Consider the following 56,049-nt stretch of genomic DNA (forward strand, 5'->3'; position numbering starts at 1 on the left):
CAGTAGGAATTGCAGGAGAGCGACAGTCCACGGAAGCATAGAACACAAGAGGTTATAAAGTTCTTACAGCTAGACTAACTGAGAGAACCACCAGGAAAAGCTTACAGCTTTGCAGAAGTGCTATTCAGAAGTTTAGTAGTTTGCACTAAAAGTTTGAACAACACGAAGCTAGAACTGAAGACGACGTTATTCAAGGAAGCTACACCTCAACTAGGTTCTCTCCTTCGTAGATATCGGATTTTGGTTTTAGCTATCTACTGCTTGTGTTAGTACACAGTTCATCTACAACCAGGTTATCTGAGATCGAGTTGAAGAAAGTAGTTTTGTTTAAATTTTTACTAGATGCTTGTAAGAAGCTGACTTTTCAATCGTCATCTATGTCTACAGACTGCCGCTCCAAAATTGAACTCATTTAGCGAACCAGTGTTTATTCAGGAGTTTGTGCTATGAAATTTGCAATACTTGGAGTTTTGTCGGTTTTGATGGTGTCTGCTATTACTGCACCTACCCTTGGAGTTGAGATAGCAGCAGATCGAGGAGAAAACAGTACTGTTGTGAGATATCAACTGCGTCCCTTTAATCTAGTGTACTTGGCTTATCAAGGTTACTTTCGAGACCAAGGTATCCCTGGCTATAGTGCGTTCCTTGCAGCTTATGAGGCGGGGAGAGTCAGTGCTGAAGATCTCGTGCAAAGTGCAGTTAAAAAGAACAAAGTTTCCCCTGAAGCTGCAACCGATCGAAGCTACCTCAGAGCTGTGAAGTCCTATATAGAAAGTTTGAGAAAAGATTAATAAAATACATAGCGCAAAATAATAGCCACACATCTATATTTGGAAAGCATAGTTTTCCAAATATAGGTGTTTAACAATACGCTCCAAACCTAATGATAAGTACGTTTATAAATCCGTGACGATCGCACAATCCTTGCCCGTTCGTATGAAGTGGAACCAAAAAACTGGACAGGGAGTTAAGCTCTGAACCACTCAAAATATGATAGGAGTAGTTCATGAGTAACAAACGCAAACAGTACAGTTCCCAATTCAAAGCCAAAGTTGCACTGGAAGCCGTCCGAGGTGAAAAAACCGTTGCAGAATTAGCAAGCCAGTACCAAGTGCATCCAACCATGATTAACAACTGGAAAAGACAGTTGTTAGAGGAAGCCAGCAGTCTGTTTGAAAAGGGGAGTGAGATCGGCAAAGCCAACGAGAGCCAACAAGCTCAGATTGATGAGTTGTATCGCCAAATTGGACAGTTGAAGGTAGAACGGGATTTTTTAGCCATCAGGTCAGCACAATTGGGGTTGAAGAGCGAAAAACCTTGGTAGTGACTGACCATCCGCAACTGAGCATTGTGCGGCAGTGCCAATTATTAGGAATTGCCCGTTCTAGCTTTTACTACCAGCCGCAAGCCCCGTCAGAAGAAGAGTTGACCTTGCTGCGATTGCTCGACCAGCAATACCTGAAAACGCCGTTTTATGGCAGTCGTCGGATGACGGTAGTGCTGCGTCAGTACGGCTATGAGATCAATCGTAAACGAGTGCAACGGTTGATGCGACAGTTGGGAATAGAAGCAATTTATCCCAAACCACGCTTGAGTCAAGCCCATCCGGAACATCAAGTGTATCCTTATCTGCTGAGAAACTTGGAGATCGCTCAAGCCAATCAAGTCTGGTGTACCGACATTACTTATTTACCTGTCCTCAAGGGGCATTTCTATTTAGTGGCAATGATGGATTGGTTTAGTCGCAAAGTATTGTCCTGGCAGATCTCCAACACGTTAGATGCAACATTTTGCCTTGAAGCGTTGCAGCAAGCAATCACAGATTATGGCACACCTGAAATTTTCAACTCCGACCAAGGTAGCCAATTTACCTCAAGCCATTTCACTAGCTGTCTCAAGGCAGTGGGAGTGCAAATCAGTATGGATGGTCGAGGACGTTGTCATGACAACATTTTTATTGAACGATTGTGGCGAGCGCTAAAATACGAGTTGATTTATTTGATGGCGTTTGAGGATGGAATTCATTTGAACCAGGAGGTACGAAAATGGTTTGAATGGTATAATCAAGAGCGTCCACATCAAGCATTGAATTATCGCACCCCTGAAGTTGTCTATTGGGAAACGCGATTGAATCGTAAAAATGCTTGAGTTAGGACATAGAGATCTCCACTTTTCAGAGCTTAGAGATCCCTCCAAATTGTCTAACTGGTTGGAACCACTTCAGTAAACAGACGAGCAAGGACAAATCCTTAGAACCAAGATTTAAAACTTGAAGGTCGTTCGTATAGTTCCAACATAGATGTTGCTGTTGTCATTGTTGTGTTCTGGGTTGAAAATTACGATCGCGCCAGGAGTGACCTCAATATTATCGGTAATAGGAAAGCGATAGAGTAATTCCGCGTGATAAGAAGTATCTTGGTCGCGACGACCGCCAAAATCATTACTAGCTGCTCTGGGTGGCTGACCAAAGATCAGACCGAGTACGCTGCCTTCTTTACCCAAGTCTTGTATGGCTAAGGTTGCCGCCCAGTTCCAAATGTCAGCAGACTGAGAAGGGCTGTTTTCATTCAAAGCGACAGTGTAGCCGCCCCAACCCGAAATTGTGATTCTTTCACCTAGCTTGAGGTTAGCTTGAGCGGCATAGTGATTGGCTGAAGTGGCGGCATTATCGAAGGGGTTGTTGGCAAAGTTACTGCCAGTACCTCCCGAAACGCTAATATTGTTGCTAGTAGTAACGCTATCGGTCACGGCATTGTCATAGCTGTGAGCGTAGGTCAGTCCTAAATTTAAGGCATCCGAGGGACGAAAAGCTAGTTGAGCGATCGCCGCATAATCTCCGTTGAATAGTCCAAAACTATTGCCAGGGTTGTTAGAATTTGGTGCTTTATAGCCGAGAGACAGACCAATACGACCTTTAGGGTTAATGTTGACAGTTAAAGCCGAACCCACCGTACCCTGTTGGCGATAGATCGGGTTAAAGCGTCCAAAGTTAGAAATGGCTCCGTTACCACTGCCTTCAAGCACGGGGTTGAAATTGTACATGTTTTCAAAGAAGTCAGAGTTGGCAAAGTCAACTTTGACTTCAGCAATGTCACCCACTGGAAAACGATAGAAAAAGTCGTCGAGGACAACATCATTGCTATCACTACCATCGAACGATAGGCGTGTCATAGCAGTACCCGTATCGCCTGAAGCACCAGGAGTTCCAGTTCGCGTAAACGGAGTGATATTGCGGGCTTGCAGCCGAGTTCTCAGTAAATCTTTTCCAGTAAAACTGGTGTTGAAACTAAGACGAGCGCGGTCAGCCAAGATAGTATTGATGTCCAAATCTCCTCTAGAACCTTCTGCCTCACCGCTACGAACAGCTCGCTCATCACCAAAGACATCTGCTGCGGCAACGACTATTTCTCCAGATAGTGTGGTGGTAGTCGAAAATTGATTTGCTTCTAATTCAGCCGTCCGCGCTTCTAAAGCATCGACGCGACCGCGCAGGGTGGCTAGTTCCGCTGAAAATTCTTCCTGCAACCGCTGTAGAGTTGCCAGGTCTTCTCTGTTGACCATATCGGCAGTAGCGGTCGCAATCAGTTCGTTAACTCTGTCCAAGCAAGCATTCAAACCAGCAGCAAATTCATACCGAGTTAAGGCGCGGTTGCCGCGATAAGTTCCGTCAGGATACCCAGCAATACAACCGTAACGCTCGACTAAGGACTGCAAGGCTTGAAATGCCCAGTCGGTAGGCTGTACGTCAGATAACTGAGAAACAGATGTTACCTGAGCCAGCATATCCGTAGCTGGAACACTGTCGTTAAGTTGGTTTCTAGTGTTTTCACCTAGTTCGCCAGAAGTTTGTACTTGTGTTTGACTCTCTAAAGTGTCTCCTGCCTTTTCTTCTGGTTCAACTTCAGATGCAGGAAAAGCTGCAACTTCCTTAAAATTTGATGTGGTAGTATTTCTACGGTTTACAGCAGTAACAGAAGATCTTGAGGATTTTAACGTTAAGTCTGTCACGGGTGCTTCAGCAGCTTGAGTACTATTCGCTACAAACAGGGTAGTACCCAGAATTACTGGACTCAACCGTAGAGCATACCATAAAGATTTCGCCATGACTTTATTCTCACTCACACCAATGTTATTGATTGACCATCAGCCTACTCAACCAACGGATGTACCGCAGTTTTTATGACTAATTTTGAACTTCATTCTTGATGAATGAACCCAATAATAATCAGATTGGCAGATCTTTATGAAATAGAGATGAAATTTAGATGTTTTTAAGAAAAATTATTTAGAGCGAGAAAGAAGATTCCCACCATACACGAACGTATAGCAATTGTTTGGGCAAGTTTAATTATAGTTAAACAAAGTAATGATAGGGTTAATCAACTATTAACCCTATTCATCCTCTAGCTACTTAGAGCAACGCTTTGGCAATAAAATTTAGAACCAAGCCTAGAAAGAAAGCGTAGTCCGGATTGTTCCCACGTAAATCGTATCGTTATCTTTATTGTGTTCGGGATTGGTAATGACCAGCACTCCTGGAGTAATGCCAATATTTTTGGTAACTTGGAAGCGATAGAAAGCTTCTAGGTGCAAAGAGGAATCCCTATCTTCACGGTCATTAATATCGTTACTAGTAACTTTCGGCGGTAAGCCAACCACAATACCACCTAAGTTACCTTCTCGCAAGAGATCTGGAAAAGCTAGAGTTACTGCATAGTAAAAGATAGAAGCATTAGCTCCATCAATTGCACCTGAGACAGCTTCAGGTCGCGTGTAGCCAGCCCAACCGCCCAAGGCAAACTTGGGATTGATTTGAAAATTCGCTGCTAAGCCATAAGAATCTGACGTATAGCTTTCTCCATCAAAAGGGTCATTGGAGTATGTACTTCCAACTCCTGCAACTCCGGCATCAAGACCATTATAGGAGCGCACGTAGGTCAGACCCAGAGCGATAGTTTTAGTGGGCTTCAAGGTAAGCTGGGCTAATGCTACAAAGGGACCACCAGTCAACCCAGACGTAGGGTTTTCGGCTTCACTGGCTAAATAAGCTAGAGATAGGTTAACTGCATCGCTGAATTCATAGGTTAGACCTGCCCCTGAACCATACCCAACTTGCGAGTAGATGGGACTGCGGTAGCCAAACGCAGAAATAGCACCATCTTTTACATCTCCAAAATAGGGATCGATCGGATCGACAAAATCCCCTAAAACACCACCATAGGGTTCGACAAGAACCGTCAGGCGATCGCTTATCGGAAATTCATAGGCGAGATAAAACACTCCTAAGTCATTTTCGGTAGAACCAACGGTATCTCGTTCGTACACCAGCCGTCCCATGTTAGTACCCGTTACGTCTCTAAAATCGGGAAAGTTGTTGGCATAAAGCGAGACGGTCAGTGTATCTTTTCCAGTAAAACTAGTCTCGAAATCTAACAGCACTCGATTGCTGAGGGTGAAATTTTCATCCACCTTGCCAGCCGAACCTGCTGGCACGCCAGAAGGAACGGCTTTGTCTTTCCCAACAGCTCCACTCAGGGCAAAAATGACTTGTCCGTTGAGTTTAGTCGTGGTCGAAAACTGATTGGCTTCTAATTCAGATGTTTGTGCTTCCAAGGCATCAACGCGACCGCGCAGCGTAGCAAGTTCGGTAGAGAATTCCTCTTGTAACCTTTGTAAAGTTGCTAGATCTTCTTTGGTTACATTGTCAGCCGTAGCTGTGGCAATTAATTCATTCACTCGATCTAGACAGGCATTTAAACCAGCAGCGAACTCGTAACGAGTCAAAGCGCGGTTGCCGCGATAAGTTCCGTCAGGATACCCCGCAATGCAACCATAACGCTCGACTAAGGACTGCAAGGCTTGAAAAGCCCAGTCAGTAGGTTGAACGTCGGATAGTTGGGATACGGAGGTAACTTGAGCTAACGAATCATCGAGCTTGTCTTCATTGCTGTAGGGGTTGGCTCGAATTGAAGAGACAGGAGACGCAGATCCAGAGAGACTTGTAGCTGGAATTGCTTGCACGGCATTGGAATATTCCGTGGAGGAGATTGCAGTCGCTTGAGCTATCGTGGCTTCTGGCTTACCAGCCTCAAGCGCATCTGTAACAGATGCAGTCGCTTTTGGTTCATCGTGGATAATCTCTATCGAATTCGTCTCTCTCTCTAAAGCTTTTATCTGTGCAGCTTGTAGTTCCGAAACTTTAGTAGTTTTTGGAGTTGGAGCCGCTGTCGAGGCAGCTACACTTGACATCAAAAATACTCCGAAAGCAGCCGAGCTTAGTAGTAGGTATTTCCACAAAATATTGGACACTTTTCCTCACACTTTTTTAGTACAAAAACTTCAAGAGCGACAATTCGAGAAATTCCTTACTCATTTAGCTGAGTTGCTTTAGACAATCGTTGCACAGCAGTAAAAGAGGTATGTCTCCTCTCCCTTGTCAGCTCAGCAGAGTAGAGAACGTTTACCAAATAAACGTTAGCTTTTGTTCTTATCCCCCACAGGAAGCTTATAGAACAATAGAAGGAAGTATTATTTTTACAGTAATTTTACTTGTTTTTACTTCCGGACGCTTCATTGGAAAACGCATCTAGTTTCTCAGCTATTATCGTTCCTATTAATAGCATTACTTCTTAAGTCTTGTCATTTCATATATACATATTTTTAATATTTTCTAGATACCACTACATTTAATACAAATTTAATTATTTCTCTGTTACTGTCTAGAAGTAGTTAAAATAAGCTTAGAGAGCTATTCTATGGTTTGCACTTGAGTCAACATCTTTTAAATCAAAAAATTTTTTCATCCTGAATTCATATTTATATGCTAAACAGTTCAAAATCAATTAATGTAACTCCAGCATAAGTTTGAAAATAAGTTATTTTCATCCTAATTTCATAATCAACTATCAAATTAGTGGAGCGTGGATTATTTACCAAAAAACGAATAATATTATTCTGGAGCAAAATATTAATGCCTCTACGGATGTCATTTATAAGTAGAGACACTAACTTGATAAAGTATCTACCTAAGTGTTCTTTAAGGAGCTGGATTGTCTCTAGTTACACTTCATAGCCTGTGGTTCATTTAACTCGTTCCTAAACTGCTAAGAGTGAAAGGCTGTAGCTCCAAAGTTCAACTGCCTTTTCGAGTGGGCTTACTTTCAGCTTCCAGATAATCCAAAGTAAACATGACTTTTGTCTACTGTGTGTAATCTCTGTGCTGCTCAAAACGAAATACCTGCTCTGATGATTGGGAGAATGGCATTCAATCTCAAGGTAATTCTTAGGATAAGGTTTCTGGCGATCGCCTCCTGGCTACTTTGCAGCAGGCAGAGAATTTTGAAAGTTACGCGGTCCTTTGTAGCCAGAAAGTTGTGCTAGTTCTTCTAAACTTTGAGTCCCCGTGACAGTTTTGCCGTTAATTACCCAAGTTGGGTATCCTTGTATTCCCGCAGCTTGACACCGCTTGGTTTGAGGATTGATACCTTTAGGGTCGCACTCCACATAAGGAATGTCCTTAACTGCTTCCCGACCAAACAGCTGTTTTTGGTCGTGGCAGTGGGGACACCAGAAGCCGCCATAGAAGACTGCACCAATCTGCTTTAGGTGTTGTGCCAGAGCGATTTCGGCTTTACCGGAGCTAGTGGTAATGGGGTATCCCCCTGGTGAGGGCTGCTCCGTACTATGACTGGAATCGGCGATCGCTGGAGTTTTCGTGTTGATATAAACTCCTAGCGTGCCGATTAGCACGACCGTTACCACGATAAATCCGGTGAAGAACAGTTGACCGATATCCTGCCAATCCCGACACAAGAGCGCCAAAGTAAATAGAAGTGCTGATAGTATTGCCGAGCCAACACAGTAGATACAGACTGCCTTGATCTCGAAAGCCAGTAAATACATCAGGTAGCCGCTGAAAACCATCATGGCTGTTCCACCCGCAAACAACAGCAACCCAGTCCAGTTCTCCAACTTCGAGCGCAGAGCCTTATTGGACTGTGAATTTACAAGTAGAGGAGCCACAGCGAAAACTACCATGCTGGCGTAGGCGAGAAAGCCAAATAACGCCAGTGGTAAGCCAAAGACAGTAGCGTAGGGGCTGGCAAGAACAATATCGCAGCCTTTAGTTGGACAGGCAGCAGAGCCTTGAGTAAATTTGATGACGGTGAGATAGGCAGTGACTACAGCACCCACAGTAGCGAGTCCTGCCATTATCGGACGCGAATAGCGATGAGTCCAAGGAGTAGAAGATCGTTTCTTCATGAAACTGTTGTAGTTGAAGTTGAATATGAGGCTAAACAATTGTACGCAAAAGAATGCTTACCGCTCTTTGGTTGGTACTGCTGGCTCTAAACAGTCACATTCCATTAGCAGTTACCAGCAAAGGGATTTCCGTATCTGCTAAAACCGTCACGACTAGTCCGAGCCACTCCAAGCGTACCCAACAAAAGTTAATTGCTAGCATTTTAATACAATACATACAATTGCTGAATAAATGTTCACATATACAATGATTCTCATTTTAGATAATATGATGAGATCGATCGCCATTGCTTTTAATGAACAACCGTAAGAAAAAGCTAGACGATAACCCACCTCTTAGTCCGGATGCACCGACCTGTGAAACTCATCCAGTGCATCTGGTCGATCGCGTTAGCTCTTCAAAGACACAAATATTACCTACAACAAAGGCACAGCAGATGGCAGAATTTTTTGCAGTGCTAGCAGATCCAAACCGTCTGCGCCTCCTATCTGCTCTCGCTTCTCAAGAGTTGTGCGTCTGTGACTTAGCGGCATTGACAAAAATGACCCAATCGGCTGTTTCTCATCAACTGCGATTATTGAAAGCCATGCGTTTAGTCAGCTACCGCCGAGAAGGTCGCAACGTTTATTACGGTTTGGCGGATCGTCATATTATCCACTTGTATCGCTGTGCGGCAGAACACTTGGACGAATCAAATGAAAGATCGCTCTTTGGGTCGCCACCCTGACTCAAGATAGCCCAACTGCTTTAGTGTAGTGAAGTTTGACAGCTCGTCTTTTGACTTGGGCAGTTGCTTCATGCAAGTAATGACAAAAAAATCCTATGCCAAGTCGATTACATCTAGAGCGAACTCTTGGTTGGACTCTGCTTTTCGCCTCACTCATTAGCCCAGCTTCTGCCCACAACATTAAGATATCTGGGGATGTGGCTGGTACTTGGCACGTTGAGCCTAACCACGCTCCCAAAGCTGGAGAACCTGCTAGAGTCTGGGTTGTACTGACCCGCAAGGGAGGACAAATTCTGCCGTTAGAGCAAGCTAATTGTCAAATGGTTGTTTACTCCCAACCCCGCAAAGGGAATGACTCCCCCGTGCTACAGCCTACCGTCAAAGCGATTAACGCTGAAAAGTATCAGGGTATTCCCGGAGCGGATATCGTCTTTCCTAAAACTGGGCTTTATCAACTGGAGTTAAGCTGCACGCCCAAAACTCAAGGTAGTTTCCAGCCGTTTCAGTTAAAGTATGATGTCACTGTTGCAGCGGGTACTACACCAATACCCAGCACTAAAACATCATTGGAGAACACCACAGATAGTGCAACTACGCAAGCGAAAAAAAGTCAGCCAAACTAAAGCACCCAAGAGTGGACGATTTTTGCTGTAATGACACATGAAGTTAGCTGGAATTAATTCCCTGCCTAAAAGCATTTGGATACTATAATTTCAGACTAACCTTGTATGTCATTGTATGTCATTGTATGTCATTATAACTAGTGTTTATAGCGTAAAGTTTTCCTCAAAGCTTCGTCTGGTGAGCGGTTGCTCTAGTTCTAAACCTTCACCGCCCAAAACTTCCAACGGTTTGCCTTCTACTTCAATCCAGACCTTTGCTTTTGGATCTAAACTCGTGGCAGTATAAATAACTTGTGCCAAGCGCCCAATCATAGCCGCACTACCACCGCCAGTAGTGAATTCTTCGGACAAATTGACGCGAACGCCATCTGGCTCAACTTTCACGTTCCGAAGCTTTGTTCTGGCTGGAATGGTAGTAGTTACCTCTCCCTTCTGAGGTCCCGCTAACAAACTGTTGAAAGCCGCTTTTAACATTGTACTGGGCTGGCGATCGGCAGTAGTTGTAATCGCTTCGGAAATCAACTCTTGGTTGCTACCAGTGTCCTTTAGCCAAAAAACTTGTGCCGTTTGCTCAACTTTCGGCTGTACCGATGGTGACGGCGACTGTTGCACTGTGTTGGGGGTAGTTGGTGATGATGGAGATTTAGTAGAATGCCAAATCCACCAAGCAGTACCCCCTCCCGCTACCACTACTACTGCTGCAATCGCCGCGATTAAACCACTAAAACCACTACGAGCTGGTTGTTTTGACATATTGAAACCCCTCCTTGGGGTTGGGATATTTGTGTAAGAAGGAAAACTTTGATTAACTACAGTTGACAACCAGCTATTTTTTGAAGACCGGAAGATGCTTCTAGATGGAGGAACGCTACAACTTATTATTTTGTGAATTTACATTCAATTGTAATATTCGTGTCGTCCACACAGAAGTCAGCTAACCTACTGGAATCTTGCTAATCTGGGGCAAAGAAAGTTTTGCGATCGCCACCAAACTTATTTAGCGTTTGGGAATTTACTAAAGTATCAGCTCATGATGTTTGATACCACTTTTGATACCATTGCTGCATTTGGTCGATCTCAGCCGTTTGACTTTTGACGATCGCCTCAGCTAGCTGACGAATTTCAGAGCGTTGGCTATGAGTCAGTACCATTTGAGCCATCATCACACCCATCTGGTGATGGGGAATCATTTGCTGAATAAACTCTCGGTCGAAGTCAGATGCATTTTGCAGGGCATACATATTTGTACCCATCCATCCACCACCCATCATGCAACAACCGCCGCCAGATCCCCAACCTCGGTCATTCCAGCCTTGGTGCATACCCATGCCAGAATTCCAGCCAGGTTGAGTATTGCCTTGCTGCTGGCGATCGCGGTGATGCCAACCCCAGCCCATGCCTTGTCTCCAAGCAGGGACATCAGTGCCATACCACTGCTTGTACCAAGTTTGCATTTGCTGAATTTCTTTGTTTTGTGTGGTTTTAATCGCTACGGCTAGTTTTTTCAGTTCGGGATGCTTTGCTCGACTCAAAGCCAGATCTGCCATTGCCACAGCCCCTTCATGATGCGGAATCATCATAACGATAAAGTGTCGCTCGGACTGACCCATCATTCTCGATCTGGAAGGAACTGGGGTGGTATTGTCTGGAGGGATAGCTTGAGAGATACTTCTTGACTGCGTGCGAGCGGTCTTGGTTATATCTGTGATGGTGTTTGGAATTGCGGCTTGCGGGAGTGCTTGGGTAGCGGCGAGCATCAACATAGCGACGCTGCCCGCGAGCAAACCTGTAAAACTGTAGAGAGTTAGTTTTTTGTTCATGGTTACACCTCATTTCCATACAAGGGAAACAAAGCCTTCCCAGCAATTAACCGATGTCAGAAAGGTTTCGTGGAGCCAGTGGGAAAATAGTAGTTTTATTTTAGATGTTAGACAAAAAGGTTGAGGAAATTGTGAGCAACAAGAGATTTCTGTTATGATGGCTGGGATTGACGCGATCGCATTCAGAATAGAGATGACTGAATATAAATTATTCCGCTCTGAAACTGGAACAATTCCCGATTGTTTAGCTCTAAGAAAATGCAAAAATCTTTCAGTCACAAGCCAAACAACTTCAGACAACCTAAAAAGTTGGGATGGGGGTTGAGATTTCTGATTTTAGGAGTGCTAGCGTTACCGATTCTCATTTGGAACGGACGCAGAGAACAGCAATTTCCTTCTGAAAAAAATCCTTTTGGCTACTTACCACAACTAGCTATGTCGGGAGGCGACCCTTATGTTCGGGCATTAATGCGGACGATATCTGCCAGCGAGTCAAATGCTGAAGAACCCTACGTTTTGCTGTACGGTGGAGACCACTTTCACAATTTCAATCAACATCCTAACGTTTGCGTAAAAATTGCTAGGGGTCCAAATCGGAGAAAATGCTCTACGGCTGCGGGTCGCTATCAATTTCTCGCCTCGACTTGGTTAGAAAAAGCTCGTAAATATCACCCTCACCCTCATGGATCTACTGGTTTAAGCATATATAGCTTTGAGCCTAAATACCAGGATAAAGTTACCTACAAATGGCTGAAAGATCGTCGGATTTGGGGTACAGATATTGCGTTTTTGTTGAGACAAGGACGAGTCGATGAAGTCCTAAAGATGTTATCTGGCACTTGGACAAGCTTGGGGTATGGAATTGAAGATAACTGGGTAACTCCTCATTTAGCAAAAATTTATCAGCAAGTTCTTGCCGAGGAATTGTTACGAGTCCAAAGTTCAGGCGATCGCGATCGCTAGATTTGTCAAAGAGATTCGACTTAAATTTGTATAGCAACGCTAAGAACCAACTGTTATTTGTGAGGCTTGAAATGAAACACAAACAATCTCCGAGAATACAAAAATGGTTGCGCCCGATTGCGATCGGCGCTGCCATTGGAGTCGCGATGGTGACTTATCCAGCAGTCGCGCAGAACTTGGGAGACAATTCTTTGCTGGGTACTCCTCTAAGTCGCTCGGTAAGTGTTGCTTGGAACGTTAATAAAGAACAGACGAAACTATCTGCAACGCCAGAGATTGTTGTCTATCGCAGTCCATCTTGCAGTTGTTGTGGTGGATGGATTGACTATATGAAAAAACAAGGTTTTCAAACAAAAGTCATACTCACATCCGACATAGAAGCAGTAAAACAAAAGTATAGCGTTCCCGATCGCCTCGCATCTTGCCATACGGCAGTAGTCAATGGCTATGTCATCGAAGGACACGTACCAGTTAATGATGTTAAACGCCTGCTGCAAGAAAAGCCTAATATTGCTGGTATATCCGTTCCCGAAATGCCTGTAGGCACTCCTGGTATGGAAGCAGGGGATCGCAGAGATCCATTCACCGTGTTCTCCTTTGATAAAAATGGCACAGCTAAAGTCTTTAACAAGTATCCATCTTCTTGAAGCAGATTTCTGCCAAAAAAAGCTTTTGTGAGAATGTAACTTCGCTTAAGCCTTTTGGCAGATATAGAAGATTGTCTGCGATTGAAACGAACAAGGGTGCAACGCGAAAAAGTGGGATTAAGCTGGATAAAGCCTAGCTGTTAAAATGGAGTCGCAAAAAGTTGACCAAGTTCTTGCAGCCCATTGGCAACGTGCGTGCAATATCGCTTCTGCATTTCCCTGTAACCAGAATTTGCCATTACCTTTGAGCCTTTGGTTAACCACTTGGCGGATTAAACTTTCAATTGCGCCGCTGCCAATAGGCATCTTCATCGCTGCCACTTGAGAATAGCTCAACCGCCCTTGTTGATGAAATTTAGTGAAATACTGAATCTCGGATATCGTAGTCGATCCGCGCTCGCCACAGATCTTTTGACTCAAAGCCTGCATTTGAGCAAGTAAATCAGCTGATTGTCCGCGTTTGAGTGTAGAACGAGCTGGCTTAAACCAGACTCGTTGTTCTCTTGGCTGGGTAAAAGCAGCATCAGCAAACATGTGTAAATGTTCTGTGGCGTGGTAGAAGTCGAGTAGACCGTGTGTTGATTCTTGTGGACAACCGAGACGTTGCAGTAGTGGTGGGATATGTTTCCAGATCCATTCAGCCCCATCTGCAATTAATACTACTTGAGATGCCAAATTTATTCCTAGTCGTACCAAATGCATTTCTAATAGTTCCAGAAAGGGTTGAAGCTTGCCATAAGTCCCATCGTTAGTCACAGAAATTTCAGCGGTATTGACCCGTTTACCCAAGGAATCTACTACATAAATCGTCAATAATTTTGGTTCGATCCACTCAGCTTTATAGCCATGTCGATGGGAATTGTGACGACGTTTACCCGTTTTGGCATTACGAATGCGAGTGCGTCCCCCATCAACGGAAATCACCACTCGATGGTCTTTCAACAGCGGCGTAATCGGTAATGTGCCTTGTTGCAAATGGAATCTCCTTGAGCGACGCTGGCTTAAGCCCTGTTGATTGAAATGGTAGGTTAAACGCTCAACTCGCCTCATGCTGATGCTAATGCCCCAATTTTGAAGCGAGTCGCGGGCGATTGCCAACGATCCACTTACTGTCCCCGTCTGCGCCACAGTAGACCAGATTAAAGGAGTAATACCTTCTTCCATACACAACCATCTCAACAGCGGACAAAACCCCTGCCCTCTTGTTTTTCGGCATTTGGAGTGTAGTTGATTTGACCGTTCTACCACATATGGTAACCGCAGAGATACCACAACGTTACCTAAACATAGTACTTGCCGCTCAACTCGCCCATTCCCCTGACTTTTCGGGTGTCGCCATCCCTGTGTTTGTTTTTTCGCCGTCTTCATTGCTTCGGGTGACTCTGAGAGATTGTGTAACAGCAAGGCGATACATTGTCCCGCTAGCTCAAGCGCCGCTTGTCTAATTTTCTGTTCTCGGTCACGAAGAGTTCGCCCATCCCACCGTGACACACTATCGAGTCACAGTTCAGCGGCAATTGTCTTCTCAAAGCTTTCAAGGCATTTCGCTAAATCTAGTGTTGCAGGTATAGTGTTATTGCAATTCATGGTAGGAACTCCTGGCTGCTTGGGCCTTGCCCAAACATCTTGCCCAGGCATCCTACTTTTTTTTGTGCTTTTCACGCTACCCTACCCAATCCCACTTTTTTGCGTTGCGCCCACGAACAATTAGTTACACAATAGCAGATACTCGTGGCTCTAAATCTTGAAACAATGGCGTACTCAAGTAGCGTTCTCCAAAGCTGGGCTGAATCATGACAATCAATTTTCCTTTGCTCTTCGAGCGCTGAGCTACGCGGATTGCTGCACATAGTGCTGCACCGGAGGAGATGCCAGAGAGTAGACCTTCTTCTTTTGCCAACCGCCGACTGTAAGCGATCGCTTGCTCATCAGTCACGCTTATGATTTCATCAAGCAAGTCCACTCGGAGGACTTGGGGAATAAATCCAGCACCAATACCCTGAATTTTGTGCGCTCCTGGTTGTCCCCCTGATAAAACTGGGCTATTAGCAGGTTCAACAGCGATCGCTTGAAAACTTGGTTTCCGTGCTTTAATTACCTCTGCCACACCAGTAATTGTGCCACCTGTACCAATACCAGCTACGAGCATATCTACTTGCCCGTCCGTATCTGACCAGATTTCCTCTGCTGTTGTCTCTCGGTGAATCTGCACGTTAGCTGGGTTGCGAAACTGTTGCAGCATATAAGCATGGGGTGTTGTGTCAACTATTGTCTGCGCCCGGCGAATCGCACCGCTCATACCTTCTATTCCCGGCGTAAGTTCGAGTGCGGCTCCATAAGCCCGCAGCATTGCTCGTCGTTCATTGCTCATTGTATCGGGCATCGTCAGAATTAGCCGATACCCTTTGGCAGCCGCCGCCATTGCTAAGGCAATTCCAGTATTTCCTGAAGTGGGTTCGACTAAAGTCGTCTTTTCTGGACTAATTAGTCCCTCTTGCTCTGCCGCATCAATCATGCTAACACCAATTCGATCTTTGACTGAGGCAGCAGGGTTCATGCTTTCAAGTTTCACCACAATTTGCGCTACACACCCCTCGGCTGGCGGAATGTTGTTTAATTGCACTAGGGGAGTACGACCGATTAATTCTGTAATGTCTTTGGCGATACGCATGGCTTGAATTGATTAGTTAGTTGTCAAAAGAATGATGAATGGTTAAATTTTCAGCTTCTTTAATGTTGAGTACGAGAAGCTAGCGTTTGGGGGGAAGCTAAGTTACCGCAATGCTCGTTAGCAGGAATCGCTTCCATCATCTTTTGCGGCTCTGGTAGCTCTAAGTTGGTCATTAGTTCAATAAAGCTAGCGCGATCTCGTCCGGCAAACCGAGGATTCCATCGTCTTTCTTCCCCAATTGTAGACACTGTAAATCCTCGGTAATCATGAGCAGGGTATACCAGGGTTTCATCTGGCAGCGTAAATAGCCGCTGTGTCACTGAATTGAATAGAACTGCTGCGTCACCGCCTTGAAAATCAGTGCGACCACAGCCTCGGATAAACAGAGCATCTCCTGTCAGCACGCGGTCGTTATTGACTCGGTAAGCCATATGACTATCAGTGTGACCAGGGGTGGCGATCGCTTGGATAGAAATACTCCCAAGCAGCAGCATTTCTCCATCTCGAATCAACCGATCGGCACACACTGCCTGTGCCTTTTCTGGCAATACTCCCAAGCTCCCTGTCAACTCCCGTAGTTTGGCAGTTCCAGTGATATGGTCGGCGTGGATATGGGTTTCTAAACAATAACGCAGCTTGAAGCCAAGCTCCTGAAGCAGATTGCGATCGCGCTCTACTTGTTCCAAAACAGGATCGACCAGAACAGCTTCTTGTGTTTTGGGGTCAGCAATCAAGTAGGTATACGTTTTGGATTCAAGATCGAACAACTGCCGAAAAAACATATCTAGCCCTCCTGGAGCGTCTAATGCTGTGACTTCAAATAAGTTCTACTGGGGCGGAGATAGCAGAAAGCTAAGTGCAACTGCTTTCTCTCGCCCAAAGATCTATTTTTTATCAGCTACACCAGCATCTTATAGATGAGACAGGTTACTTATTCGGTTGAGGAGTCATCCGCAGATAAGGCTTGATCTCTTTATAGCCCTTGGGAAACTTCTGCTTTAACTCTTGAGGATCTTTAATTGAAGGGACGATAACGCAGTCATCTCCCTCTTTCCAGTCGGCTGGAGTAGCAACTTGGTAGTTGTCAGTCAACTGTAAAGAATCAATTACCCGCAAGATCTCGTCAAAGTTACAACCCGTGCTAGCGGGATAGGTAAGTGTTAACCGCAGCTTCTTTTGAGGGTCAATGATAAAGACGGAACGAACAGTTAAGGTATTGTTGGCATTAGGATGGATCGTGCCATAAAGGTCAGATACCTTACGATCTGGATCTGCCAGGATGGGATAGTTGAGCTGGGTAGATTGCGTTTCTTCAATGTCTCCAATCCATCCTCTGTGGGATTCGACATCATCAACGCTCAGTGCCAACACTTTAACATTGCGTCGCTCGAATTCAGGTTTAAGTTTGGCAACTGCCCCTAGCTCAGTCGTGCAAACAGGTGTGAAGTCTGCTGGGTGGGAAAATAGCACAACCCAGCGATCGCCTGCCCACTTGTAGAAATCGATCTCGCCAGTACTCGACGCTTGAGTAAAATTTGGTACTGTATCGCCTAGTTGTAGAGACATAGTAAACCTCCATCTAACAGGAAAACAAACTAACCTATCGGGTTGATAGATTTCTTCAGAGTTGCGGGACGGTATTTTTAAAGTTTCAAGATCCCTGATAGCCAATCATCTGGGCTAACTGTCAATGCCCTGTTTGGGGCGTGTTTTGGAAATTACGCGTTCCCTGATAATTCGACAAATCTGCCAGTTCTTGCAGCGTCTTTTCTCCGGTATATTTTTGTCCATTGATTTCCCAGGTGGGGAATCCCTCAATTCCTGCTGCCTGACACGCCTGGGGTTGCGCGTTTTGCCCCTGAGGATGGCATTCCACGTAGTTCAACTGCTTGGCGGCTTCTGCACCAAACAGGTGCTTTTGGTTCTGACAGTGGGGACAGGTGAACGCCCCGTACATTTTGGCTCCCGTTTGCTTAAGATGCTGCGCCAAAGCGATTTCGGCTGCACCAGAGGATGAGGCAATCGTATAACCACCCGCTTGGGCAGCGACACGCGGATTGTTCGCGTTAGCGTAAACGCCGAGTGTAGCAACCAGTGTAATCATACTAACAATCGTCCCAGTAAAAAACAGTTGCCCAACTTCTTCCCAATCCCGCCCAATAATGGACAGGATGAACAGGCTGGTTGACAGCAATGCTGACCCAACACAGTAAATACAGACTGCTTTAATCACAAATGCAATCAGGTACATCAGATAGCCACTGAAGATCGTCATGGCGGTTGCCCCTACGAACAGCAGTAGCCCAGTCCAGCGTTCTAAATTAGTGCGGAGTACCTTTTGTTCAGAGGAGTTGACTAGCAGAGGGGCGATCGCGAGAACGACCATGCTGGCATAAGCTAGGAAACCAAACAGCGCGAGGGGCAACCCAAACACAGTCGCATAGGGACTGGAGAGAACGACATCACATCCTCCAGTTGGACAAGCAGTAGGATCTCCAGTGAGTTTGGTAATCGTAAGATAGGCGGTGACTGCTGCCCCGATTGTGGCAATTCCTGCCACGATCGGACGCGACCGACGATGAATCCAGGGAATAGAGTGTTTACGAGTTATCATGAAACTTCGCTAATTCGTGTATTAAACAATCGCATAGCATTGAGCGTTACGAACAGAGAAGATCCCATATCTTCTAACACTGCTACTGGCAAACCGATTATCCCCAGAGTTCCCAAGAGGATAAACGTACCATTCAAGACAAGCGCCAAGATAATACTTTGCTTGATGACTGACAGGGTGCGTTGGCTGAGTTTAATCGCATAAGCCAACCGTTGCAAGTCTCCACTTGTTAGTACAACATCAGCCGTTTCGAGGGTAACGTCGATGTTGCCAACTGCAAAACTGACATCGGCGGCTGCCAGAGCGGGAGTATCGTTGATGCCATCTCCAACCATACCTACTACTCCAGCACGGCGAAGTTTGTAGATTGCCTGGAGTTTGTCTTCGGGTAGTAATTCTGCTTGATATTCATCAATGCCAACCTGTTGAGCAATCTGTCTAGCTACGGGAGAGCGATCGCCTGTCAGCATTATCAGGCGTTTCAACCCAATTCGCTTCAACGCTCGAATTGCTTCTGTGGATTCCAGACGCAAACCATCTGCTAGAGCGATCGCACCGATTAAGCCTTGGCGAGTCCCGACTAACACGGGAGTTTGTCCCTGTGATTCCATCTCGGTCAGTAAGGATTGAGCTGCTGCTGATAGTGAAATTTCTTGCTCAGTAAACCATCGGCGATTGCCGATAAAGTAAATAGACTGTCTAAACTTTGCCCAAACTCCTTTACCAGGGACAGCGGTAAAGGATTCTGGCGACTCCAGTTCCATTTCCTTTGCTTTTGCTTGTGCCACGATCGCCTTCGCCAACGGATGCTCCGATCTTTGTTCTAAAGAGGCGGCAATTAGTAGCACGGTATCTGCACTTATTTCCCCTAAGGTATAAACCTCTTGCACAACAGGCATTCCTTGAGTAATCGTGCCAGTTTTATCAAAGGCAAGGGTTGTCAATCGTCCGGCTGTCTCCAGTGCATTGCCACCTTTGAATAACACCCCTTTTCGGGTTGCCGCCCCAATTGCACTCACCAGAGAAACGGGGGTAGCAATTACCAAAGCGCAAGGGCAAGCAATGACGATCAATACTAATGCTTTGTAGAACCAAACATTAAACGGTTGAGCAAAGAACAATGGAGGAATAAATGTAATCCCTGCTGCAAGAGTCAGGACAACTGGCGTGTAAATGTTAGAAAAACGGTCAACCCACTGCTGAATTGGAGCGCGGCTCTCTTGGGCTGATTCTACTAGATGAATGATACGGGATACTGTTGTATCTTTTACGGAGTGGGTTACCTGAACTTCCAAAAAACCAGTTGAGTTCAGCGTGCCTGCGAAGACGCGATCGTCCTTCTCTTTATCTTCCGGAATCGCTTCCCCTGTGATTGGTGACTGATCGACCGCACTCATTCCAGATATCACTACACCATCTAACGCAATGCGTTGTCCTGGTCGAATAGTTAGGATTTCGCCTACCCCAATTGTTTCAACGGGAACTGTCACTTCCTGTCCGTTCCGCTTGACTGTAGCAGTAGGTGGAGTTAAATCCATCAAATCGCGGATGGCATTGCGAGTCCGACTGAGGGTGAAAGTCTGCAATGTCGTCCCCAATGTAAACAGAACGATGACTAGTGCGCCTTGGAACCAATAGTTCAGGATTGCAGCTCCAATTGCGGCAAGCGTCATCAGCAAGTTCATGTCGGCTCGACGCAGTTTCAAGGAGATCCAGGCAGCTCGTGCGATCGGCAATAGGGCAACAATCAAGCTGATGGCATAGAAGCCTTGGGCAACCCAATCCAGTGAGAATACCCGTTCGACCATCACCCCCAGCAGCAAGCCAATGCTACTGAAAAGGACGGTCTGTCCCCTTCGCGTCCTCAGCCAAAACTGCCAACCTGTCAAGTCAGATTTTGGCGATCGCCGAGCGGCTGTTGACTGGTGAAGTGGCATAGCATCAGAGCCAGTGCCAGTATCTCCTACATTTGCGCTCGTCACGTCCTCGACGGTATAACCCAAAGCAGTAACTCGATCGAGAATTGTCGATTCACTAACCTGAATCGGGTCATACGATACTTCTAGCCGTTCGGTTGCAAAACTGACTGAAACTTCAGAAATTCCTGGCAGTTTCTGGAGACTAGCTTCAATTGTCTTGGCACAACTGCCGCAATCCATTCCACTCACCTTGGCTTGAAGTTTTTGACTAGAGGACTGCACCGGAGCCTGCTCAACGGTGTAGCCCAAGTCAGTCACGCGATTGATGATGTCGGCTTCACCAATTTGTTGAGGGTTGTAGGATACGGTTAATCGCCCTGTCGCAAAACTCACGGATACCTCAGTCACTCCAGGCAACTGCTGCAATCTCGCTTCAATGGTTTTGGCACAACCACCACAATCCATACCGCCAATCTGCGCTTGTAGGATTTTGATAGAGGGAGTGGATGTCATCTTAAGTGATTCGCTCGAAGATAGGGTTTGATTATGGAAAGCTTTTCCGATCGTTCGATCGCTGATTCCAAGCTAAATACGCCAAAGCAGATCGGCTTCCAGACGTAATTATCAGCATATTATCACTTACTGATATGTCAGTCTATCATTAGAGAGAGTTACTTGGATAAGATCGGCAAAATATTATTAGTGGCTGATAAGCTGATATTTTAGAACTATACTAATGCCAATGATTGCTCAAGCTAATAAAGTAGCGAATAAAGTTGATTTGAAAGCCAAGCTCTTTCGCGGCTTTTCCGACTCCTCGCGTCTATCCATCCTCAATGCGTTGCGTGTCGAACCCTTAACTGTCAACGATATTGTTGAAGCTACAGGACTAAACCAATCTAACGTTTCTAACCATCTTTCCTGTCTGCGCTGTTGCGATCTGGTTATCCGCTCTCAGCGAGGACGTTACGTATACTATCAACTGGCTGATGCACGAGTAGCCAAGTTTCTAGACTTGGCAGATGAACTGCTAGCGGACGTGGCGAAGGGTGTCTACGAATGCACTCACTACGATCTGCCAAAAGAGGCTAAAAATGGCAAATGCAATAACCATTGAGGTTGCTACCAGTCAAATCGATCGTGCCAAAACCTGCCAGCTGCTAAGTCTAGCGCACGAGGACAGGATTGCTTGGTGTCCACCTGTAGACAACTTTTTGTCTTCCAAAAACAGTGGCAGGGAATAGAGGAGATTTTGAATGATATTTGAGCATGAAGGCGCTTTCCGATCTCGATCTCCCAGTTAAGCTGAATGACTGCCAACTTTCCCATTCGAGTTACGTAAAGACTGGGCAAGGTACACAAAAGATAAAGCTCCTCTGGATTGTTTTGGGATTGAGGATTGGTCTTTTCTTGGTAGAACTGAGAGTAGGACTTTGGAGTCACAGCCTCTCACTTGTAGCCGGTGCAGGGCATTTATTCTCAGATCTGCTCGCTTTGGGATTGACGCTGCTAGCCGCTTGGCTGGCACAACGTCCTGCTGTCGTCAAGCGACTTTTGGATATCAGCGCTTAGAAATTTTGGTGGCGCTGCTCAATGGATTGGGGCTGATGGCAATCGCTGCCTGGATTGCCTGGCAAGCTATTGGTCGCTTCCAAACTCCTTTGGCATACCGATGCCGATCGTAGTAGGATTGAGCTTGGTGATTAATGGCTTCAACGCTTGGTTACTACAGGATGACAGTCACCATAACTTAAACCTGCGGGGAGCGTTCCTGCACGTAGTTGCTGATGCTGCTAGTTCTGTCGGCGTGATGCTAGCCGCTTTAGCCATTTACTACTTGAACTGGCTCTGGGCAGACGCATCTGCAAGTTTACTCGTTGCTTGCTTGCTCAGTCTCGGTGCTGTCCCCCTCGTTCAAGACAGCTTAGAGATTCTGATGGAATACGCTCCCCGCTGTATTGATGTAGCTAGAGGTTGAAGCTATCTTAAGAGAGCTAAAGCTTTTAATTGGTATCCATCCTCCTGAGTCCCCACCTGTGCTTTTGTCCTAGTCCTATGACTAGACCAATGGTAATAATGCCAGCGAACAAAGCGAGTGTAGTTAATCGTGCCGATAAAGGCGGTGCTACTCCCTCAACTTCGATTTCTCTTTTTACCCGAAAAGGATGAAATTTGCGAATTGCATTGGGATGGGGAGCAACTTCCACTTCAACTTTATGGGGTGCGCCATCAAAAAACTGCTGCTGCCAAGTCAGTTTTCCATTGGCATCTGGGATACCTTGATAGGCAAAGGCTACCCACTCATGCTCAAGTTGGGTGGTTTTAATATTCAAAATCACATCCGTTGCTGGCTGATGGGTTTGGGTATCGATCGCCTCAGCTTGCAAGTTAGCAATCTTACCAACAGTGGCGTTGGTATCCCCTAATAATCGCAGCTCAAGACCCTGAGACTGCACGCTCGCCCTAGATCCTGCTTGTGGTTTGCCTTGAACTATATGGGACGTTGACACCCCAGATTCAGCCAGTTCGGCGCTAATATTGACGATTAACAACGCAACGACCGCGATCGCGACTGCCCCACTTAACAGCAGCCGGACTCGCTGCGGTGCTATCTCACCAGTTGGGATGGATTGTTGCCCGCCGATTATCCAACCACCCAAGAATCCAACTACAAACAAGATGGCGATAAGAAAACCAAAGTTACGATACTTCACCCAGTTTTCAGACACAGATAAAGTCAGAGTTTTCTGGATGGGAATAAAGGTATTAGCAGCGTTTGGGGTGACAGCGACTCGCAGTTGGTACGTCCCTCGAATTGGCAGCATTTGCTGAAGATTCAATTCCCCCTTGGGAGCAACAGCCTCTATCTCCAGAAGTTTTGTTCCTTCTACTATGGGAAAATCTGTTGTCAACCAAGGATTGGGCGGTGGAGTCAGAATTTGTAGATGTATTCTGGCATTTTCTATTGGTCTATCTGACTCATCCACTACTTCTAAAATCAACTGTACGGGTAATTGCCGATTTGCTGCCTCGGCTTCAAAAGGTAAGATTTTGCTGAAAGTGGGCTTAGTCGTCAGCCGCACGACTGGTTGTACTGTCTGGGATAATCCCGTGCGATCGCCAAAAACTATTCCCATCAGGCAAATAGCGCTGATGAGCGCAGACGAATGAAATTTTAACATTGTTGCTCTTGAACTTTTACCCGATCGAGAAAGCTAAATCCTTTCCTTAGCGTTGTCCCTAGTGACAACTCACAAGCCAAGTATGATGACGCAGAGAATGCACTTTGTCGTGAGCTGCTGGATAGGTAGTGAAGTAAATCGTCCAAAGCGACAGAGCGCAAAGCGAGATGTAGAGCGTCGCCTGCACGGGAACTGACAGAGTGAAGCGTGCTGCTTGAGATCGAACAGAAGCAATTGAACGAGCCGTCATCGTGTACCTCGCAGATGAGTTAAAGGAATGAAAAGTCTCGGCGGGCATCCTGGCTGGGAGTACGAGTGGGATACTCCTTCACAGTTGCGGGACAGCGTTGGACTTGCACCAAACTTTCCCCGTTACCTCTAGTGGCTGCTTCCCACCAGAACCGACTTATAACTCAGACTTTATCGCAGTTTGTGCAGTTGCACTAACCTATTAGCAACAGTTTTACATTTGTTAATTCTTCATGGAAATTATTAAATCTGCAATTTACTTTGTGTTAGCCGGATTGTGCGAAATTGGCGGCGGATATTTGATTTGGTTGTGGCTGCGCCAAGGCAGAAGTCTCTGGTTTGCCATCGCTGGGGCATTGCTACTAGCTGTTTATGGTGTCATTCCCACGCTACAGCCAGCTAGCTTTGGTCGCGTCTATGCCGCATACGGTGGTGTGTTCGTAGTTCTCTCGCTGTTCTGGGGATGGCAGGTGGACGGGACTGCTCCAGATAAATTCGACTACTTCGGTGCATGGCTGATGCTTTTGGGCGTATTGGTGATGATGTATGCGCCTAGAGGCTGATATTTTTGGCAAAAAGAGCGGAAAATATGAGAAGAATATGAAAATAATCGTTGGTTAAATGAATGGTTACGTCAGAAAATCGCTCCAGTCTGCCTGAAGTTCGCCGAAGGATCAAAATTCCTCAGAGTAGTGGTTTTTGGCGCAAGCTGTTTGCCTATGCAAGACCAGGGTATCTCGTTTCTGTAGGAGATACGAACCTTGGTAAATGGGACACGGACATTGCTGGGATAGCTAAATTTGACTGCACCTTCACAACAAGCGCGCGATATTCCCCTGAAACCTTAATCAAAACAGGAGGGTTTCAAGCATGAAACCTCATCTGACTCGGCGATCGCTCTTAGGAGCGGGATTTCTCAGTGCCGGAACTTTTTTTAGCAAGCTCTTGCCAACAACTGCCTCTGCCGAAGCACAGAAAGTTGAGTCTCCTGCCTATGCCGCTCATAGTGACACGGCTGTAGAGCATTCAGTTTCTAAACACGGCGGTAGTCTGACTGTAGGTGATGTCGATGATGCCCGCAACGGCTTTAATCCCCGTGAAATGTTAACAGACTGGGATAGGGGTAAAGTTTCAAAACTGCCCGACGGTCGAACACTGCGGGAATATGAAATTTTTGTCGAAGAACGGTTAATTGAAATTGCTCCCAAGGTTTTCTATCCAGCTTGGACTTATAACGGACGCGTTCCAGGACCAACTCTGCGGGTAACGGAAGGCGATCGCCTGCGGATTCGCTTCTCCAATCGCGGCACTCACCCCCATACCATCCATTTTCACGGCATCCACTCTGCCCGAATGGATGGAGTTCCTGGTACTCTCGAAGCCAAAGCTGGACAAGAAGTGGTCTACGAGTTTGACGCTAAACCCTTTGGTTGCCACCTGTACCACTGTCACTCAGTGCCGTTCAAGCGGCATTTGCATAAAGGACTCTATGGCGCTTTCATTATCGATCCCGATCCAAAACGCCATCCAGAAGCCGAAAAAGTTGCTTCCTCCCGACTTCTAGGTAGCCCAGAAAATGCCAATTGGCAAGAATTCCTCATGGTGATGAACGCCTTCGATACTAACTTTGATGAGGAAAACGAATTCTACGCCATCAATACCATTCCCCACGAATTTATGAAACGACCCATCCGCATCGAACGCGATCGCCCGGTGCGGGTTTACTTAGTGAATGTGATTGAATTCGATCCGCTCAACTCCTTCCATCTACACGCCAACTTTTTCGACTTCTACGACCACGGCACAACCCTAACACCAACCCAACGTACCATCGATACCGTGATGATGGTGCAAGCACAACGAGGGATTTTGGAGTTCTCGTTCCAAGATTTTGAGCCAGGAACTTATATGTTCCACGCCCACCAGTCAGAATTCTTGGAACTGGGTTGGATGAGCGCTTTTGAGGTGGTGGCATGAAAAGAGCATGGTTGTGGGCAATTCTGCCGCTGGTACTACTGGCAGCTGTGATTGGGATCTTTCTGACAATCAATCCCCTCGGTCCCTTGGGAGTTTCAGCCCCTCCAATCGAAAATTTGACTGTGGAACGGACGGTGTTGGACAAGCAAGGCATCTCCCTATTGGTAAGGGCTGGCGGTTCCGAACCGATGCAGATCGCCCAAATTCAGGTAGATGGAGCTTACTGGGAGTTCAGCCAAAATCCACCAGGAACGCTGTCTAGATTGGCAACAGCTTGGATTAACTTGCCTTATCCTTGGGTTCAAGACGAAACCCATCACATCAAATTGATTACCAACACGGGACTGAGCTTTGAACACGAAATTGCGGTAGCTGTGCCAACACCGCAATTTTCTCTCAGCCGTGTTTTGGCATACGCCCTACTTGGTTTGTATGTAGGCATCGTGCCTGTGGGACTAGGAATGCTATTTTATCCATCCCTAAAAGCTTTGGGTGGGCAGGGGATTAAGTTCTTATTGGCTTTGACAATCGGGATGCTAGCTTTTCTGCTAGTGGATACAATCGAAGAAGGGCTGGAACTAGCCAGTAAAGCAGCTAGCGCCTTTTCAGGCAGCGCCTTAGTTTGGTTGGTTACAGCTGCTTCTTTCCTAGCCATTTTTACTATAGGCAGGCGCGGTAGCAAGGCACCGGAAGGAACTGCTTTGGCTACTTACTTGGCTTTTAGCATTGGTCTGCACAATTTGGGGGAAGGGTTAGCGATTGGTGCTGCTTTTGCCATCGGTGAAGCAGCGCTTGGCTCGTTGCTGGTTGTCGGGTTTACCTTGCATAACATTACTGAAGGCATTGGCATTGCCGCACCATTAGTCGAGTTGCGACCCAAATTTACGACTTTTCTTGGATTAACTGCCTTAGCCGGTCTACCCGCAGTTTTAGGAACGTGGATGGGAGCCTTTGCCTTCTCTCCCCTTTGGGCAGCACTGTTTCTAGGAATTGGGGCGGGAGCCATTGTGCAAGTTATGGTGGAAGTTAGCTCGTACTTGGCACGGACAGCACGCAAAACGGGCGGAACGTGGCTTTCTAGAGTTAGCTTCGCCGGATTCAGTTTGGGACTGGCGGTTATGTATACAACAGCATTATTCGTCAATTTCTAATTATGAAGCGCCGAAGTTTTCTTACCTGGATGGGGTTGGGTTGGCTAGCCAGCGTGTTACCCGTGGCGATCGCTGCTTGCACGAGTCAATTTAAGCGGCTTGAATCTAGACCTCGACCTGACGGCTTTCAAGCAATTGGCACTGTGGCTGAGTTAGAGCAATTTCCCGGCACAATTCAAGTGCAGGTGGATTCTACTCCGGTCATAGCGATTCGTCACCCTTCGCAACCAGGAGTGTTGGTGGCTCTCAATCCTACTTGTCCTCATGCTGGTTGCAAGGTGGAATGGCAGAAGGATAATAGTAAGTTTGTTTGTCCCTGTCATGGATCTAAGTTTGACCCTAGTGGCAAGGTAATTAGAGGTCCGGCTGCTAGGAATTTAACTGGTTACCCAGCCAAAGCTGAAGACCAAAGTATTTTGGTGAAGCTGGGTTAGAAGTGGCTTGCTACATTTGTGAAACTAATTGCACGCCATTCAGCCACTGGATCGACTGACGTTTTTCTACTCTCGATCGTGGTATAAGTACTAGTCAGTTGCTACCATTATCGCTAGCTTAAATGTTTGGCTTCTGTTAAAAACTTTTCTGGATTAGCTGTAAGTTTATCCCAATTTAGAAGCAGCTTGCTTTCCAAAAAGCTAATGTAAATTTATTCCTATTACCAGGTTTATCGTCAATGCCTCCGCCACAAATAACAACATTAATTGGGGGATTAGCTGCGATCGCACAGATCGTCCTCGCCCAGCTAATTTACTGGGAAGACAGCCAAAAGAATTCATCTATCTCAACGGCAAAACACTTACCAGTTACCGCTCGGACTATCTCAAGGCTTGAGCTAACCGATCGCTTATTTTCTCCTAATAAAGTTTGGAGCCTTGGTTTATTAACTCTCGTACTTTACGGACTGCTGGGATTTCATTTTGCTGTTGTTGGCGCTAGTCGCTGGGTTTGGGCTTTAGCCATTTTAATTAACTATTGGAATCTTGCTAATCTAAGGCAAAGAAGGTTTTCCACTCTCCACAAAAATTATTTGGTAAAAGCATTACTAGCTGCTCAGATCGTGCCTTCATCTGTAGCATTAGCTGGAATAGTTTGGGCAAGCATTCAAAACTTACCAATTTATCTTCCCATTGCCCTCGGACTAGCAACTGGCATCAACTCAGTTGTGATGATGGCGATGTTTACAGAATTATTTGGCAGGAGCAAAGCGGTTACTCTGGCAACAGGTGTATCTTATTTGGGTTTTGTCTTGGGCTTTATATTACAACAGGTCTCCCTTTAGGGCTAAACTCCCTCCCACCAAGCAACAGCAGCAAAGAGTAAGAACAGTACTCCCCCGACAGCAGTAATTGTCTGTTCTGAAATCCGCCCCGCAATCATTTTACCGCCGATAACAGCAATTAGGGCGCAGATGGCGTGTCCAAGGATCGCTCCTACCGTTACGCCTAAAGCATTGTTCGAGGCAGAAAGTGCAATTGTAGCAATCTGGGTGCGATCGCCCCACTCGGCTAGAAACGTCAGAATGAAACTCTCGAAGATGACTGCCCAGTTGCTTTTGTGCTGTTTCAGGTTCAGTTCGCTCTGCTCTACGGCTGTCTTTGCCTCATCGACAACTGAACTTTGGGCTGTAGTGGGCATTTTCCACCCATCGACCAGCAACTTGACTCCGAAGCAAACAAACAAAGCAATTTCAGCATAGTGGATGTATGCTTTGGGCAAGAAAGCGATCGCAGTACCTAACATCACCGATAGGACTGTCATGGCGGCAAGTGCTGCCACTACGCCTGCAAGCACTAAACGGCGGGAATGGCGCATAGACATCACGACAGCGATAAAAAAGGTCTTATCGCCCAATTCGGAGATTGTAATCAGTAACAAGCTAGCAGTAAAAGCAGTTGGCACTCTCTCAAACCCCTCAAATACGTTAAATACGTTGCGATTTTTGAGCGAGCTTGATGAACGCACGGACGCTTCACCAAGCTCACAATAAGGGTGAACTGGGTGAAGGTCTCGCTTTTAATCTTTTGCCTTTCCAGTTTAGTTAGCAATTTTAACTAAACTAGGCATCAAAAACTGATTTCCTGAACCAGGCTATTTGCCAGTATGTTGATTCAGGTAACTGGCAATTCAACTGCCAGCAGCTACTCCCCTTCAAACATATTTTATCTTATACCAATTTAATGTAAAGGCTCATATAATGTGAGCTGTAAAGTTGAGGGGGCAAGCAAGCGATGAGTCGCCCGTTCATCATCGAAATTAGGGAGAGTGAAGCAGACCTGAAGAAACGACTCCAACATGCGCGGGAGGCAATTCACAAGGAAAAACTCCAGATGCTCTGGTGGCTCAAAAGTGGGCAAGTGAGGCAGCAACAAGAAATCGGTAAACGACTGGGACGTGACACTTCCACGGTGACACGCTGGTTGCAAAAGTACCGCGGTGGTGGACTGGAGGAACTGTTGCAAATCCGTAAGGCAGGGGGGAACGAACGCAAAATCAACGGGGAGGTGCTCGCAGAGCTGCAACAGCAGTTGCAGAATCCAGCAGGCTTCTCCAGTTACGGAGCGATCGTGGAATGGCTGAAGCAGAAACATGGACTGACGGTGGAGTATGGCACGGTCTATGCCACGGTTCGGTATTTGCTCGGGGCGAAACTCAAACAGCCTCGCCCGCAGAGTCATCAGCAGAATGAGCAGGCGGTTGAGACTTTTAAAAAAACCTTGGTGCGGCGCTGATTGCTCTAGAGAGTCTGTTGGCACAGGGGAAAGCGAGCCACTATTTCTGTCAGGATGAAACCCGAGTCGGATTAAAGACTCAAAGTGGCAAAGTGATTACGGCTTCTGGAGTCAAGCCCAAGCTGGAGGTGCAATGGGATCGAGAGAATTTCTGGATTTATGGAGCGATTGCTCCTTTGAGTGGGGATCATTTCTTGCACGAGTATCCCAAACTCAATGGCGAGTGTTTTCAGGAGTTTTTGGATTGGCTCTCTCAACAGCTAGGGGAGGATTGGGCGATTTTGCAGATCGATCGGGCTCCCGCTCATATGGCGGCGGCAATTCAATGGCCAGAGAATATTATTCCTTTAGTGCAACCTGCCCATAGTCCCGAACTCAACCCGATTGAACGGTTCTGGCAATTGCTCAAACAACCGCTGAAAAATCAGCTATTTCCCTCCTTGCAAGCGTTGCGGTCACGAGTTCAAGAACTGTTCGCTCGACTGACGTTGGAACAAGTGATGTCGGTTTCATCCTACAACTTTATTTTGGCAGCACTGTTCTATGTAGCCTCACATTAAATTGGTATTACAACAAATGAGTTACAAACAAGAGAAAATTTACTGAAAATACTAAATATGACTCGCAATATTTTTCGACTCCATTTCATATTTTTATCATCTTCATTTCATTTTTCTTTCATCTTCACTATTCCTGTTCTCGGATTTTAAACTACTCAATCCTACTAACATTTCCTACTTAGAGGTGAATAACTGGAAGGAGGTGTTGTAGAGATGTTGACACAGTTTAAATTAATAAGCCAAATTCATATCGGTTAATGAACATTCCAATTACCAAATCGTGCATCAAAATTGTCTTAGAAAAACAAATCGAAATCCTTTGCTAAACGTTTAATTCTTGTTCTTAAATTTAAATGCTTGTTTTCTATCTTTTGTGTATTATGTTTACCAACTTCATGCTTCGATGCGTCTAAGTGACGTTCGTATGCTCCCCAATCATCTGTGTAAAAACGGCTAATACCGAAGGGAGATAGTAGTGCTTTTAGTTGTAGAAAGGCTTCGTCTTTACGAGTGCCAAATACGTAGGCTAGAACTTTTCCAGTTGCGTGGTCGCGCTGCGTGCCACAACCACCTTTGTTTAGCTTTATTTCCGATAAAACTCCACATCTCATCCAACTCAGATTCACGCTTCGATTCTGCTTCGTCTAGTTTGACCAGACAGATATTAACTGTAACTATTTCAGAATTCAATTGCTTTAATACTGAGAGATTCACTTGTTGTAATTGCTGTCTCTTTTTTTTAATTCCTTGATGACAGTGCTGGTACTCACATGCAATACTCGTGCTGTATCTCGAATACCACTTCCATTCAGTGCCATGTCTACTATCTGTTCTTTTACTCTTTTGGATTGACCTGGGGTTTGCATAATCTAAAATAAATGTTCGACCGTCACAAGGTTGTTCTCGACATTGGTAACGTTGCTTTCCAGCCGCGAGTCTTACCATTCTTCACAATATCTACTCCCTGACAGTAAGGGCAATGCAATACTTGTGTAATCATGGTTACTCTCTATACAGTTGATCCTACTATTTGCCTAAGTGAAGGTTAGCATATCAACAATTTTACAACATCTCCCGTAGAAGCTTTGGTAATTATGCTGGTGGCGACAGTAGGAATTTGTTTCGCCTTAGAAATTCTCTTTTCTCGCCCTGACGTGGGAGGAATATTGTTAGGGTACGTACCCAAGCCGGAGATTTTACAGAATCCAGAGATGCTCTACATCGCTATGGGGATTCTGGGAGCAACAGTAATGCCACATAACTTGTATTTGCACTCCTCGATCGTGCAAACTCGCGATTGGCAACCAACGGTCGAGAAGCGATGGGAAGCGATTAAGTTTGGCACAATTGATTCGACTGTAGCTTTATCGTTAGCACTATTTATTAATTCAGCAATTTTGATTGTTTCTGCGGCAACATTTCATTTTTCTGGTTATCGAGATGTGGCAGAAATTCAAGATGCTTATAAATTACTATCTCCTTTGCTAGGAGTTAGTGCCGCTAGTGCGATTTTTGGTCTTGCCTTACTTGCTTCTGGGCAAAGTTCCACGCTAACTGCAACTCTGGCAGGACAGATCGTGATGGAAGGCTTTTTGCATCTGCGTCTACCACCTTGGTTGCGTCGTTTAGCTACCAGGCTGATTGCAATCGTGCCAGCCTTAATTGCAATTATCTTTTTTGGCGAACGCAGTACGGGAAACCTACTCGTTTTCAGTCAAGTAATTTTGAGCTTACAGTTATCGTTTGCGGTGATTCCATTGGTCATGTTTACCAGCGATCGCCGCCGCATGGGAGAATTCGTCAATCCTCGATGGCTGAAAGTCTTGGCTTGGTCTGTCGCTACGATTATTGTCAGCCTAAACGTTTGGCTGCTGCTGCAAACCTTTCTAGGCTGGCTAAAGCTGTAGGAGAAAAACTTTGTATCTCTACCTTTCCTTCAGGATTTACGGCTGCACGGGAGGTTTGGCAGTTGGCGACTGTTGCATTGTTTGCAGAAAAGTCAACGCTTGTTGGTGAGCAGGTTCATTTCCTTGAGCGGAAAAAATCCGCGCAGCTTGCTGTAAATCGGCGATCGCTCCCGCTCTATCTCCCAAATGATAGCGGACAGTACCTCGGTTGCCATATGCCTCAGCCATTTCAGGTTGGAGTTGAATTGCTCGGTCGTAATCGGCGATCGCGGCTGGGGCATTTCCTAGCCCTGAATGTGCCAGTCCTCGATTGTAGTAAGCATCGGCGTGATGGGAATCGTATCGTAAAGCCGCGTTAAAGTCGGCGATCGCTGCGGAAAAATTGCCCTTTTGGGCTAATACCGTTCCCCGCTTATTGTAAGCATCGGCGTGACGGGGATCGATTCGCAGTGCCGAGTTAAAGTCTGCCATTGCTGCTTTGTAATTTCCGAGTTCGGCACGGACGAAACCTCGGTTGCAGTAAGCTTCAATAAAACTGGGATTCAGCCGCACGACTCCATCGAAGTCTTCAATCGCGCCTTGCAAGTCTCCTCGTTCGGTCTTCTCCACCCCCCGATTAAACAAGTCCTGAGCGTTTGTCACAGGTGCAGACGGCGATGAAGGTAGACTGGGTTTTACAGTAGATGCTGCACGAACGGCGGGAGTCAGTCCGCCCAAGGCAGTAGCTATTCCCAGGATGGCGATCGCTCTGTGAATAATGTTGTTCATGAATTGGCTCCACAGCTAGAGAACAACCTCAGATTCGTAAAAGAGCATTTCCTGCTAAATAGGTTAGTTCCAATTAAAACCATGCCAAGCAAGGAAAATACGATGTAGATTGAATTAAAATCGGACTTGAATTCGTCGTTGGCGATCGAGCGTTTACATTTAGCATAACAAGAGACAGCGATTGAGTTAGCACTTTTACCTCTGACTGTTTTGAGATTTGCTAGAATTTCCCACACCTAATGCAGCCTGCCAGCTGTCAACATGGCGTGGTACGAGAATGCGGACATCGGGATCGGGCAACCCAATCCCTGCTTGTTTCAAAGCACCGACGATCGCAATTCTGACTGCTGAAGTCGTAGCCACGAAATCAGAACGTCGCGAGTCAGTCCAAAAGCGCACTTCAACTACAACATCATCCTGTCCTAGCTCTCGTATCCGCACGGAAACTCTTGGTTCTGCCAGCACTCCCGCAGCACTCTGGGCTGCATCTGTGACAGCATTCACAACTTTTTGTAAGTCGCTATCGTAGCCGATAAATAATTCCACGCTGCTGCGGCGGACGGGAGCAGCTGTATTGTTGATAATCAGAGAAGTAAATACTTCTGCATTGGGAACGAGAACCACGCGCCCGTCATAGGTACGTAACTGAGTTGCCCGCAATTCGATCCGCTCGACATTTCCCTCAGTTTCACCCACGACGATCTGGTCGCCTAACTCAAACGGGCGCAGAATCAAAATTAAAATCCCGCTGACGAAATTAGACAGGATATCTTTGAGCGCAAAACCCAAGGCAAGTCCAGTTAACCCTAACCCAGTAGCAACGGTACGCGGGTCAAAACCAAAGGCATCCAGCGCCACAATTACACCTAAAGTCCAAACAGCGTAGTATGCAACCTGCTTAATCAGGTTCTCTACAGTTAAATCTTCCACAATATGACGGAAGATAATTCGCATCAACCAGCGGACAGTGGTGGCGATCGCCCAAAATAAGCCAATTACTAACAAAGATGCGATCGCACGCGGCACGATCGCGATCGCAGATTCCAGCAATCGCCCAAAGGCAGTAGCAACCGATGCCTGAACTTCTGCCACAAATCGTCCCCAAGGGGAAAACCGCCGCCCACTCGCTCGCTTCAGAGCAGCATTAATTGCTTGCGACCATTGAGTCGCTAGAGCGTCAACAGTCGTTAAGTTATCCTGAGCATCGGCTGGGGTGACTGTGACTACAGGTACTCCAGCAATTGTGATGACGCGCTCAGCCCGATTTGTTCTGGTTGTCTCGATTCGAGGTGCGGCGATCGCCTCTGGATTCTCTAGCAACCTATTCATCCGTCGCTCGATTTGCCGCGCCCGCGCCTGAGCGTCGTTATTCTCTACTGCACTGACGCGAAACACCGAGCGACCATCTAGGCGTACAGTTACTCGCTCGTCTTGCGCTCCTACCCAACTGGGAATAAATGTTGTCGTCAGGATAGCAAACAGCAGTAACCAACTCGCGGCAGTTCGTGCCAGCTTGTGTTGACGGCTCGCGATCGCTCTCCTGTTTTTGGGCATGACAAATCCATTCTTCTTTTCAAAAAATAAAGCGTAGCTCCACAATTGTCGTCACGCTTGAGTCAGAAATAGTCATGCTAATTTGCTAACTTTTATCCCCTTGCTGCGACTCAGAATACTCAAACTCACAGTCTCAATGTTGCTAGCAGATTGAAAAGAACAGAGTTAATCAGGCTCAAAGCAATGGAGCCGAGTAAGGCACTCCAAATTCCCCAACGTAGCCGAAATCCAGTGACGAGAGCAGCGGCTAGACCAAAAATAATTGCATTCAAGACAAACAGGAATAGACCCAAGGTTAAAAGAATCAAGGGAAAGGTAAAAAACCCTAAGATCGGTCGCAACAGAGCGTTTAATACTCCAAAAACTGCGGCGGAAACTGCTGCTTTGCCAAAACTGTCAATTTCTACTCCCAGTGGTAGCCGCGCAATAATTAAAAAGCTAATGGTTGTGACTAACCAGGTAATGAGGATTCCAAGCATGATAATTATCGGGATTGGCGATCGCGTACGACATTCAGAATTCTAAATTCAGGATTCTGAATGTCATACTTATTCTAGTTTCTGCTGGCGAACTCCGAACCTAGAATCCAGCAAAGTTGTAGCCAACACCAATCGCTAATCCGACGCTGGTATCGTCAAAGAAACCCACATTTACGCCAGCGTTGGCTGTAATTTGTCTGGCTACGGGTACGTCAACACCTGCTGTTAACATTGGACCGACATCGCTGTTGTTGCCCGTAGCAATTGCTAAGCCACCTCCAACGTAAGGAGAGAAAGCAGATATTTCTTCTGTTTCTGCTCCGGTAGGCTGTAAATTGAAGTCATAAGTGACTGGAATCAGAATCGCAGTGCTATCACCAATGACTACTGATGGACGAGCGGAGATAGCATTGGTCAATCCTACTTTACTGAGAACTGTAAAGTTGCCCAAACCTAAAGCTGTTTCACCACCACCTAAACCGATATTACCGCCGATGCCGATATAGCTAGAACCGCCACGAGTGGCTCGACCTGGTTCGACATCTCCACGCGGAGGTTGAGCGGGTGTCGTTTCCGGTGTCGTAGTAGGAGCCGATGGTTCAGTAGTTGGGTAAGTAGGCTCGGTTGTGGGAGCCGATGGTTCTGTTGATGGATAGTTTGGTTGGTTGGTCGGCGCTGACGGCTCGGTAGGTGGATATGTCGGTTGAGTTGATGGGTAAGTAGGTTGAGTTTGAGCTTGAGCAGACAGTCCACTTGCTACTACAGTTAAAGTAGCAAGACCTAAGACTACAGAAGTCTGCTGAAGAAATTTGGCGTTCATGGTCGTTCCTTTATCAATTTAGTGGCAAGAACTGTCTCAGAACTAAGCTATCGATCATAATGCTTGTTAAAAATCTGTATGTGAAGGATTATTGACTGACACATTTGCTGAACGATCGCTAGCAAAAGATATACGAATTAATCCTTTAGATAGAGGTAGGAAGTTATTGCTGTCGTTAGCTTAACTGGCATCAACAGATAGACTCAAAGCATCCTGCTTTTGAAACAACACTAAGTTTGCTGAAAAAGATAAATACTAGAAATTAATTGCTACCACTCGGCAATCGCCTTCTCTAAAACATCATTTGTTTAGAGAAAAATTATTTGCGTTACTCTTTTTTCTGCTAAAGCGAAAGAAAAATCGATGCTAAAAGTAACAATTTAATTCCTAATAAGGATGAATTGATCTAAGCCAATTGAATAGTCTAACCACATCGTACAGACAAACTGAGAGTCTTTTTCCCAGCAGAAGCAACACCAAAAAGAAGTTAGGTTGTGAGTTTAGGACAATCGATTGGCGTAGTCGTTTTTATTGTCTCTCTGTATATCTTGTGGCAAATCCGGCTAGTCGTCTTGCTGATATTTACATCTGTAGTGTTAGCAACAGCGATCGACCGACTCGTGCGGCTGTTGCAGCGACTTCACCTAAGACGAGGAATCGCGATCGCCCTCTCGATAACGTTGTTACTTGCCCTCCTCGTTGGCTTTTTTGTGGTCGTCGTGCCGCCTTTTGTCGAGCAACTGCAACAATTGGTCGATCGCGTACCTCAAGGGATAGAACAGTTACGCGGTTGGGCAACCTGGTTGCAAGATCTAATTCCAGAGCAAGTGGTAGAAGATCTACGCGGCTTGAGAGGATTTACTCAACAACTGCAATCTTTTGCAACTCGCCTATTTGGTAATTTCTTCACTCTGTTTTCTAATTCACTGGGAATTATTCTCAACTCATTGCTGGTGCTAGTTTTAACTATCATGCTCCTAGCCAATCCAGCGCCCTATCGCCAGGGCTTTATCCTGCTATTTCCTTCCTTCTACCGCCGCCGCGTCGAAGACATTCTCCAACAGTGCGAATTTGCTTTGGGAGGCTGGGTTACAGGCATCCTGTTTAATATGTTTGTCATTGCTGCCTTGAGCTGGATTGGTTTGTTACTTTTGCAAGTCCCTCTATCTTTTGCCAATGCCATTCTTGCAGGTCTGTTAACATTTATCCCCAATCTCGGTCCCACCCTGAGCGTTATCCCACCAATGGCATTAGCTTTACTGGATGCACCTTGGAAAGCGTTGGCTGTGCTGGGACTGTATGTTGCAATTCAACAGATTGAGAGCAACGTGCTGACACCTATAGTGATGCAGAAACAGGTTTCGTTACTACCAGCAATCACCCTGGCATCCCAAGTCGTTTTTGCCAGCTTCTTTGGTTTCTTAGGTTTGCTGCTGGCTCTACGGCTACTAGTTGTAACTCAGGTTTGGGTAAAGGAGCTTTTAGTTAAGGATGTGCTGAATAACTGGCAGAGAAATGAATCGGGCAATTCTCGGCTAGCTCCAGAGGGAAAAGGTGATTCCGCTAATTGAAGACTATTTCATTTTCTGCGTAGTTACGACTTTTTGAATCCCACACCAGCAATACTCGTCCAACGCGATAACCCAAAAGTAAACGGATAGCAACGAATATCGGACAATCCTGCTTCAGCCATCAAATGAGTTAGCTGCTTGGGACTAATACAACCATTACCCCAATGCCATTGAATGCACCACCCCAGTAAACCTGGACGAGTGACGGTGAGGACGAGCGGTGCTTTTGGACGCAACACCCTAACCATTTCTTGGAGTCCTCTATTGGGTTTTGGCAGGTGTTCTAGCATATGGGCGCTCAGAACTAAGTCAAAGGCGTTGTCATCAAATGGGAGGTTATTGACATCGCTTTGGTAAAATTGGCAATCTACGCCTGAGCGCACTAATAACTGGTTTGCCTTTGCCAACATCTCTGGGGAGATGTCCACGCCTGTAACGTGTAATTTGGGACTCACGGTTTTAGCTAGAGCCAGACTGAAATCAGCAGTACCAATGCCACAATCGCATACAGTCGAGCCATCATGTAAATGCGCCATTACACCTGAGTGTTGCAAAGATTGGAACAATTTCGCGTAGGCACGGCTATAACCCAGCCATTTGAGATGACGATGCCAGCGTGGAGCCGCTGTATTATACATCCGAGTCAGTTGCTCGGTGGTAGGATAAACTCGCCCAATCCAGATTTGCCAGTACCCAACCGTCCATTCCATCGCTCGAATTCCTAACTGCTACTTCAGCTTCAATGTCGCTCTGTAGTAGCAATAGATCGCTAGTCAAATGGATAGTTAGAGGACGATCGCCAGGATAGTTTTGCCGATCGCAACCTCAAAGAAAAGGGGCTATTATAGCGCCCCTACTCGGATTTATTATTCAGATTTATTGCTCTAATATTTGCAATAAATCGTTTGGAATAGACATTCGCTCGGAGTCACTGATATTAACTCTACCATCTCGAAGATATCGCTTGCGTCCAAACAATAAAGTGAGAGGAATAGCCAACACAGTTGGGATTAATTGACCAGCTATTTCCTTCATATCTCTTTGTCTCCATGCTAATTTCAGCATTTCCCAATGAGCGATCGCGTGCGGTAAAGGATAAGCTTGACCGAGAATGTGCGATCGTTGCAATGCCGTCCATGCAGTTTCAAAATTTCCAGTTTCAACGGCAGCCCGCGCCTGACGTATTTCTGTTTCAAAGTGCTGGCGCACAATTGCTTTCATAATTTCTCATCCTCTTTAGCGTTCTAATTCCCATGTTGCGATCTCATTACCGTTACCCTACTAGCCAAAAGGATAGTTAAGAGGATAGTTTATTAGGCAGAGTTTTGTCTTTTGCTCAACTACTGAGGGGGTGTCATGCAAACAAGATTTATACTTGTCGTCAGCTCTTTGCTATTACTTCCAGTTGCGGGCGCTGGTATTTTTGCACGTATGAGTGCTGCGAGCCAAACACCTAGATCGCCGTATGTTGATGAATTATCTAGTCCGATTCGCGGGTTAAGTACGCGAGAAGTTGACGATCTGTTGAATGGGCGTGGTGCGGGGTTTGCACGGATGGCTGAGCTGAATGACTATCCTGGACCAAGGCACGTCCTCGATCTCAAAGGGCAACTTAATCTCTCTGCCAAGCAAACTCAGCAAGTGCAAGCCGCGTTTGAAAAGATGAATGTAGAAGCTAAGCGATTAGGACAAGAGATTGTAGCTCAGGAGCAGCGTTTGAGTATAGCTTTTGCTGACAAAACCATTGCACAGCAGGCGTTACAAACCCAAACCGAAGCACTGGCAATGCTGTACGGTAAATTACGCCAAACACATTTGCAAGCTCATCTAGAAATTACTCCTCTACTCTCACCCAAGCAGATCGCCACCTACAATAGACTACGGGGCTACACTGATGGTAAGACACCGATAAGACATCACGGCAACTGATGATGTTGTCTTACCGTATACTGGCTGTCTGCGATCGAGATTCGGAGTGCGCCAATTTCGTAAGTTGAGGATAAGCAACATGACTGAAATTTCAGTTTATTGAACTACGTTATCGTTTCGACTTACTATCATTTTGGTAAGATAAAAACATTTTCTGAAACTTCTATTAACGGATAGTTTCTGATTAATTTTATTAGCAGATTTGATGAAATTATCTCAGCCTTATCAGCCACTTCTTTTTCGGATTTTGCATGGACTAATTGGCTTATTTGTCTTATGTGCAATTGGAACGGCTTTCTGGACTTATGATACCTATGATGGACGGTGGGGACGTATTCCTTTACCCCGATTTGAGGCAATTGAAAGCATTCATGGTACTTTTGGGTTGTATGTTTTGCTTTTATTTCCTCTGTTTGCTTTGTATGCCTTTCATCGCGGACAGCAACGCCTGATTCAACAAGATTCTCTTAAGAAGCTAATTCAAGTCGGGAAACCGATTTGGTGGTATACGCTGCATCGGTTAACCAATACAATTGTGATTCTGGCACTAACTTTTGCTCTCTTCTCTGGCAAGATGATGGACGAAAAGTGGTTGCCAAATGGAGAACTGAACCACACATGGTACTACATTCATCTGATTTCGTGGGTAATGATTGTGTTATGCGTCGCACTTCACCTCTTAATGGTGGTTAGGGTTGGCGGTAGATCGTTACTGACATCAATGCTAAATTGGCAATACCGCGAGCGAGATCGCCCTACTCTGTGGTTGGGGCATTTCCTCAACTGGTGGAACGATTTGCAACTAGTTGCAGTCGCAAATTGGTTGCAGTCAGCTTCTACGCTGAAAGTCTTAGAAGCTATTGTCCTGTTTAGTATTGCTGCTGCTTGGATTATTCCCCTCTTCAAGTAAGCCACAAACATGACAAGACTTGACAAGCTAAAGCAACAAGCAAAGCACCTCAAAGCAGAACTGTATGCGTTGTATCTGGCATATCGCGATCCTCGCGTACCTTGGTACGCCAAGATATTTATAGCGTGCGTCGTAGGCTATGCCTTCAGTCCAATCGATCTAATTCCCGACCCGATTCCGCTTTTGGGCTATCTCGACGATCTGATCCTGGTTCCGCTCGGTATTGCGCTGGCAATTAAGATGATTCCAGCAGATGTGATGGCAGAATATCGCGAACGGGCGCGAAGCCTACAGCGTCAAAAGCCGACGAATTGGTTAGCCGCAGCAGTTATCGTTAGTATTTGGTTATTATTCGCTATGCTAGCGGTGTTTTTTGCAATGAGAGCGACACGACGGTAAGAAAAAACTCTCATCAACCAATCCAAACATTGGTTTTAAACCACGATCGCCCATACAGCACATCGCGATCGCATTGCCAAATTATCTTGTGTTATGACTTATACCAAAATCCCTAATTCTCTTGCCTTCGCTACTGCTTGAGTACGGTTGCTGACATCTAGCTTACCGTAGATATTGCGGGCGTGCCATTTAATTGCGGCAAGGGTGACGAAAAGTTGATCTGCGATCGCCCGATTGGAAAGACCTTGAGCCAGGTGTTGCAAAACCTCCAGTTCGCGATCGCTCAAAGGCTCAATCAGTGGCTGGACTTTAGCAGCTGCCTTCTCAACTTGACCAAAGGCTGCTAACAAGCGATTGACCGATTGAAGATGCATCTCATCCGCAGCAGCATCGCGCAACAACTCTGCCATCGGCTGACCTTCATCCACGAATAGGCGAATATAGTCTCCTGTATGGGAAAGATCGAGCGATCGTTGCAGTAGATGTAGCGATCGCTTCCTATCGCCACGAATATACCAAACCAAAGCTTGCAGCATCAACACTTCCATCACTCGTGCTGTACGTCCACCTGCTGCGGTAAAATCATGGAGTCGCTCCAGCAGTCGCAGAGCATCATCTAGGTAGGGCTTAGTTACATCTGCCAATCTGCCACGAGCGATTAGGACTCTTGCTAAAGTTAAGTAATCTAGTTCCGATCCGACCGGAGACTTGTCAGTAAAACTAGACCTCTTGCAAAAGGTTATTGTGGTAGGTTAAGTTCATAATTGTACAACCCAGCAATCAAATTAAATCGTAGACCAAATCGCCGCCGCCGATTACGATAACGCTCCGACAAAATCCGAAATATCTTCAGCCGACAATTAACATGTTCTCCAACTACTCGCTGTTGAGCTAGCTGCCGATTCCTTTGCTTTTGTTGAGAATTTAGCAGCCTACCTCTTGGCTTTTTCTGTGGCGTACGGCTGTTAGCATGAAGCTGTTTTATCCCTTGATATCCCTTGTCAGCTAAACACTCAATTTCGGATTTGAATTTGATTTTACTAGTTTTGAAAAGCTGGAAATCATGTTTTTTCCCTTTAGCGTAAGCAGTACAAATAATTTCTTGCGTTGATTGGTTCACTACGACTTGTGCTTTAAATGTATGTCGTTTTTTCTTGCCGTTGTAGAACTGTTTCTGGTTTTTTTTGGGCGCTCGATTGGGCTTTCCGTAACATCCACTACCACAATTTCAATTTCATGCTCCGGTTCCAACAGTTTCTTCTTGCCTGGTAGCCGGAATTTCCGTGACCGAATCAAAGTATCTTCTACATTGCGAATGATACGGTAGGCTGTGGACTCATACACGCCCCAAGTTTGAGCAATATGAAAATAGGTGCGGTACTCACGTAGGTATTCTAGGGTCATTAATACTTGGTCTTCTAAGCTCAGTTTACTGGGTCTACCTGGTTTCAACTGCTGCTTTGCTTGTTGCATCACTGTTACCATTTGGTTAAAGGTTTCAGGACGCACACCGCATAGCCGTTTAAATTCAGCAGGATTGAGATGTTTGACTCGCTCATAGGTCATAGAATTTCCTCCTCTAACCTACTTTTGCCATCTCTCACTATCCTTTTGCAAGAAGTCTACTGTATCGCAATTCGCCATCCACGCTTAGACCGCTATCCTCCGTCCAGGCGATCGCCGCATCCAAATTCCCCTGCGCTAAATCTAATCTTGCTTGACAAGCCGGAACCGAAAGAATCGTTGACCACAACCAAACTTGACACTTTTGGGCTGCCTTAATTGCATCCCTTGCTGCTTGGGTGTCCCCTTGCGCCTGACGCACGCGAGCCAAGGTAATGTAACCCATCATCAAACCTGGCTGTCGGGTTTGAATACCGCGATCGATGCTTTCGGTCAGGTGTTGTGCGGCTGCTTCTAGTCGATCCTGTTCTCGCAGCAATTCCCCGATTGCTACCTGTACCAATACACCTGCATAGGTAGACAACCAACCGCGTTCCCTAGCTAGCTCGACTCCTTGCTGGCACAGGGTAGTTGCCTCATCGAGCCGACCGCGTAAGGCAAGAAACTGCGCCTGCAAATACAATCCCGCGATCGCCGGATCTGCTATGCCTTTGTTTTTACCAATTTGAGTCACTTCTGAGAGTAAGCTTTTAGCCGCTGCATAGTTATCTGCAACGAAGTAAGTCACGCCGAGATTGAGTAGAATGACTGCCCGCAGCCAAGAATCGTCTTGAGGCAACTGCTGCAAAGCTCGTTCCATGAGCGTCACTGATTCAGCCGTTGCTCCCTGTTGACGCGCTTGTATACCCTTAATTGCAGTCACCAGCCCCCATAACTTTTCGGTATTTGCCGAGGGTTTTTGTTGTTGCAGCAGCGATTCCAGAGAGCGAACTGCCCGCACTGCGGCGGGAAATTGAGCAGTAGAATAGAGCGCCCAGGCATAAGATAGCAACAACCACGGGCGCGTCCACATGAGATTGTCGGGCAGTGCCTCTAGAAATGTTAATAACCTGGCAGGCTCGACCCGTGGATTGCTTAGCCTAGCTTCCCGCTCGATCGCCTCTGCTGCCTGGGAGAGATCGCCTGCGGCGATCGCGTGGCTAATTGTTTCGGTGACAAATCCATGCTGTTCGTACCACTCTCGCGCCCGACGATGATACTCGCTCACCTGCTCCGGTTCTATCCGTTGCAAGCGATCCAAAAGCAGTTGGCGAAACAGGTGGTGATATCGATACCACTGTCGATTGTCGTCCAGCGGCACGACAAATAAGTTGCGGTGTTCTAGCTGTGCTAAGGTCTCTGTGCGAGTGCTTCCCACCACTGCTTGACAAAGATCTTCGCACATCTGCTCCAGAATCGAAGTCCGCAGGAGAAACGCCTGGAGGGGCTTGGGTTGACGCTCCAGCACCTCTTCAACTAGATAGTCCAAAATGTAATGCCGATCTCCGGTTAACGAGGCAATAAATGCCGAAATGTCCTTGACATCGCGCATTGATAGCGCCGCCAATTGCAATCCCGCAATCCATCCCTCCGTCCGTGCCTGAATCGCCGCTACTTGCTCCTGAGATAAAGGCAGTTGCATCGATCGGTTGATGAATGCAGTCGTTTCTGCTAGGGTGAAGCATAAGTCTGCTGCTCCCAGTTGCGTCAACTGGTTGCGAACGCGCCATCGTGCTAGTGGTAGGGGTGGATCGACGCGAGAAGCGATCGCCAAGTGCAGTTGGGGTGGTAGGTGTTCGAGTAAAAAAGTCATTCCCTCATGAATTGGACGAGCCGCGATCGCGTGAAAATCGTCCAAAACTAAAATCTGGTTATCCGAAAACCTGGTGATTTCGTTAATCAGCGGGATGAGGAAAGACTCGAACGATGGAGATTCGAGCGATCGCAGCATGGAGAGCGTCGCCTCTCCAATGTCGGGATGGGATTGCTGCAAAGCTGCAACAAAATAAGTCCAGAAGCGGATCGGATCGTTATCCCCTTCATCTAGCGATAACCAACTGCTAGAAAATTTGGTTTGACGCAACCACTCGCTCAGTATGGTAGTTTTACCAGAGCCAGCCGGAGCCGAGATCAGGATTAACTTCCCTTCCATATCCCGATCTAACCGTTTGAGCAGGCGATCGCGCTGCACCAGGTCAGAGCGAACGGATGGGACGTGAAATTTTGTTAATAACAGGGGAATAGTCATCGATGATGCCCTTCATCCCTAATTCACGCTACTTGGCTAACGCATTACTGTCAAACCGACCAATTAGAATCTATCTCAAAACTAGCAAATCAAAACTCTAGCAAATCAAAACTTTAGAAGGTCAAACTACTTTACAACGGATAAAAGCTGCTCGTCGGCGATCCTAGAGCAATGCACAAGCCAATTTATCGTTGAGAAATCGCTCGGTAGAGTCTTCCATTACATTGGTTTCAAGTTTCTATATCTGACATGAGAGAGTTGGCGCTTGACGAACCAAATTGTCAAGGGCGGTATCAGCATCCACATCAATAGTGGCAATAGTCCAGTACCGAAAATTGGAAGTGTTGGCATGGAATCGGCATATGCCCATACACCAAGCGATCCAGTCGCTAGGGCTTCAAAAATAACTGTAATCGCAACTCCTACAAGTGTAAAAATGCCGATTTGCCAGCGGATTGGTTGATGAACCCATTGACGCGATTTTGATATAGCTGCAACTACCCAAAAGGAAGTCAGTGAAATGCCAACATCCCCGACTGTAGCGAGAGTGCAATTGCTAGTTATGTCGAAGTAGGAAAGTTCGGAGGGAATTTGATAAAACGGCATTTGCTGAATTTCCCAGAAGAAAGACAGCAAAAATGAGAATATACTCACATTCCATTCAGGTGAATCCAGCCAACGAAAGGAATAAATGGCGTTTTGACGATTTGACATACGATAATTTAAGTAAGTTCTTGAGACAGTCGTTCAATAGTGAAGTCAGGTATGGAGAGCTAACTACTCGGTTAAAGAAACTCTATCGCCGCCTCGATGCTTGAAAAAGTAAATTGTTTTTTCGGTAAGGATTTCGATCTCCGCTTGCCCTAATCTAAATTCTAGGTAGTAAGCCAAATAAACATTCCTAAAAACTCACCGATCGTACTACAAGTGCCATTTGAATTTCGTCCCATGAAACTTCAGTCGCAACTGCAAACGGCGTACCAGGAATTGGGCTAATGACAACAGACAAGGTAAGTAATGCAATGTAAATTAATGAACCCCAGAAGCCCATGCAATTGCTTGTTTGCCCAAATTCCTTTAGCGTAAATAGATTAACCATAAAACTATTGAGTTCAAACCGGAAAAGCCACCAGCAGACAAAGGAGTATTATTCTCAGGACTGCAATGTTTTGACGATTGAACAGAACTCATCATCTGTTTTGTCTGCGCTTCGTCATTCCAACTCTTTCCAAGTTTTGCCACCATTGAGCGATTGAAAGACAGCATTGTTTTCATTTACTGCATAAAGAACTTGTGGATTGCTGGGGGCGATCGCCAAGTATAATATCGTCCCGTTCGTTCCAGACCCCAATGGCTGCCATGTCTTGCCATTATCAGTACTGCGATACAGGCCAGGTGCGGATTTGAGTACGCGATATCCAATCGTCACACTGCTGTTTCCCTGTTTCAATAGGGTGAAACCTACTACGGGTGCATTCTGGGTGTTCGGGACTAACGTCCAGTTATTGCCACTGTCTGTACTTTCATACAAACCCGAGCGAGTTGTGGCAAACACGCGATCGGAATTTTGCGGATCGACCGCCAGGCTAAAGGGAGCATCCCCTAGCCCAACCATGCGCGGCTGAGTCCAAGTTTTACCGCCATCCGTTGAAACATGCAATCCCTGCGCTCCAGAAGCGGGCCAGCCATAAAAGATATTTGGATTGCTCGGCGCGATCGCCAAAGCGTGAAAATCAACTCCTGGCAGCGAAATTTGTTTCCAGTCTTGCCCTTGGTTGTTACTGATTTGAAAACCTAAATTACCGCCTGTTGGTGGGTGACCGCTGGAGTAAAAGCGGTTGGGGTTGGTGGGGTCAGCGGTAAAGCCCATGTAGTCAGCCCGTTGTTTACCCATCCAAAACCACTGCCCAGTTTCGGAACGCTGAAGCAGTCCATGATGGGTAGCAATATAGGCGACCGCTGGATTAACTGGATTGACTGCTAATCCATGTATATGAGTCGTCTCTCGCCAGTTTTCAGGAGCAGGGGTGAGTGTGACAGCTGCATTAGATGAAGTTGCTCCCTGTTCTTGATTAGCAGCAGGTAGCTGTACCCGATCGACTATCGGGCTATCAGCAGGTTGCTGGTTAGAGCGAGCAAACCATAGACTCATGCCACCAACTAACAAAACAAAAGCAGCAATGGGCAGAGCGTATTTTAATGCTGTAGCGCTCCCAGTTGCTTTAGATTTTTGGCTTTTCCAATCTGGCTGACTCATTTACTTTATTTTTCTATGGAATCTTGGCTGCGGGTAGGCGAGATTCTGGTTCGCTCATGTCACAACGTAGCTTGAATTCAATTAAGCTCTATTTCTTCAACTTAGCCAAATCCAAAATTTATTCTTGCCTGGTTAGGGAGCAAACAATACTCTCATCAATTAAATTTGTTTAGGCTCGATCTGGGACGATCTCTTTTAAAAGTCATATCATGTCCGTCAATCGCCAGTAAATACCGTAAAGCGGGTTTACCGAGTTCTTCTATATATGAACATTTCTGGTAAACCCGCCCCTACAGTAATCTAGCTATTTCAATGAAATCGAACTCAGCGCTGTTTATTCTGTTCCAAAGCATTAGTCTGCTTTGCAATAACTTTTTATTGCTGTTGCAACTTTTGCTGACGTTCCCTCAGTTGAGCTAGCTATTCCTTGCGACCGAGAACAGAACTCGAAGTTTACTGTCTGGGCGTGCGGTTCATCATGTTCTGCCCAGGACGGTTGTTCTGGTTATTCATCATTCCTGGCATATTGTCACTACCCATCATGTTCTGCATCATGCTCATCATGGAGTTGCATCGCTCCATCATTTGGTTCATCTGCTGCATCTTCTCCACCTTCATTTGGTTCATCTGTGTTTCATTTGGCAATGACTGTGCTTGAGTTGGGGCTGTTCCAGATGCGGAAGGTATCACTAAGCGATCGTGGTTGCGTGCAAATGCTGGAACAGCAGACAAACCTAGTAGTGCTAGACCAGCTACAGCAGAACTGATGGCTATTTGAATGCGTGTATTCATGTTCATTATTAACTGTTATGATTCTGTTGCTCAATCGATTCCTTTTGAACTAAATTTAGGCTAAACTCTCAAGTCAACTTGAGAGTCAAGTCTTGTTATACTTGTTTTAACAAGACTTCATTTAATCGAGCAATAGCACCAAAAACTGTGACAAACAAGCCTGCATCTAAGTAGGCAGCCCGAATTCGGGCTGCACCAGAAACTAATTCGGGCTGCACCAGAAACTAAGCTGTTTTTATTCGCCTTTTTGCTTTACCTTGTATATGAAGTTGAGCTTACTACAACTTCTATGGAGTGCCAATGCTTGCTGTATCGAGTATTAGCATTAGTTCGCTAGCTCTACTAAGCGTGGATTATTCTAGTGCCTTTAGTCCTTCCCCGCGATCGCTCATCGTCATTTGTTAGGCTTTCAAGAGTGTTTTGGATAGCTATTTCCAACAAAACTAGGCAATATAAGTGTAAGTCTTGACTCTACAGTTAACTTTAGACTTTAAACTGGAGTTATTCAAAGTAGATTACCCGATATTTACTATGGCTGCTGCCAACAAAACTTGTGGAGATGTCTTGCCAAATAAACTTCTCAAGATTGGAGAACTGGCAGAAAAAACAAATGTGGCTGTGGCAACCATTCGATATTACGAATCTTTAGGGCTGATAGAACCAGCCAAAAGAAGTGAAAGTGGCTACCGCTACTACACAAGTCATGCTATCAAGCGGGTGCAATTTATCAAAAAAGCGCAATCCTTACAGTTTTCCCTAACCGAAATTCAGCAAGTCCTGGGTGTACGGAATCGAGGAAGTGCTGCCTGTCCCCTTGTCCGAAACTTATTGAATCAAAAAATTGCTCAGCTTGAGGAGCAACTATACCGCATGAAGGCACTAAAGTCACAGCTTGAGGCGTATCGAAGTCGTTGGGCTGACAAGCCCCTAGACGATCCTTGTAGCCAAGAGCTTTGCAGTCTAATTGAGGAAGTAGCTGAGCATTCACTACCCAGCGAACTAAATCTCTAATAGGAGTTCGGAAAAATCTAGCTCAGAATAGGTAATATTTCGTTTTGCTGTAAAGAAAATTGTCTTTATACTTGACTCTCAAGCCCAGTGGAGAGTCCAGAATATTAGCAGTAGAAAATCATGACTACATACTGGATGAATATCATGGCGAAACGTCAAATTGAGATCTTTGTAGCGGACTGTCCTCTTTGCAATGAAACAGTTCGGCTGGTGCGAGAACTAAGTTGTCCTAGTTGTGAGGTATTGATATATGACCTGCGGGAGGGACAGACACATCTAACTTACCTGGAGAAAGCACAGCAATACGGGGTTCAGGCAGTTCCCGCGCTGGCGATCGATGGAAAACTGGCTTTGACTGGTAAACCAAATCGAGAGCAACTGCAAGCTATTGGCGTAGGTCAACCTCTAAATTGAAATTGGAGGTGTGGGGTAACCAAAAGAGCTTGAAGTTGTATGGAGATTTTCCGCAACTCTTTTGGCGATCGGTCGTTCAACAAACATCCAAAATCCATATGACTAAAACCACAGTTCGCGAACAATACGATCAAGTGGCAACGAAGTACGATCGACGCTGGAGCAGTTATATTACCAACACGCTGTCATTTCTCCAGAACTGGACGCAGATTTCTTCCCAGGACAAAGTGCTGGATATTGCCTGTGGCACGGGGGAATTTGAACGGCTGGTACTGACCCAGGAGCCAACACAAGAGATCGTTGGAGTAGACATTTCCGAAAAGATGCTGGCGATCGCCCGCCAAAAACTTCACGCTTACCCAAACGTTTCCTTCCATACTGCACCTGCATCGGCACTACCATTTTGCGACAATAGCTTTGACTTAGTTGTATCTGCCAGTTCTTTCCACTATTTTGAAGATCCTGTGGCAGCATTGGTGGAGATGAAGCGGGTTTTGAAGCCTAACGGTAGGGTAGTAATTCTCGATTGGTGCAAAGATTATCTGCTGTGTCAGCTCTGCGACTTGGTGTTGAAATTTTCTGACCCAGCTTACCAGCAATGTTACACCGAAGCAGAGTTTCATCACTTGCTGGAAATGGCAGGCTTTGGCATCCGCCGTGCTACCAGATTCCACTTTAATGTCGTCTGGGGAATGATGATAGCGACAGCTACGATTCATAATTAGCTCGAACTCTCTACAACATTCACCCAAAAATCAGCCGTGACGACTTTGCCATTGCGGTTAAATTGGCCCCAAAGCTTGTACTGTCCCGATCGAGGAAAACGAGTAGCAAAATGCACTTGTCCAGAAGGTGTATCTTTTAGTGCATGAGCGTGGACGTAATCGTTCAATGTTAGAGGGGATGACTGTCTCAGGATAACCAAATGTCCCTTCTCTCCTAAGTAAGGTTGCAAATCTGCAATCGGCTTGTCGTTGGCTGCATCCTGTAGATCGAACATCAAAGTGACTTCTTCACCTGCTTTAACTGTTGCTTGAGAAAGTTCTAAATTAACTTTTGTATCGGCAAACGTTTTCGTGCGATTCACGTCCATTTTTACAGCAGGTGGGCGATCTCCAGAAACTCTTGTTTTCAGCACTGAAACTCGTTCCTGTTGTCCCGTCGGTTTGTAGTCGCTGAAGAACGTATAGCTTCCAGGTTTTGGAAAACGAGCTTCCACCTCAAAGCGTCCATTGCTTTTGTAGACAGGATGTAAGTGTGCGAACGACTGTAGATCGTCGCTGACCATAATCAAGTGCATCAGTTCTTCTTGGAACGTGTCAAAATTGGCGATCGCGTTTCCATTGGAGTCTCGAATTTCAATCGCTAATCCAACTGAGGTATTAGGAGCGATCTTGTCTGGAGCTATTAGTTTAGCTTTGGTAGCAGTTTTCTTCTCTCCCTGTGTAACACGCTCCATTACGTGTCCGTCATGGTTCGTGTCTGCTGCTGCACGCTCGGTATGCTCGGTTGTGCCACTCGCCATTGTTTTTTGAATATTCGATGATGACGAGCAGCTTTGAACGAATAATAAGGTAGCCGCTATAGTCAACGCGATCGCTAAACGATTCATAAACTTTCTCCTATTTTCCAGCAGTCAACTAATCCTAAATTCTCCTGATGGCTAGAGAGTCAAGAGATTTTCCAGCCTGAACTTGAACCATTAAACTTGTTTATTGTCTAAATACGAAGCTTTCCGAGAACGAGATAACTGCAAGCGAACAGAACCGATCGCGATATATAAAATCGGTACGACAAACAAACTCAAAAATGTAGCAACTAGCATTCCTCCGAAAACTGCCGTACCGAGCGATTGACGACTGGCTGAACTAGCACCCGTAGCAACTACCAACGGGTAAGTTCCGAGTAGGGTTGAAATAGCCGTCATCAAAATCGGTCGCAAGCGTTCTTGAGAAGCTTGCACGGCTGCTTTGGTAACTGAAAGTCCCTGCTCGTGCAGTTGATTGGCAAATTCCACGATTAAAATGGCATTCTTACTTGCCAAGCCAATCAGCATCACTAACCCAACTTGGCAGTAAATATCGTTGTACAAACCGCGCATTGACTGAGCGAGCAGTGCCCCTAAGATTGCCAAAGGCACGGATAACATAATCGTCAAGGGATCGATGAAGTTATTGTATTGAGCAGCCAATACCAAAAAGACAAACAGCAGACCGAAAGCAAAAATGATGGGAGCTTGACCGCCTGACTCGATCTCTTCTAAAGAAAGTAACCGTTCAAGGGGTTGACAAATTGTAATTGAGAAACCAGCAGGTTGCTGCTAAGGTGACAAGATGAGTCAAAACGTTCCCAACCGACTGGATGAAATCAGCGAAGCGGACTGGGCGCAGACGCCGGAAAGTGTCAAGCGGCTAGTGCGGAGATTGTTGGGAGGCATCGAGCAACTAGAGCGACAATACGAAGAACTGAAAGCAGAAAACGCACTGTTGCGAGAGCAGGTGAAGCAGAATAGCCAGAACTCATCGAAGCCGCCATCGCAGGATGTGAGCAAAGGATTCAAGGCAAAAGAGAAAAAGCCCAAAGGGAAGCGAGGGGCACAATTTGGGCATGAGGGACACGACCCTAAGCTGTATCCAGTAGAGCAATGTCAACTGCTTGAGGACTATTACCCAGAACGGTGCATTGAATGCGGTGCGGCATTGCAAGGCAGTGACCCCGAGCCCTATCGGGTACAGCTCGTGGAGATTCCTCCGGTGATGCCAATTGTGCATGAGCATCGATTTCATGCCTTAACGTGTGAGTGCTGTGGTACGGCAACGCGAGCGTGGGATGAGGCGATCCTGAATGGGAGTCGGTATGGGGAGCGAGTTGTTGCCCATGTGGGCGTGTTAAGTGGGCAGTATCGACAATCGCATCGGATGGTGCAGGAACTCTTGCGGGAGTTGTTCGGGATTGAGCTATCCGTGGGGAGTATCAATCAACTGCGGCAAGAAAGTAGCGCATCAGTGGCAGCAGCAGTCTCGCAGGCACACGCGTATGTGCAGGCGTGGGCGCAGGTGAACATAGATGAAACCAGCTTTGACCAAGGCAACACGGACGGCAAGAATCCCAAGGGTAGTAAAGGCTGGTTGTGGGTGATGGTGACACCATTGGTGAGCTATTTTGCGGTTTGTCTGAGTCGCTGTGGAGCAGTGTGTCAACAGTTGTTGGGAGACACCTTCACAGGCATTATTGGCAGTGACCGCTTTAGTGCTTACACCAAATTGGAACTACAAAGACGGCAACTGTGCTGGGCACATCTCAAACGAGATTTTACTCGCATTGCTGAACGAACTGGAGTTTCTGGGGAGTTGGGCAATGCCTTATTAGAACAGCAGCGGTTGTTGTTTGAACTTTGGTATCGAGTCCGAGATGGCACACTCAGTCGCCGTGAATTTGTCTCGGTTGTCACTCCCATTCGGCAACGCGTGCATACCTTACTGGTTGAAGGGGCAAGCTATGCAATTGCCAAAGATGAAAAAACCCCGTTGGCAAAGACAGTACGCACCTGCCAGCAACTGTTGAAAGTCGAATCGGCACTGTGGACGTTTGTCACAGCGGAGGGTGTTGAACCGACCAATAATGCGGCAGAACGGGCACTGCGTCCGGCAGTTTTGTGGCGCAAAAATAGCTTTGGTTCTCAAAGTGAGGCGGGTAGTTTGTTTGTTTCCAGAATACTGACAGTTGTGACCACTTTGCGCGCTCAAAACCGTCCGGTTTTAGATTATCTGGTCGAGGCGTGTCGTGCTGCTCGGCAGGGTCGATCTACCCCATCCCTGCTACCTGTTGATGCTGCTACCCCGTGAACAATTACTAAAGAAATTCCCGACCATTCGTATCCCATACTCGCTGGTAGTACCTCAGCAGCTAGTTTTTCCATTGCTTCGATAGCTTGAGTGGAACTGAAGCCAGGAGCTGACGTACCATTAATTTCAATCGAGCGCAATCGGTTGTAGTGATTAATTGTTTGCGGTCCCGTAGTAGACGTAACGCTGACGAGATTGCTCAGGGGAATCATTTCACCCGTTTGCGATCGCACGTACAGTTGACCAATATTCTTGGGGTTAGACCGAAACGGCGTATCTGCCTGGACGTAAACTCGGTAAGTCTGTCGAAATGCTTCAAAATCATTGACGTAGCGCGAACCGAGAAAAATTTGTAGCGTGCCGTAGATCTCGTCAATCGGCACTTGTAGGGGTAAAAGTAGCGAAGAGCTAATTTGCCGCCACGCAACGGCTGAAAAACTTACCCAGATTAGGTTTCAGAAAAAAACTCAAGGAAGCACAGCATCAATTTGTAATCGCTCGTTCATATCCAGTCGAAAAGTGCCGTAAGGGTTAACATGTACCCAAATCAACGGTGATAACGCCCGGAAATCTTCTTTTCTCATCTGCTTCATCCAATTAGCTTCTGCCAAAACCCTTTGAATCATCAGGGTATTGATGTAAACAAGGCTGATTTGCAGCAGGTGCAAGCACAAAACCGATAATTCTTGTTCATCCAGGCGGTTGCTAGCAATTTCACTGTTTTTGCCATAAAAAATAAAACCATTAGCACTATTCCAGTTTTCCACCACATTCAGCCCTTCATTAATCTCACGCCGTAATGCTTCAGAGTTGAGGTAGTGACAGAGAAAGATGGTTTTAACCGCTCTCCCTAGCTCAGAAAGTGCTTTTTGTGTCGGATGTTGAGGAGAAGAACGGCTAAAACGTTTCAAAATCGTGTCTGCTTCCGCCGTTCCCAAACGTAAAGCAGTAGTGTATTTAATCATCTGGTCATACTGAGTTGCGATCAGTTCCCAATCAATTGCTTTAGTAAGTACAAGTTGCAAGTTAGGAAAATCTTGTTTTTGCCCAGCACTTGGTAGATATAACTTTTGGGAGCCGATGCGCTTGATCCGAGGCATCAACTCAAAGCCCAGTAAACGGCAGAAGCCAAAGGCAATTTCATTTTGACCGTGAGTGTCTACATAGTTTTTCTTTACCTTCATATCAGTGCAATGACGTAAGAGGCCTTCAATCATTGCTGCCACCTCACTGGAGGAACAAGTCTTAAGTTGAGAGTAGATGCAGGCAGATTTTTTCTCAACGTGCCAATAGATCATCACCCCCGACCTCCGTAGCGGATGTGCCATTCTGTCATCAAATTTTGATCCCACGAGCCAAACTTTTTGGAATCACTAGCACACGCTGTTGTACCTTCTCCCCAAATTGCTACCTTACGAACATTAAAAGCAGCATTTACAACTTCTGCAATAGCATTACGCAAGTGTTCTCGGTGAATGTAGTGCTTTTTGACATAACGCAGGTCGTACTCTAAGTCACTATTAATTCCCCCACACATACGCTTGAGTCCGGTATTGCTACCCAATCCATACAAACATAACAATAGTCGTCGTTGCAGGGTTTCTCGGTCTAGGTTAGAGCGCACACCCGTATTCTTGAAATGATTAGTAAAACCAATCCGCAAGTCAGCTTCTTTCAACATATCCAGCAAACTGGTAAGGGGCCAGCGTCTTTCTATCTCACGCTTAAGTTGCAAGATATTGAGTGGTTCTGGCTGTGCTTCTAGAGGAGCAACGCTAATCCAGCCATTTTTCTTCTTTTGAATCTTGACTTTAGTATTGCTTGGCATTGCTCTATCCAGCATTGTTAAAGCCTGGGTCATTTCCTGTTGGAGTTGGCTGATAAAAGTGAGCGCGTCTAATGGTTGTCCTAAAGCCTTGTAGTAGGTTTCTCGATGTACTTCAAAGTCTTGGGGCAAGTCTTCTTCTGGGTTACAGTAGCGTTTAGCCCCAACTACCCAAATTTCCTTCGAGCGCAGCTTATCTCGTAGTGCCTGTAGCACGCATATTTCATAATTGACTCGATTTACCCGTTCCTGCCCATCCTTGTCCTCTTCTAAAATCAGGTGGCGTTGCTCCTTGGAGAGAACACCATTGATGAACAATTCCTCACCGATTGCATAGTATCGCTGATTGCTGTCTTGGTATCTTCTAAGCAATGACAAAGCAGAAATTACTGGGCGGTGCATATCGTTGTTAGAGCGAAACTCCAGTGTGGATAGCAGTTGAGGAACCATGCGCCGATAGTGATGCAGATATGATGAACGCATCACTGTGTAAACTTTTTCCTCATATGTAGGACTGTTAGATTTATATTCTTTGACTACTGCTTGTAGTGTTTTCGGGCCAACTACTGGGTAAACAACATCCTTAACAGGTTCTTCAGGACGTTCGAGTGAAGCTTGAGCAATTTCAAATAACAAGCGTGGCTTACCATCCACCCGTTTAAATTCCTCAATGAGTTGTTGATCCACCCGCCGTTCGGCATTAACATAAATGCGGTGGATAATTTGAATGAGCAACTCCACCAAACTGTCGGTAATCTCCTGGTTGCGTTGCCAACAGAAAGCGGCAACCAATGTGTAGCGAATTTTCGCCGGATGACGACGCAGTTCGCGGGGTGTCTCTGCACTTGCCCGCCGACGGTAGTGAGTAATAATTTTGGGGGGAACATGAGCAAACAGTTTGGTTGGTAGTCCCAAATCCCGGATACATTCAAGTTTGGAGACTTCTTTGAAGATACTCTTGAGACTGGTACGACCGGGGTCTGTTTTGAGGAAATTGAAGACCGACTGTTTAAATTGGCTCTGGTCATCATCTAGAGCATCTTGAGTATTGAGAAGGGCATCCATTTTGGTCAGCGTTCCTGATTCAATTTGCTTGAAGATGCCAGCACAGAATTCTTTTTCTGTAGTGACGCTCGCAGACCGAATCAGCCGTTCCACTGCTTCGGGTATTGGTGGTTCTAACTTTAACTCCCGTAAACGTTGATACACTGCTGCTTCTAATGAGGAGACTTGACGGTCGTATGCTAAAACAAATTCACACAACCAAACAATCAGTTCTTTTTTGTCTTGTGGGTTAAATTCTCGAAAACCAAAGAACTCCCGGATTTCAGCACGATGACGTTCAATAGTGCGTCCATTAAACGAGTATTCAGCATATTGTTTTGGCGAAACGGAGAGAAGTCTCGCAATGTAAGAAACAATCTGTTTGGGAACTTCCTGTTTGGTGCGGGGGAATTTTGCTTCCATCTGGAAGAATTTCAGTAGCACAGCAAAGCCTAGGCGATTTTCCTCACTTTTGTTTAACAGCAGTGCCATTTCGGATGGCAGGAGGGTAAAATTTTCTACCAGTTCTTCTGCATCCCATTGACGTTTCAATTCTTACCGCTCCTCACTCTAGCCATATGAAACAAAAGTTTATCTAATTATCGTATCAGCTAAAGTGTAAGTTATTTGGTACACTAAATTTGAACGGCGCAGTACAGGTTTGAGACCGAAAAAATTCAGAGGGTTTAATTGGTACAAAGAGTTGCCATTTATTGTCGGGTTTCTACAACTGACCAG

The 56,049-nt window shown here is 46.0% G+C and carries 57 protein-coding genes, 6 pseudogenes and 1 riboswitch (1 of these 64 cut by a window edge); of the genes and pseudogenes, 27 read left to right on the forward strand and 36 right to left on the reverse strand.

Translation table 11 applies throughout. From position 1 onward, the window contains the following. Window positions 1-446: 446 nt before the first annotated feature. On the forward strand, window positions 447-791 hold the full coding sequence (locus tag M5J74_RS30245) for a hypothetical protein (RefSeq protein WP_250017244.1): 345 nt from the start codon (window positions 447-449) through the stop codon (window positions 789-791). Window positions 792-1,006: 215 nt separating this feature from the next. After that, window positions 1,007-2,148, forward strand: a protein-coding gene (locus M5J74_RS30250) for an IS3 family transposase (RefSeq protein WP_371933972.1) whose coding sequence is annotated in 2 segments (ribosomal slippage) — window positions 1,007-1,280 and window positions 1,280-2,148 — 1,143 coding nt in all. Because the reading frame shifts where the segments join, the coding sequence is not laid out codon by codon here. A gap of 114 nt (window positions 2,149-2,262) precedes the next feature. On the opposite strand, the gene M5J74_RS30255 is transcribed toward M5J74_RS30250, so the two are convergent. The 4 genes from M5J74_RS30255 to M5J74_RS33000 all read right to left on the reverse strand — a co-directional run bounded on the left by M5J74_RS30255 (window position 2,263) and on the right by M5J74_RS33000 (window position 8,479). Next, on the reverse strand, window positions 2,263-4,104 hold the full coding sequence (locus M5J74_RS30255) for an iron uptake porin (protein WP_250017246.1): 1,842 nt from the start codon (window positions 4,102-4,104) through the stop codon (window positions 2,263-2,265). Window positions 4,105-4,449: 345 nt separating this feature from the next. Beyond that, on the reverse strand, window positions 4,450-6,249 hold the full coding sequence (locus M5J74_RS30260; protein ID WP_250017248.1) for an iron uptake porin: 1,800 nt from the start codon (window positions 6,247-6,249) through the stop codon (window positions 4,450-4,452). Between the two features lie 1,065 nt (window positions 6,250-7,314). Then, a complete protein-coding gene (locus M5J74_RS30265; RefSeq protein ID WP_250017250.1) occupies window positions 7,315-8,262 on the reverse strand; it encodes a vitamin K epoxide reductase family protein in 948 nt (315 codons plus the stop codon). A gap of 94 nt (window positions 8,263-8,356) precedes the next feature. After that, the gene (locus M5J74_RS33000) at window positions 8,357-8,479 is read right to left on the reverse strand and encodes a hypothetical protein (RefSeq protein WP_256498798.1); all 123 of its coding nucleotides are present in this window, start codon (window positions 8,477-8,479) and stop codon (window positions 8,357-8,359) included. Between the two features lie 79 nt (window positions 8,480-8,558). On the opposite strand from M5J74_RS33000, the gene M5J74_RS30270 reads away from it, so the two are divergent. Next, the gene (locus tag M5J74_RS30270) at window positions 8,559-8,990 is read left to right on the forward strand and encodes a helix-turn-helix transcriptional regulator (RefSeq protein ID WP_250017252.1); all 432 of its coding nucleotides are present in this window, start codon (window positions 8,559-8,561) and stop codon (window positions 8,988-8,990) included. A 95-nt stretch (window positions 8,991-9,085) separates the two neighbouring features. Further along, the gene (locus M5J74_RS30275; protein ID WP_250017254.1) at window positions 9,086-9,613 is read left to right on the forward strand and encodes a hypothetical protein; all 528 of its coding nucleotides are present in this window, start codon (window positions 9,086-9,088) and stop codon (window positions 9,611-9,613) included. A gap of 144 nt (window positions 9,614-9,757) precedes the next feature. Here M5J74_RS30275 and M5J74_RS30280 read toward each other — a convergent pair whose 3' ends face one another. After that, complete coding sequence (locus M5J74_RS30280) at window positions 9,758-10,366, reverse strand: GerMN domain-containing protein (RefSeq protein WP_250017255.1); 609 nt, start codon at window positions 10,364-10,366, stop codon at window positions 9,758-9,760. A 275-nt stretch (window positions 10,367-10,641) separates the two neighbouring features. Beyond that, window positions 10,642-11,433 carry a DUF305 domain-containing protein gene (locus tag M5J74_RS30285; protein WP_250017257.1) on the reverse strand — a complete coding sequence of 264 codons (792 nt, stop codon included), beginning with the start codon at window positions 11,431-11,433 and terminating at the stop codon, window positions 10,642-10,644. A gap of 258 nt (window positions 11,434-11,691) precedes the next feature. Between M5J74_RS30285 and M5J74_RS30290 the strand changes: the two genes are divergently transcribed. Further along, window positions 11,692-12,396 (forward strand): glycoside hydrolase family protein, encoded by a 705-nt coding sequence (locus M5J74_RS30290; RefSeq protein ID WP_250017258.1) that lies wholly within the window; start codon window positions 11,692-11,694, stop codon window positions 12,394-12,396. 71 nt (window positions 12,397-12,467) lie between these two features. Beyond that, entirely contained in the window at window positions 12,468-13,043 is a 576-nt protein-coding gene (locus M5J74_RS30295; RefSeq protein ID WP_250017259.1) for a DUF411 domain-containing protein, read from the forward strand. A 117-nt stretch (window positions 13,044-13,160) separates the two neighbouring features. On the opposite strand, the pseudogene M5J74_RS30300 reads toward M5J74_RS30295, so the two are convergent. The 6 genes and pseudogenes from M5J74_RS30300 to M5J74_RS30325 form a co-directional block, all read right to left on the reverse strand. Further along, window positions 13,161-14,630: pseudogene (locus M5J74_RS30300) on the reverse strand (ISLre2 family transposase). 124 nt (window positions 14,631-14,754) lie between these two features. After that, window positions 14,755-15,714: a cysteine synthase A gene (cysK, locus tag M5J74_RS30305; RefSeq protein WP_250017260.1), complete on the reverse strand. Its 960-nt coding sequence runs from the start codon at window positions 15,712-15,714 to the stop codon at window positions 14,755-14,757. Window positions 15,715-15,773: 59 nt separating this feature from the next. Continuing rightward, window positions 15,774-16,496, reverse strand: coding sequence for an MBL fold metallo-hydrolase (locus M5J74_RS30310; protein WP_250017261.1), 723 nt, complete (start codon window positions 16,494-16,496; stop codon window positions 15,774-15,776). A 145-nt stretch (window positions 16,497-16,641) separates the two neighbouring features. Further along, window positions 16,642-17,280, reverse strand: coding sequence for a peroxiredoxin (locus M5J74_RS30315; protein WP_250017262.1), 639 nt, complete (start codon window positions 17,278-17,280; stop codon window positions 16,642-16,644). 121 nt (window positions 17,281-17,401) lie between these two features. Next, window positions 17,402-18,328 carry a vitamin K epoxide reductase family protein gene (locus M5J74_RS30320; protein WP_250017263.1) on the reverse strand — a complete coding sequence of 309 codons (927 nt, stop codon included), beginning with the start codon at window positions 18,326-18,328 and terminating at the stop codon, window positions 17,402-17,404. Continuing rightward, complete coding sequence (locus tag M5J74_RS30325; RefSeq protein ID WP_250017264.1) at window positions 18,325-20,760, reverse strand: heavy metal translocating P-type ATPase; 2,436 nt, start codon at window positions 20,758-20,760, stop codon at window positions 18,325-18,327. Before M5J74_RS30325 ends, M5J74_RS30320 begins: the two co-directional genes overlap by 4 nt. 223 nt (window positions 20,761-20,983) lie before the next feature. Between M5J74_RS30325 and M5J74_RS30330 the strand changes: the two genes are divergently transcribed. The 3 genes and pseudogenes from M5J74_RS30330 to M5J74_RS33010 all read left to right on the forward strand — a co-directional run bounded on the left by M5J74_RS30330 (window position 20,984) and on the right by M5J74_RS33010 (window position 22,225). Beyond that, window positions 20,984-21,364, forward strand: coding sequence for an ArsR/SmtB family transcription factor (locus M5J74_RS30330; RefSeq protein ID WP_371934107.1), 381 nt, complete (start codon window positions 20,984-20,986; stop codon window positions 21,362-21,364). A 152-nt stretch (window positions 21,365-21,516) separates the two neighbouring features. After that, window positions 21,517-21,932, forward strand: a pseudogene (locus M5J74_RS33750) (cation transporter). Then, window positions 21,920-22,225, forward strand: a complete 306-nt coding sequence (locus M5J74_RS33010) for a cation transporter (RefSeq protein ID WP_256498800.1) — start codon at window positions 21,920-21,922, stop codon at window positions 22,223-22,225. The pseudogene M5J74_RS33750 and the gene M5J74_RS33010 overlap by 13 nt, the downstream one beginning before the upstream one ends. 25 nt (window positions 22,226-22,250) lie before the next feature. Here M5J74_RS33010 and M5J74_RS30340 read toward each other — a convergent pair whose 3' ends face one another. Both M5J74_RS30340 and M5J74_RS30345 read right to left on the reverse strand, forming a co-directional pair. Continuing rightward, window positions 22,251-23,429: a hypothetical protein gene (locus M5J74_RS30340; protein WP_250017265.1), complete on the reverse strand. Its 1,179-nt coding sequence runs from the start codon at window positions 23,427-23,429 to the stop codon at window positions 22,251-22,253. Between the two features lie 58 nt (window positions 23,430-23,487). Next, window positions 23,488-23,679 (reverse strand): hypothetical protein, encoded by a 192-nt coding sequence (locus M5J74_RS30345; protein WP_250017267.1) that lies wholly within the window; start codon window positions 23,677-23,679, stop codon window positions 23,488-23,490. 21 nt (window positions 23,680-23,700) lie between these two features. Next, window positions 23,701-23,850, reverse strand: a riboswitch (cobalamin riboswitch). Between the two features lie 61 nt (window positions 23,851-23,911). On the opposite strand from M5J74_RS30345, the gene M5J74_RS30350 reads away from it, so the two are divergent. The 6 genes from M5J74_RS30350 (at window position 23,912) to M5J74_RS30375 (ending at window position 28,085) form a co-directional block, all read left to right on the forward strand. Then, window positions 23,912-24,241: a YnfA family protein gene (locus M5J74_RS30350; RefSeq protein ID WP_250017269.1), complete on the forward strand. Its 330-nt coding sequence runs from the start codon at window positions 23,912-23,914 to the stop codon at window positions 24,239-24,241. Window positions 24,242-24,303: 62 nt separating this feature from the next. Then, entirely contained in the window at window positions 24,304-24,552 is a 249-nt protein-coding gene (locus M5J74_RS30355; protein WP_250017270.1) for a hypothetical protein, read from the forward strand. Continuing rightward, the gene (locus tag M5J74_RS30360) at window positions 24,549-25,655 is read left to right on the forward strand and encodes a multicopper oxidase domain-containing protein (protein ID WP_250017271.1); all 1,107 of its coding nucleotides are present in this window, start codon (window positions 24,549-24,551) and stop codon (window positions 25,653-25,655) included. The genes M5J74_RS30355 and M5J74_RS30360 overlap by 4 nt, the downstream gene beginning before the upstream one ends. Further along, window positions 25,652-26,806 (forward strand): ZIP family metal transporter, encoded by a 1,155-nt coding sequence (locus M5J74_RS30365; protein WP_250017272.1) that lies wholly within the window; start codon window positions 25,652-25,654, stop codon window positions 26,804-26,806. The genes M5J74_RS30360 and M5J74_RS30365 overlap by 4 nt, the downstream gene beginning before the upstream one ends. A 2-nt stretch (window positions 26,807-26,808) precedes the next feature. After that, the gene (locus tag M5J74_RS30370) at window positions 26,809-27,240 is read left to right on the forward strand and encodes a ubiquinol-cytochrome c reductase iron-sulfur subunit (RefSeq protein WP_250017273.1); all 432 of its coding nucleotides are present in this window, start codon (window positions 26,809-26,811) and stop codon (window positions 27,238-27,240) included. A 239-nt stretch (window positions 27,241-27,479) separates the two neighbouring features. Then, window positions 27,480-28,085: a hypothetical protein gene (locus M5J74_RS30375; RefSeq protein WP_250017274.1), complete on the forward strand. Its 606-nt coding sequence runs from the start codon at window positions 27,480-27,482 to the stop codon at window positions 28,083-28,085. Window positions 28,086-28,087: 2 nt separating this feature from the next. Here M5J74_RS30375 and M5J74_RS30380 read toward each other — a convergent pair whose 3' ends face one another. Next, a complete protein-coding gene (locus M5J74_RS30380; RefSeq protein ID WP_250017657.1) occupies window positions 28,088-28,705 on the reverse strand; it encodes a TMEM165/GDT1 family protein in 618 nt (205 codons plus the stop codon). 329 nt (window positions 28,706-29,034) lie between these two features. Here M5J74_RS30380 and M5J74_RS30385 point away from each other — a divergent pair, with 329 nt between their 5' ends. Then, a complete protein-coding gene (locus M5J74_RS30385) occupies window positions 29,035-29,535 on the forward strand; it encodes a helix-turn-helix domain-containing protein (protein ID WP_250017275.1) in 501 nt (166 codons plus the stop codon). Window positions 29,536-29,552: 17 nt separating this feature from the next. After that, on the forward strand, window positions 29,553-30,095 hold the full coding sequence (locus M5J74_RS30390; RefSeq protein WP_250017276.1) for an IS630 family transposase: 543 nt from the start codon (window positions 29,553-29,555) through the stop codon (window positions 30,093-30,095). A 296-nt stretch (window positions 30,096-30,391) separates the two neighbouring features. On the opposite strand, the gene M5J74_RS30395 is transcribed toward M5J74_RS30390, so the two are convergent. From M5J74_RS30395 to M5J74_RS30400, 3 genes are read right to left on the reverse strand one after another with little or no spacing between them, the layout of a single operon-like run. Continuing rightward, entirely contained in the window at window positions 30,392-30,715 is a 324-nt protein-coding gene (locus M5J74_RS30395; RefSeq protein WP_371934115.1) for an IS1 family transposase, read from the reverse strand. Then, window positions 30,600-30,872: an IS1 family transposase gene (locus M5J74_RS33755; protein ID WP_371934116.1), complete on the reverse strand. Its 273-nt coding sequence runs from the start codon at window positions 30,870-30,872 to the stop codon at window positions 30,600-30,602. The genes M5J74_RS30395 and M5J74_RS33755 overlap by 116 nt, the downstream gene beginning before the upstream one ends. Next, complete coding sequence (locus M5J74_RS30400; RefSeq protein ID WP_371934108.1) at window positions 30,806-30,961, reverse strand: IS1-like element transposase; 156 nt, start codon at window positions 30,959-30,961, stop codon at window positions 30,806-30,808. Before M5J74_RS30400 ends, M5J74_RS33755 begins: the two co-directional genes overlap by 67 nt. A 210-nt stretch (window positions 30,962-31,171) precedes the next feature. Between M5J74_RS30400 and M5J74_RS30405 the strand changes: the two are divergent. Next, window positions 31,172-32,002 (forward strand): annotated as a pseudogene (locus tag M5J74_RS30405) (divalent metal cation transporter); the annotation flags it as partial. Between the two features lie 36 nt (window positions 32,003-32,038). Here M5J74_RS30405 and M5J74_RS30410 read toward each other — a convergent pair. The 4 genes from M5J74_RS30410 to M5J74_RS30425 form a co-directional block, all read right to left on the reverse strand. Next, the gene (locus tag M5J74_RS30410) at window positions 32,039-32,770 is read right to left on the reverse strand and encodes a tetratricopeptide repeat protein (protein WP_250017278.1); all 732 of its coding nucleotides are present in this window, start codon (window positions 32,768-32,770) and stop codon (window positions 32,039-32,041) included. 195 nt (window positions 32,771-32,965) lie between these two features. Next, window positions 32,966-34,324 (reverse strand): mechanosensitive ion channel family protein, encoded by a 1,359-nt coding sequence (locus tag M5J74_RS30415; RefSeq protein WP_250017280.1) that lies wholly within the window; start codon window positions 34,322-34,324, stop codon window positions 32,966-32,968. A 125-nt stretch (window positions 34,325-34,449) separates the two neighbouring features. Next, window positions 34,450-34,803 (reverse strand): phage holin family protein, encoded by a 354-nt coding sequence (locus tag M5J74_RS30420; RefSeq protein ID WP_106545196.1) that lies wholly within the window; start codon window positions 34,801-34,803, stop codon window positions 34,450-34,452. 100 nt (window positions 34,804-34,903) lie between these two features. Next, complete coding sequence (locus M5J74_RS30425; RefSeq protein WP_250017281.1) at window positions 34,904-35,623, reverse strand: hypothetical protein; 720 nt, start codon at window positions 35,621-35,623, stop codon at window positions 34,904-34,906. Between the two features lie 494 nt (window positions 35,624-36,117). Between M5J74_RS30425 and M5J74_RS30430 the strand changes: the two genes are divergently transcribed. Further along, window positions 36,118-37,194 carry an AI-2E family transporter gene (locus tag M5J74_RS30430; RefSeq protein WP_250017283.1) on the forward strand — a complete coding sequence of 359 codons (1,077 nt, stop codon included), beginning with the start codon at window positions 36,118-36,120 and terminating at the stop codon, window positions 37,192-37,194. Window positions 37,195-37,217: 23 nt separating this feature from the next. Here the strand turns inward: M5J74_RS30430 and M5J74_RS30435 are convergent, their stop codons facing one another. Further along, on the reverse strand, window positions 37,218-37,904 hold the full coding sequence (locus tag M5J74_RS30435; RefSeq protein ID WP_250017285.1) for a class I SAM-dependent methyltransferase: 687 nt from the start codon (window positions 37,902-37,904) through the stop codon (window positions 37,218-37,220). A gap of 166 nt (window positions 37,905-38,070) precedes the next feature. Continuing rightward, on the reverse strand, window positions 38,071-38,415 hold the full coding sequence (locus tag M5J74_RS30440) for a DUF3703 domain-containing protein (protein ID WP_250017286.1): 345 nt from the start codon (window positions 38,413-38,415) through the stop codon (window positions 38,071-38,073). Between the two features lie 135 nt (window positions 38,416-38,550). On the opposite strand from M5J74_RS30440, the gene M5J74_RS30445 reads away from it, so the two are divergent. The 3 genes from M5J74_RS30445 (at window position 38,551) to M5J74_RS30455 (ending at window position 40,432) form a co-directional block, all read left to right on the forward strand. Beyond that, complete coding sequence (locus tag M5J74_RS30445) at window positions 38,551-39,123, forward strand: hypothetical protein (RefSeq protein ID WP_250017287.1); 573 nt, start codon at window positions 38,551-38,553, stop codon at window positions 39,121-39,123. Between the two features lie 205 nt (window positions 39,124-39,328). Further along, window positions 39,329-40,033: a cytochrome b/b6 domain-containing protein gene (locus M5J74_RS30450; protein ID WP_250017288.1), complete on the forward strand. Its 705-nt coding sequence runs from the start codon at window positions 39,329-39,331 to the stop codon at window positions 40,031-40,033. 9 nt (window positions 40,034-40,042) lie between these two features. Beyond that, window positions 40,043-40,432 (forward strand): YkvA family protein, encoded by a 390-nt coding sequence (locus M5J74_RS30455; protein ID WP_250017289.1) that lies wholly within the window; start codon window positions 40,043-40,045, stop codon window positions 40,430-40,432. Window positions 40,433-40,530: 98 nt separating this feature from the next. Here M5J74_RS30455 and M5J74_RS33015 read toward each other — a convergent pair whose 3' ends face one another. The 8 genes from M5J74_RS33015 to M5J74_RS33020 form a co-directional block, all read right to left on the reverse strand. Further along, the gene (locus M5J74_RS33015) at window positions 40,531-41,175 is read right to left on the reverse strand and encodes a response regulator transcription factor (RefSeq protein ID WP_256498806.1); all 645 of its coding nucleotides are present in this window, start codon (window positions 41,173-41,175) and stop codon (window positions 40,531-40,533) included. Then, window positions 41,172-41,998, reverse strand: a protein-coding gene (locus M5J74_RS30475) for an IS5 family transposase (RefSeq protein WP_250017290.1) whose coding sequence is annotated in 2 segments (ribosomal slippage) — window positions 41,172-41,611 and window positions 41,611-41,998 — 828 coding nt in all. Because the reading frame shifts where the segments join, the coding sequence is not laid out codon by codon here. Before M5J74_RS30475 ends, M5J74_RS33015 begins: the two co-directional genes overlap by 4 nt. Window positions 41,999-42,035: 37 nt before the next feature. After that, the gene (locus M5J74_RS30480; protein WP_250017291.1) at window positions 42,036-44,123 is read right to left on the reverse strand and encodes a LuxR family transcriptional regulator; all 2,088 of its coding nucleotides are present in this window, start codon (window positions 44,121-44,123) and stop codon (window positions 42,036-42,038) included. A 219-nt stretch (window positions 44,124-44,342) separates the two neighbouring features. After that, a complete protein-coding gene (locus M5J74_RS30485; RefSeq protein WP_250017292.1) occupies window positions 44,343-44,837 on the reverse strand; it encodes a hypothetical protein in 495 nt (164 codons plus the stop codon). Window positions 44,838-45,024: 187 nt separating this feature from the next. After that, window positions 45,025-45,222, reverse strand: coding sequence for a hypothetical protein (locus M5J74_RS30490; protein ID WP_250017293.1), 198 nt, complete (start codon window positions 45,220-45,222; stop codon window positions 45,025-45,027). 114 nt (window positions 45,223-45,336) lie between these two features. Then, window positions 45,337-46,380 carry a F510_1955 family glycosylhydrolase gene (locus M5J74_RS30495; RefSeq protein WP_250017294.1) on the reverse strand — a complete coding sequence of 348 codons (1,044 nt, stop codon included), beginning with the start codon at window positions 46,378-46,380 and terminating at the stop codon, window positions 45,337-45,339. 453 nt (window positions 46,381-46,833) lie between these two features. Further along, the gene (locus M5J74_RS30500) at window positions 46,834-47,178 is read right to left on the reverse strand and encodes a hypothetical protein (protein ID WP_250017296.1); all 345 of its coding nucleotides are present in this window, start codon (window positions 47,176-47,178) and stop codon (window positions 46,834-46,836) included. Window positions 47,179-47,267: 89 nt separating this feature from the next. Beyond that, window positions 47,268-47,390 (reverse strand): hypothetical protein, encoded by a 123-nt coding sequence (locus M5J74_RS33020; RefSeq protein ID WP_256498802.1) that lies wholly within the window; start codon window positions 47,388-47,390, stop codon window positions 47,268-47,270. A gap of 313 nt (window positions 47,391-47,703) precedes the next feature. Here M5J74_RS33020 and M5J74_RS30505 point away from each other — a divergent pair, with 313 nt between their 5' ends. The 3 genes from M5J74_RS30505 to M5J74_RS30515 all read left to right on the forward strand — a co-directional run bounded on the left by M5J74_RS30505 (window position 47,704) and on the right by M5J74_RS30515 (window position 49,322). Continuing rightward, entirely contained in the window at window positions 47,704-48,183 is a 480-nt protein-coding gene (locus tag M5J74_RS30505) for a heavy metal-responsive transcriptional regulator (protein ID WP_250017298.1), read from the forward strand. Window positions 48,184-48,327: 144 nt separating this feature from the next. Next, a complete protein-coding gene (locus M5J74_RS30510; protein WP_250017658.1) occupies window positions 48,328-48,597 on the forward strand; it encodes a thioredoxin family protein in 270 nt (89 codons plus the stop codon). A 98-nt stretch (window positions 48,598-48,695) separates the two neighbouring features. After that, window positions 48,696-49,322 (forward strand): class I SAM-dependent methyltransferase, encoded by a 627-nt coding sequence (locus tag M5J74_RS30515; protein WP_250017299.1) that lies wholly within the window; start codon window positions 48,696-48,698, stop codon window positions 49,320-49,322. Here the strand turns inward: M5J74_RS30515 and M5J74_RS30520 are convergent. Next, a complete protein-coding gene (locus M5J74_RS30520; RefSeq protein ID WP_250017300.1) occupies window positions 49,319-50,209 on the reverse strand; it encodes a hypothetical protein in 891 nt (296 codons plus the stop codon). The two genes, M5J74_RS30515 and M5J74_RS30520, sit on opposite strands and share 4 nt — an antisense overlap. A 90-nt stretch (window positions 50,210-50,299) precedes the next feature. Beyond that, window positions 50,300-50,866 (reverse strand): annotated as a pseudogene (locus tag M5J74_RS30525) (efflux RND transporter permease subunit); the annotation flags it as partial. A 64-nt stretch (window positions 50,867-50,930) separates the two neighbouring features. On the opposite strand from M5J74_RS30525, the gene M5J74_RS30530 reads away from it, so the two are divergent. Beyond that, window positions 50,931-52,442 carry an IS66 family transposase gene (locus M5J74_RS30530; RefSeq protein WP_250013550.1) on the forward strand — a complete coding sequence of 504 codons (1,512 nt, stop codon included), beginning with the start codon at window positions 50,931-50,933 and terminating at the stop codon, window positions 52,440-52,442. Between the two features lie 8 nt (window positions 52,443-52,450). Here the strand turns inward: M5J74_RS30530 and M5J74_RS30535 are convergent. Together M5J74_RS30535 and M5J74_RS30540 are read right to left on the reverse strand one after the other, a co-directional pair. Then, a pseudogene (locus tag M5J74_RS30535) lies at window positions 52,451-52,831 on the reverse strand (efflux RND transporter permease subunit); the annotation flags it as partial. 78 nt (window positions 52,832-52,909) lie between these two features. Next, window positions 52,910-55,863: pseudogene (locus tag M5J74_RS30540) on the reverse strand (Tn3 family transposase). Between the two features lie 138 nt (window positions 55,864-56,001). Between M5J74_RS30540 and M5J74_RS30545 the strand changes: the two are divergent. Further along, window positions 56,002-56,049, forward strand: the beginning of a protein-coding gene (locus M5J74_RS30545) for a recombinase family protein (protein ID WP_015155286.1). 579 nt of this gene lie beyond the right edge of the window; only the first 48 of its 627 coding nucleotides appear in the window; it begins with the start codon at window positions 56,002-56,004; its stop codon lies off the right edge, out of view.

The sequence above is a fragment of the Chroococcidiopsis sp. CCNUC1 genome (assembly GCF_023546805.1).
Taxonomy (GTDB): Bacteria; Cyanobacteriota; Cyanobacteriia; order Cyanobacteriales; family Chroococcidiopsidaceae; genus Chroococcidiopsis; species Chroococcidiopsis thermalis.

Excerpts from the sequence above, each read along its gene's own strand:
- M5J74_RS30435 (WP_250017285.1), bottom strand. The coding sequence starts at position 37,904 with ATGGAATGGACGGTTGGGTACTGGCAAATCTGGATTGGGCGAGTTTAT.
- M5J74_RS30445 (WP_250017287.1), top strand. The coding sequence starts at position 38,551 with ATGCAAACAAGATTTATACTTGTCGTCAGCTCTTTGCTATTACTTCCA.
- M5J74_RS33010 (WP_256498800.1), top strand. The coding sequence starts at position 21,920 with ATGCCGATCGTAGTAGGATTGAGCTTGGTGATTAATGGCTTCAACGCT.
- cysK (WP_250017260.1), bottom strand. The coding sequence starts at position 15,714 with ATGCGTATCGCCAAAGACATTACAGAATTAATCGGTCGTACTCCCCTA.
- M5J74_RS30375 (WP_250017274.1), top strand. The coding sequence starts at position 27,480 with ATGCCTCCGCCACAAATAACAACATTAATTGGGGGATTAGCTGCGATC.
- M5J74_RS30520 (WP_250017300.1), bottom strand. The coding sequence starts at position 50,209 with ATGAATCGTTTAGCGATCGCGTTGACTATAGCGGCTACCTTATTATTC.
- M5J74_RS30325 (WP_250017264.1), bottom strand. The coding sequence starts at position 20,760 with ATGACATCCACTCCCTCTATCAAAATCCTACAAGCGCAGATTGGCGGT.
- M5J74_RS30345 (WP_250017267.1), bottom strand. The coding sequence starts at position 23,679 with ATGACGGCTCGTTCAATTGCTTCTGTTCGATCTCAAGCAGCACGCTTC.
- M5J74_RS30245 (WP_250017244.1), top strand. The coding sequence starts at position 447 with ATGAAATTTGCAATACTTGGAGTTTTGTCGGTTTTGATGGTGTCTGCT.
- M5J74_RS30400 (WP_371934108.1), bottom strand. The coding sequence starts at position 30,961 with ATGCAAACCCCAGGTCAATCCAAAAGAGTAAAAGAACAGATAGTAGAC.
- M5J74_RS30340 (WP_250017265.1), bottom strand. The coding sequence starts at position 23,429 with ATGTTAAAATTTCATTCGTCTGCGCTCATCAGCGCTATTTGCCTGATG.
- M5J74_RS30515 (WP_250017299.1), top strand. The coding sequence starts at position 48,696 with ATGACTAAAACCACAGTTCGCGAACAATACGATCAAGTGGCAACGAAG.
- M5J74_RS30440 (WP_250017286.1), bottom strand. The coding sequence starts at position 38,415 with ATGAAAGCAATTGTGCGCCAGCACTTTGAAACAGAAATACGTCAGGCG.
- M5J74_RS30290 (WP_250017258.1), top strand. The coding sequence starts at position 11,692 with ATGCAAAAATCTTTCAGTCACAAGCCAAACAACTTCAGACAACCTAAA.
- M5J74_RS30370 (WP_250017273.1), top strand. The coding sequence starts at position 26,809 with ATGAAGCGCCGAAGTTTTCTTACCTGGATGGGGTTGGGTTGGCTAGCC.
- M5J74_RS33000 (WP_256498798.1), bottom strand. The coding sequence starts at position 8,479 with ATGTATTGTATTAAAATGCTAGCAATTAACTTTTGTTGGGTACGCTTG.
- M5J74_RS30265 (WP_250017250.1), bottom strand. The coding sequence starts at position 8,262 with ATGAAGAAACGATCTTCTACTCCTTGGACTCATCGCTATTCGCGTCCG.
- M5J74_RS30510 (WP_250017658.1), top strand. The coding sequence starts at position 48,328 with ATGGCGAAACGTCAAATTGAGATCTTTGTAGCGGACTGTCCTCTTTGC.
- M5J74_RS30420 (WP_106545196.1), bottom strand. The coding sequence starts at position 34,803 with ATGCTTGGAATCCTCATTACCTGGTTAGTCACAACCATTAGCTTTTTA.
- M5J74_RS30450 (WP_250017288.1), top strand. The coding sequence starts at position 39,329 with ATGAAATTATCTCAGCCTTATCAGCCACTTCTTTTTCGGATTTTGCAT.
- M5J74_RS30505 (WP_250017298.1), top strand. The coding sequence starts at position 47,704 with ATGGCTGCTGCCAACAAAACTTGTGGAGATGTCTTGCCAAATAAACTT.
- M5J74_RS30280 (WP_250017255.1), bottom strand. The coding sequence starts at position 10,366 with ATGTCAAAACAACCAGCTCGTAGTGGTTTTAGTGGTTTAATCGCGGCG.
- M5J74_RS30285 (WP_250017257.1), bottom strand. The coding sequence starts at position 11,433 with ATGAACAAAAAACTAACTCTCTACAGTTTTACAGGTTTGCTCGCGGGC.
- M5J74_RS30350 (WP_250017269.1), top strand. The coding sequence starts at position 23,912 with ATGGAAATTATTAAATCTGCAATTTACTTTGTGTTAGCCGGATTGTGC.
- M5J74_RS30455 (WP_250017289.1), top strand. The coding sequence starts at position 40,043 with ATGACAAGACTTGACAAGCTAAAGCAACAAGCAAAGCACCTCAAAGCA.
- M5J74_RS30270 (WP_250017252.1), top strand. The coding sequence starts at position 8,559 with ATGAACAACCGTAAGAAAAAGCTAGACGATAACCCACCTCTTAGTCCG.
- M5J74_RS30295 (WP_250017259.1), top strand. The coding sequence starts at position 12,468 with ATGAAACACAAACAATCTCCGAGAATACAAAAATGGTTGCGCCCGATT.
- M5J74_RS30530 (WP_250013550.1), top strand. The coding sequence starts at position 50,931 with ATGAGTCAAAACGTTCCCAACCGACTGGATGAAATCAGCGAAGCGGAC.
- M5J74_RS30425 (WP_250017281.1), bottom strand. The coding sequence starts at position 35,623 with ATGAACGCCAAATTTCTTCAGCAGACTTCTGTAGTCTTAGGTCTTGCT.
- M5J74_RS30330 (WP_371934107.1), top strand. The coding sequence starts at position 20,984 with ATGCCAATGATTGCTCAAGCTAATAAAGTAGCGAATAAAGTTGATTTG.
- M5J74_RS30310 (WP_250017261.1), bottom strand. The coding sequence starts at position 16,496 with ATGTTTTTTCGGCAGTTGTTCGATCTTGAATCCAAAACGTATACCTAC.
- M5J74_RS30385 (WP_250017275.1), top strand. The coding sequence starts at position 29,035 with ATGAGTCGCCCGTTCATCATCGAAATTAGGGAGAGTGAAGCAGACCTG.
- M5J74_RS30355 (WP_250017270.1), top strand. The coding sequence starts at position 24,304 with ATGGTTACGTCAGAAAATCGCTCCAGTCTGCCTGAAGTTCGCCGAAGG.
- M5J74_RS30490 (WP_250017293.1), bottom strand. The coding sequence starts at position 45,222 with ATGGTTAATCTATTTACGCTAAAGGAATTTGGGCAAACAAGCAATTGC.
- M5J74_RS30415 (WP_250017280.1), bottom strand. The coding sequence starts at position 34,324 with ATGCCCAAAAACAGGAGAGCGATCGCGAGCCGTCAACACAAGCTGGCA.
- M5J74_RS30410 (WP_250017278.1), bottom strand. The coding sequence starts at position 32,770 with ATGAACAACATTATTCACAGAGCGATCGCCATCCTGGGAATAGCTACT.
- M5J74_RS30485 (WP_250017292.1), bottom strand. The coding sequence starts at position 44,837 with ATGTCAAATCGTCAAAACGCCATTTATTCCTTTCGTTGGCTGGATTCA.
- M5J74_RS30500 (WP_250017296.1), bottom strand. The coding sequence starts at position 47,178 with ATGAACATGAATACACGCATTCAAATAGCCATCAGTTCTGCTGTAGCT.
- M5J74_RS30255 (WP_250017246.1), bottom strand. The coding sequence starts at position 4,104 with ATGGCGAAATCTTTATGGTATGCTCTACGGTTGAGTCCAGTAATTCTG.
- M5J74_RS30480 (WP_250017291.1), bottom strand. The coding sequence starts at position 44,123 with ATGACTATTCCCCTGTTATTAACAAAATTTCACGTCCCATCCGTTCGC.
- M5J74_RS30260 (WP_250017248.1), bottom strand. The coding sequence starts at position 6,249 with ATGTCAAGTGTAGCTGCCTCGACAGCGGCTCCAACTCCAAAAACTACT.
- M5J74_RS30360 (WP_250017271.1), top strand. The coding sequence starts at position 24,549 with ATGAAACCTCATCTGACTCGGCGATCGCTCTTAGGAGCGGGATTTCTC.
- M5J74_RS30320 (WP_250017263.1), bottom strand. The coding sequence starts at position 18,328 with ATGATAACTCGTAAACACTCTATTCCCTGGATTCATCGTCGGTCGCGT.
- M5J74_RS30315 (WP_250017262.1), bottom strand. The coding sequence starts at position 17,280 with ATGTCTCTACAACTAGGCGATACAGTACCAAATTTTACTCAAGCGTCG.
- M5J74_RS30365 (WP_250017272.1), top strand. The coding sequence starts at position 25,652 with ATGAAAAGAGCATGGTTGTGGGCAATTCTGCCGCTGGTACTACTGGCA.
- M5J74_RS30495 (WP_250017294.1), bottom strand. The coding sequence starts at position 46,380 with ATGAGTCAGCCAGATTGGAAAAGCCAAAAATCTAAAGCAACTGGGAGC.
- M5J74_RS30275 (WP_250017254.1), top strand. The coding sequence starts at position 9,086 with ATGCCAAGTCGATTACATCTAGAGCGAACTCTTGGTTGGACTCTGCTT.